We start from the raw sequence: 40886 nt of genomic DNA, 5'->3' as shown, positions 1-40886 counted from the left end.
TTTGCAAGACTTTTTTATCAATCATTCAAAATTAATTTTTAAACCCCCATCCAAACCACTTTTTACAAACCAGCTTGGCCGAGAGAGTGCGCATTATAGCGAACAAAATAACCTTGTAAACCCCTTTATGACATTTAGATGAAAAAAGATTTGCAGCACCAACAGCAGAGCACTGTATATATGGACTCAGTCCTATTTCACATCTTGAAGGTGTTGGAATTTATCATAGGCATGGGGCAATGCATACTGCATGCCTGAGTGACGTTCTATGAAACGACCAGCCAATATCTCACCTCGCGCTTCCATGCGCTGCAACAGTCTTGATGCTTCGCGCCACTTGACTGGCATTTGTTCGTTTTGCCAAACATCGTAACTAAGCACCCCATAACGATTGGCCATCAATGTGATGTAATGGCTGTTATCCACTGGTTTTTGTTCAATCAGGGACCAACGCCCCATCATTTCTAAATAACCCAAACTGTTTCCATGCTTCTTGGCTTTGATTAACTGTCGCCTGCGATCAGCCGGAGACTGAGCAAACACCCGCAAAGCCTGAAAGCCATCAGCAACCAACAAACCTTGTTTAATCAATTGAATCAAAACCTGTTCCAACTCTAATGGCAACCATTGTTTATGGGTCAAAATTTCTCTGAAAAACAACGCACCTTGATCAGCCAATAAGTGAACGACCTGGTTGGCCTTTGCATTAAGGTGTTCAATGTCAACTTGCGCAGGAAATAAATGCGCATACTTATTCTCTAAAAAAGTGAACTGCGTTTTCTGGATGGTCATTTGGTTCAGGTCACCTGAGACAAACTTTTCTTTCGCCCGCTTCCAAATGAACTGTCCCGTTTGACACAACATATCCAACATCATGCCATGATAATCGTTTACCCTGGGTTTGATGACTTCAGCTTCCCAATCGTGAGATGATGTGGCGAAACCTTGCCACTGTTTTAATACTTGTGACAACCCTTCTATCCCTTCTGCTGGTGCTGACAAGAACTGCCAGTCATGCAAAAAATCTTGATAAGCATCGGCTGAAAGCGTTTTCACTGCACGGCGTTGTTGACTCAGTTGCCTTTTCCTTAACCGAGCTAATTGGTGTCGCTCTATCCAATACTCATCATCATCTTGCACATGATCAAAGCGGAATGCCACACCTTTGTGCTCTAACGACATAAGAGCCTGTTGTAAAAAACTGGCCGCCAACGGGATACGCTGATGGAGCTGCTTGAAACCAATCAAGCCACTTTGACTCAAACGGTTATTGACCCAGGATTCGATGTCTTCTAGCTCAATACACTGTGGCTCACAGATTACCCGCTGGACCAGTGCAGCTGCGTGCAAAGTGCAATAAGCTGTTTTTGTTTCGTATTGAACCTCATGGATGCGTCCGGCTGACAACAATTGTTCAATGCCCAGTTGGTGTGGGCCAACCTCATCCGTCCACAACAAGCCATGGTATGAGATCCACTCATGCAACTCATCCAAGTCTCGAACCAATGGTTTGATCGATTGATTGAATGCCTGTATGTCAAAATCATTGAGTTTTTGCGCGGTAAAAGACTCATCTAAGCGTTGCGACTGAACCGCCAACGTCCTGCGCTCTTCAGCTGGCGCTTCGTCTAAGAAGGCATAATTTCTGGCATTGATGATGGCCAATGATGTGGGTGATGGTGTGTGACTGTCTATATAATGTATGTTAATTGCTTTAGCATCAATGCCGGCCAAGATTGATGCCAGTTGTTTCACATCCATGATGCCTTCGGTACAATCTGTGATGGTCTGCGCCACCAAGGGGTGATCAGGCACACTGCGGGCACCGGCTATGTTCTCCGCACAGGCAATCTGGTCTGGAAAAATTTCAGCCACCAAATCCTCTGCCTCATTGCGTTGGAATTGCGGTATCACTTTCTTACCACCTCGGCGTCTTTTAACGGCCAAAGCCACCGATGCATTCCAGCGCCACTGGGTCACAAAGAATGGCGTGTCTAACAAGGCCTGAATCAGAACTTCTTTGACGGTATCAGGTTTCAAATATGCTTGGATGGTAGATAATTCAAAACTGTGGGTTGAGCTCAGCGACAAAATCAAAGCATCCTCAAGTGCGGCCGCTTGCAGTTCAAAATTGAATTGCCGACAAAACTTTTTACGCAAAGCCAAACCCCAAGCACGATTTACTCTGGAGCCAAAAACCGAATGAATGACTAGATGCATGTCGTTGTTACCATCAAAAAAACGCTCAACCACAACGTCTTGTTGTGACGGAATGGTGCCAAGCACTTCTTTGGTCTTGCAACAATAATTAATGAGTTGTGCCACGCCAAACTCATTGACAGCGAGTTGCGGTAACGTCTGACCTTCTATTAAATGGTTATTAAAATCCTGACGCAGTTGTGAAACACAGCGACTCAATGCATCTGAACGCCACATTTGCACACCAAACCAAAAGGGAATGTTGGGAGGTTGCCCTGCAGCATCCTCAACATACACGGTGCCTGTTTTCACTTGCAGTATGCGGTATGAATGGTTGCCTAACTGAAAAATATCACCCGCCACACTTTCGAATGAAAAGTCTTCATTCAGGGTACCGATTTGCAAATCATCTGGCAGCAGGCGCACATCATAATCAAACTGTTCAGGGATGGTGCCACCATTGAGTAAGGCGGTCAATGCTGCGGCTTTCCTCGGTCTGATCTCACCAGTTAGCTCATCATAGAAAACCAATGCTTTTTGATAAGTTGAACGACCTGAGTATCCAGCGGCCAACATCGACACCACTTGTTCAAACTCAGCAAATGTCAGGCCTTGATAAATACTGGCACCACTGAACAGGTGATAAAGCTGTTTGGCTTGCCAATTCTTCTGTGAAACTTCGGCAACAATCTGTTGTGCCAACACATCCAAGGGTTGCTGGGGAAATTCGGTTTCCTCTAAAACACCTGATTCGACCCCCATCAAGGCAGCACTGGTTTCTAACAAATCATCAATGGTCAATGGATAGATGAGTCCCTTGGGTGTTCGATTGACGCCATGTCCCGATCGACCCACCCGCTGCAACAAGGCCTGAATGCTGCCCGGAGAACCCAGTTGGCACACCAGGTCCACATCACCAATATCTATCCCCAGCTCTAGTGATGCCGTGGCAACAATGGCCTTGAGCTGGCCTGCTTTGAGCGCTTGTTCGGCTTTGAGTCGGTGCTCCTTGGCCAATGAACCATGATGCGCTGTTACCGCATCTTCACCCACGCGCTCAGCCAAATGCTTGGCAGCACGCTCTGCCAAGCGTCGATTATTTACAAATACAACGGTGGTTTGATGTCCTTTAATCTGCTCAGACAACAATTCATAAACTTCAGCCATTTGCTCATTGGACATCACTGCCGATAAAGCCGTTGGCGGAATTTCTATGCGCAATTCCATGTCTCGCTTGTGGCCCAAATCAACCACAGATGAATTGTCTTGGTGCAAAACATAACTTTGCATCTTTTCAATCGGTCTTTGGGTGGCAGATATGGCGATTCGTTGTGGCCGCCGCAAAGTCAATGCCTCCAAACGCATCAATGATAACAACAAATGCGCCCCTCTTTTATTTGGCGCCAGGGCATGCACCTCATCGATGATGACTGACTCCACACTGGCTAACATGCTGCGCCCTGCTGCAGAGGTTAAGATGTTATAGAGCGACTCTGGGGTGGTGACCAGAATATGCGGTGGTTGTCGTTTGATTTTATCGCGCTGATAACTGGGGGTGTCGCCTGTCCATACTGCACTGTTAATTTGAATCTCATGATCTAATTGATTGATCGCCAAAAGCGGCTGTTGTAGGTTGATGTTGATGTCATTGGATAGCGCTTTCAAAGGGGAAACATAGATGACTTTCAAGCCTGTGGCTTGATCAGCACGCGCTTCAAACAGTTGATTGATGGCACTGAGGAAAGCTGCCAGCGTTTTACCAGAGCCAGTGGGCGCAGCTATCAATACGTCTTTACCAGAAGCAATTTCCTGCCAAGCCTGCTGTTGCACTGGTGTCGGCTGCTTGAATACTTGCGTAAACCATTGGGTGATGACTGGATTAAACATTTGGCAAAGTGATGCTTATTATTTATAATGCGGCGGTTAAAGTTAAATTACACAACACAGGATAATTCATGAGTAATAAAGATTCGATATTTTTTAGAAATTTTTCTATTCTACTCGCCGCACTGGTGGTTTTAACCGTTGCTCTGATTTTGGTTGGTATGTCCATGCAGAATAATTTGGTTGCTAACATCAAAAGCGAAGCCGATCGCAGTGCCATTGCAGAATTGATTAAGCCTGTGGCTGCTGTAAATACTGACCCCAACGCCATTGTTGAATTGGAGCCGGCGGCCTTGGCTGCTGCGTTCGATGGCTCATTGGATGGTGAAATGATTTATAACAACGCCTGTGCTGCCTGTCATGTGTCAGGAGCTGGCGGCGCCCCAAAACTTGAAGCCGCGGCTTGGGAATTGCGTTTGGCCCAAGGCATGGACAAGTTGGTTCAGCACGCAATCGAAGGTTTTGTCGGCGATTATGGCATGATGCCCGCCAGAGGCGGTAATGCCGCTTTGACCGATGAACAAGTCAAAGTCACAGTAGAGTACATGACAGCCCACTTAGAATAAGACCAAGCAATAACAAAAAAAAGCGGCCGATGGCCGCTTTTTTTATGCCTGACTGTTTCCACCTTCATTTTCCGCCTCAAGCTCATCATCTGCTGGCTGATCAGCATAATGAATCACACGTTGTGGAAATGGCACCTCAATACCGTATTTATTGAAAGCGGTATCAAGCTCCCAAAGAAATGAGGCTTTGATGCGATTGGGCCTTCTGACACCGTATTTTGAAACCCAAACCAACAAGATAAAATCCAATGAATTGTCACCAAAACCCTTCATCCACACCTCAGGCTCTTTGCCTTTCATGTTGGTCAAGGTATAACTGACATTCTCAGCAGCCTCAATGGCTGCTGCTTTGACTTTCTCTTTGTCTGTACCATAAGCCACGCCAAATGGTATTTTCACCCGTTTAATCGAATCACGCAGGGTCCAGTTGATGATTTTATTGGTCACCAAATCTGAGTTTGGAATCACCACGTCGATGTTGTCGTTGGTATTGATGCGCGTGCTTCTGGCATTGATCTCCATCACCGAACCGGTGTAACCATCTTCCATCTCAATGTAATCACCCACCTTGAGACTGCGTTCAAACATGATGGTCAAACCAGAAACAAAGTTACTGACTATGTTCTGCAAACCAAAACCAATACCAACCGACAATGCACCAGCTATTAATGTCAAATTGGTGAAATCGATGCCAAGGGTGGTAAAGCCTGCAATGGTGGCGATAAAGATGATCATGTAATGAATCAACTTATCTAAAATAAAAAACACCGAAGATTTTTCGACCTTGCGCCTTGATTCAACTCGGTGCAATACAAAACGCACCAGTTTGGAGACCAAATAACCAATCAATACGATGACAATCAAACGCAAAAGTGGCATCAATGTGATTGGCGTTTCATTGATTTTAAACAGTGTTTGATTGGCCAGGCGCTCGAAACCAAACCACACACCAGAGCTGTATGACTTGATTTGGGCCCACAACCGATTGATGCCGTCTTTGCTGTTGATGACTTGCTTGGTTAAGAGGCTTTCGATGAAACTGACCCGTTCTTGTTGCCAAGACAAATCATCAAGACTTAATAAAAGGGTTTGGGCCAAGCGGTTCCTTTTACTGGCTGCATCTTTGATTTTGCGGTTGGCTTTTAATTCAGAATTAATCGCTGGCGAAATCAAGATGTCCTGTGCCAGGGCTTTCCACTTATCGAGATTGGCTTCTGACATGGCCAACAATTCACTGGCTTTGTTGACATGATCAAGGATCAAGTCATCATCCAAAGCCTTATCTGGCTGATTACTGTCCAACCAATCCAGCTGGGCTTTTTTCTGAATTTGTTCTAATTGCAGCAAGTTCAAAGCCAACATGTTATTGGCTAATTCTAGTTTTTTAACATCAGTCTGCAAACTACCTAACAAATCATCTGTCTCAGGCAAAGTGATGCGAATATTGGCAGACTGGACCTGTTTGTCAGCTTCATCGATTTGTGCATCCAGCGATTCAAGAGCCTTTTCTAAACTGGCGGTCTTTTCAACGTCTGGTTGGATTAAGTTGATGGCATCTTCAAGGTGATTGTTTAAATCGCTCAGCTGCTTTTCTTGGTCAGCCTGTTTCACCTCAAGCAAATCCGCCTGTTTTTCATACAGCGCCATCCAAGAACGGCTTTCGATCCACTGCAAGCCCGTTTCCAATTTACCCAAGGATTCTTTGGGTAAATTTCTGTGACGGATGATCAAGGCATCAATCGCCTGGTATTGTATCTTGGCATTGTTCCTGAGTTCATTGATGTCATCTTGGCGTTGAATTTTTTCACGTTCAGAATCCCTGACCATTTTTTTAATGGCATAGATTTCATCTAAGGAATAAGCGTCTTGTTTTTCAAAGACGATGTTCTCGGCCTCGGTTTCAACTTCAGATAGATTGATTATTTGATCGAGGTTATTTTGAAATTGACTGATTGATTTAAGGGCGACATTATCGATTGGGTAAGTTGCTTGGTCTTGGTAAATCTCAAGCGATGCTGACAATTGTTTCAATTGAAAAAAAGGATCTTCAACTGGGGCGTTTTTTTTCGCTTCTTGCCACCATTTAACAGTTAATTCATTGGGTTTAGGCACTTCATAGGAAGTGGTTTGTTCTGACCCAGTCAATAAATCAAGTGGGTTCTGGGCTTGAGCCGGTATCAACGCTGTGAGCAACAGCAGTACAAATATTCTGATCAGTTTGTCTCCAGTGTGGTACATGAATGTCCTAAAAAGGCACTTCAAGTGCGGTCAAAATAACTCATAAAGCCGGTTGGTTTGTGTCCCCAATGAACAGCAAAAACACAGCACTATGAGTCACTTACAATACAGTTATAATAAGATACCGGTGTGAATACCACAATGAAATTTTGTTAAATCCTGTGATCGGCGATGAAACTTAAACAGCAAAAACACCCACATGGGATAGACTGATGTTAAAAATAAGCTTGGTTTTGAATCAAATACCGGTTGTCCAAACCCATGGGTCCTTGGCCTGGCCGGTTTGGATTGCGGTTAAAGCAGTTCTCAGTTGCATGGTTTTGGCACCAACGCCACCATCACCCACTTGATGGATGGTGCCATTATGAATCAATGAACCCACTGGTGAAACCACCGCTGCTGTTCCTGATAAGAAAGCTTCTGAATCAGGCAACATCTGCAACAAATCGGCCACAGAATAATTCACTTCTTCAATTTGATAGCCAGACTCTTTGGCGATTGTGAGCAATGAGTCCCTGGTGATACCAGGCAGAATAGAGCCATCAAGGGATTTGGTGATGATTTTCTGGCCTTTGATTACCATGAAATTAGCTGCACCTGTTTCTTGCACTTGACCACCTGGACAGAATAACACTTGATCAGCACCCAACTCTTTTCTGGCTTGGGTCACAGACCCCAAAGAAGCGGCATAATTGCCGCCGGTTTTGACCTGCCCAAATTTCGGTGTAGAGCGCATATTTTCATCATCAATCAATAATTTCAAAGGCCTCACACCACCTTCAAAATAGTCACCCACTGGTGAGGTAATAACATACAACATTGCTTCATGAGAACCACGGCCAGCTGCACCAATGTTCAACTCCGTACCAATCAATGTGGGCCGCACATACAAAGCACCTGGCAGTGCAGGTATCTCTTTTTCTACCGCACGGATGGCAGACAAAATCGCCTGCTCAACCAAGGCTGCTGATGGAACCGGCAAACACAAGGACGCCGCACTGTTGCGCAAACGTTTGATGTTTTCTTGGTACCTGAATAAGTGGATAGAACCGTCTTGCCAACGGTAAGCTTTTAAGCCTTCGAAACAAGTACTCGAATAATGTAAGACGTGGGTGGCAGGGTGCAAACTGAATGGTGCCAACGGTTGAACTTTTGCATCAGACCACTGCTGATCCTTGTAATATGCCACCGACATTTTCGTGGTAAATGCTTGCCCAAATTCAGCCATGTTTGTATACCCTGGTTCAAAGGCGGCCTATTCTAACTGATACCGCCTCTTGATGATAGATGAGTAAGCTGCTAAATCAGAATACTTCGAACTTGCTGCTTAAGCCGCATGCTCAAAGTTTTCTTTTTGATGTGTCTCGGCATTTTTTAAGCTACTGATGTTATTCTCGCTGTCAACAAAAACCAGATTGGGTTGGTGGGTTTTAGCCTCCTCGGCATCAAGCGAACAATAAGCTGCCAAGATAACCAAGTCACCTGGCTGGTTGTGTCTGGCTGCAGCACCATTCAAACAGATTTCACCTGGACCGCCCTCAATCACATAGGTGGTCAAGCGGGAACCGCTGTTACAGTTCAAAACATCAATTTGTTGGTTAATCAACAAGCCAGCGGCTTTGATCAAATCGGGACAGATTGACACAGAACCCTCGTAGTTCAAGTTGGCGTCAGTAATGGTGGCGCGGTGGATTTTGCTGTGTAACATGGTTAAATTCATCAATTTTTCTCCTGATTAATTTTGTATGCCAGATACAGGCCCTTGAGGACCAAATCTGGAATGATTTCGTTGAAGATACCGGCGCTTCTGAACACAGATGTGAATCCGCCGGTACCTATGATATGTGGTTGGTTGCCTTTGAAGGACTGTTGTTTTAAGCCCTGAATGATTTCTTTGATGGCGCCTCTGGCACCATAAAACAAACCCGATTGAATGCTTTCATTGGTGGTTCTTCCCAATACCTCTTCGCGCTCAACAATCTCAACTGAGCCCAACTTTGAGGCGCCAGATTCCAGTGCCTTCATAGACATCTTCATGCCTGGCATGATGACTCCTCCAAGGTACTTTCTGGCAGCAGAGATGGCACAAAATGTGGTCGCTGTACCTAAATCAATCACAATGGCATCTTGGTTGGGAAACAAATGCGTGATGGCAATGGCATTGGCAATTCTATCTGCCCCGACTTCCAACGGGTTGCGATAACCTATCTGTAAACCCGTTTTAACCCCAGCTTGTAATACAAACGGTTCAATATCAAAATATTTCTGACAACAGGCATTGATGGGATACAACACTTCTGGCACCACAGAACACAGTGATATCGCTTCTATTTGTTCATGGTTGATACCATTTTCGCGTAATACGCTGCGTAAGAAAACACCGTACTCATCGGAGGATGCACCGGTTTTTGAGGCCATCCTGAATTGTACTTTCAGTTCATCGCCGTCAAATACACCACCATGCATGTGACTGTTACCTATATCTAAACATAAAATCATGCCATCACCTCTGTCTTACTCAATATGGCATCGCACAAAGCTCTGATGTCGTCGCATTGCTCAGTGTGCTTTTTGCTGTGTAAAGTGAACCTATGGCTTTGCTCACTGATTTCATGCAAGTCATTGTGTGCGACAAAATTTATGGCTGCTTGATTGATCAACTTGTTAACAGCAGCCTGTCTGACATCGCTGTCATTTGAGTTAGTTAATTTGAAGGCCACCACGGTGACCGCTGGGTTCAAAGACCAAGATTTCAGTGCTGAAACCAGCTTGGGTTGTTTGCTTAACTGCAATTCGACCTGATCGGCTGTGGGTAACTTCACATCACGTCCAGCCGCAAACTTTTGTCCATCTAACAGCACTGCAGTTACTTTGAAATCACTGACAGCGGCAGCTTGAAAAATAACGTCATAATGGTGCTGTTTCAAAGCTTGCGCTAATTCATGCGCCAGTTCCTCAAACGTTTCATAACAGATTTGTGCCACTGGCTGCCTTGGCTTGATTGCTGCTTTGGCCCCTAACCAGGTAACATCATGACCTTGCCGAGACAAATAATCACTGAGCACTGCACCGGTTTTACCGCTGCTGCTGTTACCGATGTAACGCACACCATCAATGTACTCCTTGGTACCGCCAGCAGTTATTAATATTTTCATACCAAGTGCTCCAGTTTTTTGAGGATATCTTCTATTTCAGGCATACGCCCTGCACCCTGCTCACCACATGCCAAGTCACCTTGCTCGGGTGCCAGCAAAGTCACCCCCCAGTCTTGTAGGGTATTAACTGCGACCTGAGTTGCGGGATATTGCCACATCATGGTGTTCATCGCCGGCACAACCAACAGTGGTTTTTGTAAACCAAATGCCGCCACAAATACTGTGGTTACGGCATCATCAGCAATGCCAGCAGCCAATTTATTGATCACATTAGCAGTGGCTGGACACAAGATAATCTGATCTGCCCAACGACTGACATGGATGTGATCCATCATGGCTCCCGACTCATAAACCGAGGTCATTACTGGGTTTTGACTTAAGCCTTCCAGCGTCGCTTCGCCAACAAAGTTTAAAGTACCCGGGGTACATACCACGCGTACCTCATCACCTTGTTTGACCCAGGTTGATATCAATTGTGTTGCCTTGGCACAAGCAATCGAACCAGACATCAATAACAATCGTTTCATGACCTCGCTCCTGCACTGATGGGTACGTTATCTATCAAGCGTACTTGCCCTAATCTGGCTGCGATAAGCAAACGATCATCGAGCTGTTCTAAGTAGTCAACTTCGAATCCAATGTCATTCAAATGACTGGTTTTATCGGCCAGTGAATCTTGATTGATCAGGGTGGCGTAAAGCTCGGGGGCAATTTTTCGCTCCACTGCACTCAATCTCACGTTCCTTGAACTCATGGCCAGGCCGTCGGGCTCTCTGATGATCGGACAAGCAACAATCTCACAAGGAATGAAAAAAGCTGCAACCATGCCTTTGATCAGTTGCAGCTGTTGATAATCCTTTTCTCCAAAATACGCCTTATCACTGACAGTCAGGTTTAAAAGTTTAATCACCACTGACAATACGCCATCAAAGTGTCCGGCCCTGTGGGCACCACAAAACCGCTGACTGAGTTCTTTTTCAATGATTTGGTAATTGTAATTATCTGGATACAACGCTGCATAATCTGGAGTAAACACAGCAGTGACGCCTATTTTTTCTAGTTGTCTCAGGTCCTCAGCCAGTTGATTGGGGTAATTCTCTAAGTCGCTGGATTGATCAAATTGTGTTGGGTTAACAAAAATACTGACCAATACATGGTCATTTTCATTCAGTGCCACCTCAATCAATGATAAATGTCCTGCATGTAAGGCACCCATTGTGGGTACAAAACCAACCGTGCCTCTTAGCTCAGCACGGTATGCCTGCAAGGCATTGATTTGTTTGATTTGATGCATCAGTATTGCTCCGAGTCATCCGGGTAATTTTGTTCCCTGGTATCTTTGGCAAAGGCATTGAAAGCCTCGAGAAATAACTGTTCCGTGTTCAGGTAGCGGCGCAAAAATTTAGGACTGAATTGAGATGAAAAGCCCAACATATCCTGCATCACCAGTACTTGACCGTCGACCGCAGAACCTGCACCAATACCAATAGATATCATGTCAATGTGCTGCACCAGTTCCTGAGTTAATTCATCAGGTACACATTCGAGCACCACGGAAAAACAACCTAATGACTCGAGCTTTTTGGCCTCATTAATGATACGAACGCGCTCGTCACTGGATTTACCTTGCACCTTGAATCCACCGAATTGATTGACAGACTGCGGGGTCAAGCCCAAATGTCCCATTACCGGCACCCCAGATTCAACAATGTGTTTGATTAAATCTTCATTGCCCGCCACGCCCTCTAGCTTGATGGCATGGGCACCGGCCTTCATCAGTTTCTCAACCGCTGTCATATTTTCATCCAACGATTTCCGATAGGATAAAAATGGCATGTCACCAATGATGAACTTGTCAGGAGCTCCTTTGGCCACTGCCTTCACATGTTGTGCCATGGTATCAACATCAATTGGCAGGGTCGAATTTTCGCCGTGCATCACCATGGCAGCAGAATCACCAACCAGTATCATCTCGATGTCTGATTGATTCATGATGCGTGCCGATGAATAGTCATAACAAGTTAACATCGTCAACTTCTCACCTGCTTGTTGTTTGGCATATAAATGATTTATAGAAATCATGAACTTTTCCTCTGAGGTTGGGTAGCGGGCGATTGGTGTAAATCCAGAAAGGCTTGGTAAATATCAGCCAACGGATTAGTTTGTAGCGCTTTAATGTGTTTGCCGATGGTAAGTTGGTCCCCACGCACCAACGGCCCAGTGGCGGCGGCCTGCGGATTTACAATGAAATTGGTGGTATTTTGTGCCAGGTACAAATTCATGACATGGTCAGGTAACCCAAGTTCAGGCAATTGCTCATTGACCGCTCGCCAGAGCATTTGACTGAAGTTTCCAGCCATCACACACAATGCATGGTATGTGGCTTTGTGTTCACTTTTGATGCTGTAAGACGGGTTAGACAACAACGGAAACAGCTGTGAGAAATCTGCACCTTCATCAACCACGAAAGGAATTTTTTTATAACAATCAAGCTCATAAAGATCTGGACCAAATGTCATCAGTGGATGACAGCCAATGGCCAGTTCACTTTGCAATGAACCAGAACAGTGAATACAGGTTCTTGACTTCAGTTCAGGATGTGACTGGATGAATGGTTCAATCTGGTCATCGGGTAACAGTAACAGTACTTTTTGGACAGGGCCCAATACACTGATGAAATTGCCCCCATGGGTATCACGTGTGGTAAAAAGTTTTTGTTTGAAACGTGCCAGTCTGGAAAGTCCAGCAGTTTGAGTTGAGTCAGTGGTTTGACGAAACCAATGAATATAAGGCTGTCCGACTGATTCAAAATAATGAATCATGTGTTTAGCCACTTTGCCATTACCCACAATGGCGATTTTTTCAGGTACCTGTCGATTCACAGATCAAGTCCTCATAGTTGGTGGTCAAGCCAATTGGTTGACCCGTTTAATAAGTCACTGTTCTCGATGAATCAGTGCTGGTGAAATTATAGGGTGCTTTGCCTGAATAGCAAGTGAATATCAGCTGTATTTAATCCATACTTAGATTTTAATTGAAACCAAAAATGCCCTGATCGCATCCAAAAACATCTGCACAGCAATCGCTATCAATATCATACCCATCAGGCGTTCGATGGCTATCATGCCATTTTTGCCTAAGTATTTTTGCATGGCTGTGGCCGAAAATAAGATAATGGCCGATAACAACCATGCAATGAACAAGGCAATGGCCAAAACATTGAACTGCTCCGGATGTTTACTGGCCAGTAAGATTAAAGTTGCCAGAATGGAGGGCCCTGCAACCAATGGAATGGCCAGCGGCACGATGAATGGGTCGTCATCCATGTCCTCATCGCCGTACTGTTTACTCACTGGAAAAATCATCCGCAACGCGATGATGAACAAAATGATGGCGCCAGCCAAAGACACTGAAGTTTGTTCTAAGTGCAAAAACTCCAGCATTTGTTTACCGAAAAACAAAAACAAAAACAGGATGGCCAAGGCCAATAACAGCTCTCGGGCCAAAACCCTGAAGCGATTTTCACATTTTTCTAGGTGCGAAATAAAAATCGGTACATTGCCCAAAGGGTCTAGAATCAAAAAAAACAGAATGGTTGCTGATAATATGTCCATCGCGCTTTTCCTCGTTTTATGGGTGGATGTAAAAAAGCCAGCCAAATGACATCATATTGACTGGCCTCTGCTTGTTTTAATGAATAATCAGAAAGGCCAAATGTCCTTCCATTCCAGCACGTCTGTACTTAAATCTAATTTACCTTCGCTGAGGTAATTATGATTTGGAAAGTTTGCGGCCAGCATTTCTTCACTTTGCATAGCCAATTCATCTTCATTCAATTTTTTATATGACTCAACCATCAAAGCCAGCGCATGCGGCACAGCCGGCGTGTCTTGAAAAGATTCCAGCACAAACTTAGCACGGTTCACCGCAGCAATGGGTGCACCTCGGCGCAAATAATATCGAGCAACCTGAACTTCATAGGCAGCGAGCTTGTTTTTTAAATGAATCATGCGTTTTTGCGCGTCAGGTGCATATGAACTCTCTGGGTAACGTTCAATGAAGTTTCTGAATGCGGTAAATGCATTGCGCACGTTTTCTTGGTTCCTGTCAGCTGACTTATCTGGATTAATGCGTTGCATCAAACCGCGGTCTGAATCGAAGTAAATCAAACCTTTCAGATAATAGGCGTAATCTAAATTTTTATGCGCTGGGTAATTCTTGATGAACCGATCAACACTAGAAATAGCCTGTTCCATTTGATACATCTTATATTGTGCATAGGCCAATTCCAATGAACCTTGCTCGGTGTAGTGGCCAAAAGGATAGTGCGAACGCAATGCTTTGTATTTCAAAGCTGCTGTTGACCAAGCCCCGGCATCCAATGCCCGCTTACCGGCCAAATACATCTCTAAATCACTGAGTTTTGTGACTTCAACTTCCCTGATTTCATCTTTTTTGCCGCAGCCTTGCAATACGGCCACTGATAAGATGATGAGTAGACAAAGTTTTGCCCAGTGTGTTTTGTTGTTGTGCAACATATCTATACCTATTTTTTCCATCTCTGTTACAGTTGAAAATTCAAAAACGAGATAGATTAACGTTTGGGCCTGTAAAGATTGGTTAAATCATCCGGATTTTCATTGGTTAAACCCAATTAGGTCAAGGTAAAATACCCCCATGACCGAATCTACACACACCATAAAACAAACAATCCATGTTACCGCTGATGCTCAGGGTACACGCATTGATCAATATTTGACGTCACTTTTTCCAGAACATTCCAGAGGAACCATTCAACAATGGATAAAACAAGGAAATGTCAAAATCAGCGGCAATAATACCAAAAGCAAAACCCTTTTGAAAGGATTTGAGGTGATAGCGCTTGATATACAATTGGAACAAGCAGTAAATGATCAACCTGAAGCCATGGATTTGGACATTGTATTTGAGGATGATTACCTGTTGATCCTCAACAAACCAGCCGGCTTGGTGGTGCACCCAGGCAGCGGCAACCCCAATGGCACATTGCTCAATGGATTATTGGCCCTGAGTGAAAATCAGGCCATGCTTAACCGAGCAGGCATTGTACATCGACTGGACAAAGACACATCTGGATTGATGGTGGTAGCAAAAACATCTGAGTGTCAGTTAAAACTGATAGATCTGCTGAAAACACACGACATCAAGCGACAGTATTTTTGTGTGGTGAAAGGTCACATCCCGTTTGCCGGTCAGATTGACAACCAAATGGGCCGACACAAAACCCAGCGAATTAAAATGGCGGTGGTGATGAATGGTAAACAAGCGATTACCCATTATGAACCCATTGAGTTTTTTGATCATTACACCAGTTTGAAAGTGAATTTAGAAACAGGACGAACACACCAAATCAGGGTGCACATGCACCACCTCGGTCATCCTTTGATTGGCGATCCATTGTATGGCAACCCCAAACGTGTAGATGCCAGCGTTGATAATGAAATGAAGGACATCATTCGTGCCTATCCAAGACAGGCTTTGCATGCCGAAAAGCTTGAATTTATACATCCATTCACAAATAAATACATATCAGTTGAAGCTGAAATACCTGACGATTTGTGTCAGTTGATTGATGATTTGGCATATCTGGACCAAAAACAGCAAGAAAATGACGATTTTGAGGTGGAATACGTCGAATAATTCACAAAACATGAGCATTTGTTCGCATTTTTGGTTAATATTAGTTTATCGGAATATTCCAAAGGGGCCGATTACTCAATTCCTAGATTCATGTGGCTTTACTCCCTCTTCCACATAATTACTTAAATTGGCCCTTCTTTTTATTATGACACACCCCATCAACCAATGGCTCACTCAAGCAGATGACCCAAAACCATCGATTCGTGCGGTACAAACCACTCGATTTTTATCTCCCAATCAAGCTTTTTGCGTACACCCGGAACACCATCATAAAATTGGACTTGAGCAACTCACTGAAAAGTTCCAACTGCCCCATCATGTAAAGTTATTGCGACAGGTTCATGGTAACCAAATAATTGAGTACCAAGAAATGCCGCAAACTCATTTTCAGCATCAAGCCGATGCTTGCTTCACCCGCAAACCAGGAATTGTTTGCGCGATAATGACGGCCGATTGTTTACCGGTATTAATGACTGACAAGCAAACTTCTTTTGTTGCGGCAGTACATTGCGGATGGCGCAGCTTGATTGCTGGCATTTTGGATTTGACAGTAAAGAAGATAAACAGCAGCCACGAGGTTTACGCCTGGTTTGGGCCTTGCATTCAGGCTGCCCAATATGAAGTGGATGCTGCTTTTGTCGAAAATTACCTCAATCAGCACCCTGATGCTGCCTCTGCTTTCAGTCCAATCAGTCAAGGAAAAAGCCACGCAGATTTATATCAACTGGCCAGTTTACAACTGCAAGCATGTGGCGTAAAACAGATTCAACAATCCAATGAATGCACCTACCTCAGTGGTAACTATTATTCCTGGCGTGAGAACCAGAACCCTCATCGCATGGCCACTATGATTTGGATAGAACCACCTCACCAATGATACATTTAAATGGATTCTATATACTCCATGATAAAATAGAATGGGTACTGGTTACTTGTGGCACAGACACAGTGTCCTTGCACTTGATAAAATAAACCCTTATCTAAGGAGTCAGACTGACTATGAAATTAACTGAAGCCGCATTATCCAATAAAGTTGCTGTATTGGTGGCCATTATATTGGTTGTCATTTTTGGTTACATCAGTTTGAATCGTTTACCCATTCAAATGGCACCCAATGTGGAACGCCCCACCATCAACATTTCTACCAGTTGGCCAGGTGCTGCACCGGAAGAAATTGAATCAGAAATTTTGGAGCTACAAGAGAATGTATTTCGTGGCATGCCTGGGGTCGAGCGCATGGCAGCAACTGCCAGCTACGCATCAGCCAGCATCGACATGGAGTTCGGTGCCGATGTTGATATGCAACGCTCTCTGATTGAAGTCATTAACCGCCTCAACCAAGTACCGGGTTATCCGGTGGATGCCAACGAGCCCACATTGCGGATTGGTGGCAGGAATTTTGGCAACGCCATTGCTTGGTTTGCTATCAGACCAAAACCAGAAAATAAACAATCCATTGTTACCTACCAAGATTTCGTCAACGACAACTTTTTACCAAAGTTAGAACAAGTCAATGGCGTTTCATCGGCCAACTCATTTGGTGGACGCAATTATGAGGTGCGCATCAGTTACGATCCTTATCAAGCAGCCGCTCTGGGAGTGGACTTGACCCAACTGGGCGGAGTCGGTGGCAATTTCACCAACACATCGATGGGCACCAAAGATGTGGGCAAAAGAAAATACACCATGCGTTTTGAGAGCAAATATGACTATCAAGCACTCTCTGATTACGTCATTGACTGGCGTGAGGGGCAACCCATTTACCTCAAAGACATAGCGACAATTGACGTGGTGCTGCAAGACCCCAGCGGCTTGATTTTACAAAATGGTGGCCAATCAATCGCCGCCAACATCATTCCCGAGGCGGGTGTGAACTTACTTGATTTGATGGACAACATCAAACTCAAAGTAAGCGAACTACAAGAGACCACATTGGATCCCGCAGGACTCTATATCACACAAGTATATGATGAATCTATTTATACCAATGGTTCAGTTGATATGGTTCGAAATAACCTGATTCTGGGTATGTTACTGGCCATTTTTATTTTGTGGGCCTTTCTGCGCAAAAAAACCCCAGCATTGATTGTCGCTGTGGCCATCCCTATTTGCTTGATGGGTGCCTTCATATTATTGGATGCCTTTGGTCGCACCTTGAACATCATCTCATTGGCTGGATTGGCTTTTGCTACGGGCATGGTTTTGGATGCCGCCATTGTGGTTCTGGAAAACATTGTCAGACACCGTGAAATGGGTAAGTCTGCCGATGAAGCGGCAAAGATCGGTTCACAACAAGTTTGGGGCGCATTGCTGGCATCAACCGCGACCACCGTGGCGATTTTTCTACCCGTGGTGTTTCTCAAAGATGAAGCGGGTCAATTATTCACTGATCTGGCATTGACCATATCCATTTCAGTGGTTTTTTCACTGATTGTGGCCATCACAGTCCTACCAGCCGCCACGGTTAAATTCATTCACCGATCGGATTTCGATGACAAACATGGTCAAACTTGGCAATCGATCACTGACTTTTTGAATCGCCTGACAGCCACTCGAACGCAACAAATCAGCTGGGTTGCTGCGCTGCTGATCATTCCTCTGACTTTGGCTTACTTTCTGCGACCTCCTGCTGATTATCTGCCTGAAGGTAAAAGAAATTTTGCATTTGGTGGCGTCCAAGCACCGCCAGGGATGTCTTATCAAATCGCTAAAGAAGAGTTGGCAGAGGTGGTTGCTGAGCGCATGCGGCCATATTATGAAGGTGAAAAAGCACCCAAAGTCCAAAGTTACTTTTTTGGTGTTTTTGGTGGCGGTGGTTTCATGGGTTTTCGCATGGAAAATGATGAAGACATGGGCCAAATGCTTGGCATCGTAAACAGTGAAATTCTCAGGGGCATGCCAGACACACGTGGTTTTGCTGGACGCCGTGGTGTGTTTGGCGGTGGCTCAAGAACTGGGCGCAGCATCAATGTCGACATCCAAACTGAAAATTTTGACCAATTATTGATTGTCGGTCAATTGGCCTACGATAAAGTCGAACAAATGATTCCAGGTGTTCGCTTGAGCACCACTCCTGGGCTGGAGTTAGGGGCGCCAGAAATCAACATCAAGCCCAATGACCGGGCGATTGCAGAGGCTGGTTGGTCACGCAACCAACTCAACACAGTTTTGCGTTCAATGGGAACCGGTGCTTTCGTTGGCGAGTACTTCGATGGCAATAAGCGCATGAACGTGGTACTGCGTGCAGAACACTGGCAAACCCCTGAGGATTTAGCCGCCACACCGCTGTACACCACCAATGGCGATGTGGTGCCATTAGACCAACTCACTTTCATTGAGAGGACCGCTGGACCGACACAAATATTAAGGGTTGATCGGGCCAGAACCTTGACCTTACAAGTAACACCGCCAACCGACATGCCACTGGAATCTGCCATTGACTTACTTAAAGCTGAACTTACGCCTTTTGTATTGGAACGTTTATCAGATGGCAGCAGCGTATCTTACCGGGGTACTGCTGAAGCACTGGATGAAGCTTTGTCGAGTTTATCAGGTTCTTTCTTGTTGGCCATCATCATCCTTTACCTATTAATCAGTGCCATGTTCCAATCATTCAAAGATGCTTTATTGGTGGTGACCACGCTACCGATGGCCACAGTGGGTGGCATTTTGGGTTTGCGAGTGCTGGATGGCATCTTACGCGGCTTTGGAGATTCAAGCCAATCGATGGATTTATTGACCATGATTGGCTTTGTGATTCTGCTGGGTTTAGTGGTCAACAATGCGATTTTATTGGTACTGCGCGCACGTGATGCTGAAAAACTCGGTATGAGTACCAGTGATGCGGTCTCTAACGCAGTAAGGCTGCGTTTGCGCCCCATATTTATGAGTACCTTTACCAGCATCTTTGGCATGTTGCCTTTGTTGTTGATGCCAGGGTCAGGCACCGAACTGTATCGTGGCTTGGCTGCTGTGATTGTTGGCGGCATGCTCATCAGTACCCTTTTCACCTTGGTCTTATTACCAAGTTTATTAAAATTAACTGGAACAAATCAACAGGAGTCTCAAGTTGCAACCACATAAAATAAAATGGCCCAAAAGCATCGCCTTCATGTTGTTGTCTGTTATGGGCATGAACCCATTGTGGGCACAACAGGGGCCACCACCTGCAATGGTAAAAACAGCAACAGCAATCAGCACTGAAATGGCTCCCACGCGTGCAGTTGCCGCTTTTTCAAAAGCAAAATACATCACCACCATCAGGGCCCAATCCAGCGGTCGCGTGATTGAAATAGCCAATATTGGTCAAATCATTGAGCGAGGTGAACCACTGGGGCTGATTGCTGATGAGGAATATGCTTTAAGGCTGGATGAATTACGCAATGCCATAGCCAGTCAACAAGCCCAAGTCGATTTTCTTCAATCTGAATCGGTGCGTTTGGAATCGCTGAAAAACCAAAACCTCACATCTGGTACAGCCTTGGACAAAAATAAGGCCGATTTAAAAGCCGCTACCGCAGATTTAGCCCAAGCCAAATCACGCTTACAACAAATTGAAAACGACATCAGCAACTTGACGCCTAAAGCGCCGTTTAAGGGTTTTGTGACTGTGCAGCTGGCCCAACCTGGTCAGTTCTTGAACGAAGGACAAGATTTTCTGGAGATCATGTCAGCAACAGAGACTGAGATACTGGCCCAACTACCCTATAGGCTTAAATCAATATTACAAGTGGGTGCACAGTGGCAGTTTATTGATCAAGCCGGTCAAACCTTCACTGCTGAAGTCGAACGTTTCATTCCAGCGGCCACTTCAAACAGCCGACAGATTCAGATTCATTTGAAAGATTTATCAGAACAACTGCTACCTGGAGAACCCATTCAATTGATGGTGCCAGAAAGTTTGCCTCAACAGGTGGTTGCGGTGCCCAGAGATGCCTTGGTATTGAGACGTCAAGGCGCACATCTTTTTGTTGTCAAAGAAGGTTTGGCACATAAAGTAGAAGTTGAAACTGGACTGGCATCAGGCGACATGATTGCGGTCAAAGGCGAAGTGGCTGTCGGTGATGAGGTGGTTATCAGAGGCAATGAGCGTTTGCGTGATCAACAGACTATTCAATTAATGGAATAAAAAACCGCCTTGAATAAGGCGGTTTTTAGGATTTACGTGCTTACTTGGGTTTAGCTTTCGAGTGTTTGTTTCCATTCCTCAGCAGCTTCCTCAGCACGTTCTTTGCTGTAGCCATATTTTTCTTGGATTTTTCCGGCCAGCTTGGTTTTATTTCCGGAAATCACATCCAAATCGTCATCTGTGAGTTTACCCCACTTAATCTGTGCTTCGCCTTTGAATCTTTCCCATTTACCTTCTACGATGTCCCAATTCATAATGTATCTCCAAATTATTAAGAAATACCTATTCTAATGATGTGCAATAAAAGACACGTATAAAAGATGTTAACAGCATGCTCCACAACAGCAGAATCACCCTTGTACGTTGACACCAACATCGGCTGAAAACCAACTAAGCGGCGCTGCATTAATAAAGGGTGATCTTTTCCTCAATGGCTTGCACCACACAATCTCCCAACATTTGGAATTCTTTGGCACGGGTGCTGCCCTTGCGCCAAGCCAAACCTATCTCACGATAAGCGTCAAATTCCAAAGCGTCTACCTTAACTTCTTCACTGTTGAATATCGGTAAATTCAATGCCATCTCAGGAATGAAACTGACGCCCAGATCTTGTTTAACCATTTCAACCAAAGTCAATAAACTACTGGCAGTGAACTGGCTGACTTTATCAACGTGCTTGATGTGACAGGCACTGATGGCATGGTCTCGCAAACAATGGCCATCATCTAATAATAAAACCGAACCATCATCCAAATCATCAATATCAAATTTGCGCCCTTTCAGCCATTGATTATTGACCGAACTGATGAGTCTGAATCGATCCTTAAATAAGGTTAAGGTCTCAACGCTGCGCATTTCATAGGGCAATGCCAACAAAATCACATCCAACTGGCCGCGCATCAATTGATCATAAATATCTGCAGATTTGCCCTCGTGTATCTCTAAATCCAAATCTGGGTATTGCCGCTTCAATTCCGGCAATAACTCTGGCAACACAAACGGGCCGATGGTTGGAATCATGCCCAGTGATAATTGTCCAGACAATGGCATCATATTGCCTTGGGCCAAATCGAGCATTTTTTTCATTTCACCCATAACAGCCAAAGACTGTTGGTATATCTCGCGACCTAAATTAGTGACTGTGACACTTTTGTTGGTCCGATCCACCAAACGACCACCCAAAGCATTCTCGAGTTCTTTAATGGCTACACTGAATGCTGACTGCGATACAAAACAGCTTTCCGCTGCTTTGCCAAAGTGGTTATGTTCAATGAGGGCATTGAAATATTTCAGTTGTTTAATGGTTGGAAAATGCATATCACAATCGATTTATTGAATTATTGATTGAATTTTAATCCCATTTATTAATAATTCAAAGCCAATATTTCATTCAAATCAGACGTGTGCTTTGTGTCACACTTTGGCCATTTGAATAGAACGATCAATGATCTCAAACACATTGGCAGATAGGTTTTCAGTGGCATGTATGCGTTTCATTTCTAACAACATTTTTGCTTGAATGCGTGCATTGAATTGCTGAAAATCATTGAATATACCAACCATTCTGGCTGCCACCTGTGGATTGATGGCATCCAAAGCAATAACTTGGTCAGCCAAGAACGCATAACCGCTGCCGTTTTTGGCATGAAATTGTGTGATGTTGCCGGCACAAAAAGCGCCAATTACGCTGCGCACCGCATTAGGGTTTTTCAGTGAAAAAATCGGCAAGTCCATCAGCTGTTTGACCCGTTCAAGGGTGTCTTCAGCTGGAATGGTGGCTTGGATTGATAACCACTTGTTAATCACCAAGGCGTTGTCTTGCCATTGGGTGTAGTATTCACCCAATAAATCTTCAAAACCTGAAACCTGCTGGTGAGTTAAACCGCTTAAGGCGGCCATCGCATCGGTGTAATTATCAGCTGTTTTGTATTGTTGCTGAGCCAGTTGCGCCATTTCTTGGTAATTTTTGTCATGCTTGTTATTCTGTAACAAATACCAAAGACATCGATTCTTGAGACTTCTTTTACCCACCTGTCTGGCATTGACCTGGTAGGTTTCTGACACATAGTTTTGGTTGTAAACCGACAAAAACTCAATACTCAGCGCTTTACTGATGATAGCAACCAGCCATTCTTTGGCCTCATTCAACAGCAAGATATCAACTTCGTTAAGCGCCAGCATCATGGACTTTAATGCCGGCAAGGTGATGGCCTCAGCAATCAATGCCGGATCGGTCTCATTGTCCAACAAAACATGCCTGAATGAATCAAGAAAATAACTTGGGCAGTCATAGGGCTCATCATTCAACAAGGCTTGGTACTTATTGATGATGATCGACGATTGCATCTTTTGTGCCGCATCCCAGCGGTTGAAGGAATCTGAATCATGTTTCATCAAGAAAGCCAACTCATCACTGCTGCGCTCATGGTTAACTATGACCGGCGCTGAAAAACCTTGAAACAATGAACTTACAGGAGCTTCATTGATGCACTCAAACACCCAGGTTTGTGACTGTTCTTTTAATTCAATGACTGTTTGTTGGTTGTTATCATTATCCAGAACATACGCATCGCCCTGGCTGTTAAACAAGCTCATTCTGACCGGTATGTGCATGGCCTGCCAAGCTTCAAGGTCTTGAAAGTTTTTCGGTGCTTTTTGGCTCAAAGTGATACTGTGTTGTTGCTTTTCAGCATCATAAGACTCTTGCACATCCACTTGTGGCGTGCCATTTTGCGAATACCACAATTCAAACTGTTCCAGATCTACTTGGTTGGCATCAGCCATGGCTCTACGGAAATCATTACAACTGACGGCTTGGCCATCATGCCGTTGAAAATACAATTTCATGCCTTTTTGAAAACCAGCTTCACCCAGCAAGGTGTGGTACATACCAACCACTTGGGCGCCTTTCTCATAAACAGTGAGGGTATAAAAATTATTGATTTCGATGTATGAATCTGGTCTGACTGAGTGCGACATGGGTGAGGCGTCTTCAGCAAACTGTGCTGCTCGTAGATAGCGCACATCCTCTATCTTTTTTACTGAGCGAGATTGTCTGTCAGCAGTAAACTCTTGGTCTCTGAATACCGTCAAACCCTCTTTCAGAGAGAGCTGAAACCAATCTTTACAAGTCACTCGGTTACCGGTCCAATTATGAAAATATTCGTGTCCAATCACCGCTTCAACATTAATAAAATCAGTGTCAGTTGCGGTGTCTTTCTTAGCCAGAACATATTTCGAGTTGAATATATTCAGACCCTTATTTTCCATGGCCCCCATATTGAAATCATCTGTGGCAACGATGTTATACACATCCAAGTCATAAGCCAAACCAAATCGTTCTTCATCCCAACGCATCGAATTGATTAACGATTGCATGGCAAAATCACAAGCATCAACGTTTTGTGCTTCGGTATATATATTCAAAGTGACCTCACGACCTTCCGAAGTTTGGTATGAATCGGTGATGACTGCCAAATCACCAGCGACCAATGCAAATAAATAGCTGGGTTTCGGATGCGGATCAAACCATTTGGCGTAATGCCGGTTGCCACCCAACTGACCCGATGAGAGTGGGTTACCATTAGACAGTAACAGCGGATATTGAGATTGATCAGCAACAATCGTCACCATGAACGGTGCTAAGACGTCGGGGCGATCTAAATAGTAAGTTATTTTTCTGAATCCCTCTGCCTCACATTGGGTAAGAAAGAAATCACCTGATTGATACAAGCCCTCCAGTGCGGTGTTTTTGGCTGGGTATATTTTTACCGTGGTCTTGAGTTCAAATTCCTTTGGCAGGTCATATAAATGTAATCCAGCGGTTGATTGTTTGTATTGGTTTGATTCAAGTAGCTTGCCGTTGATCTGAATTTCCAATAACTCCAGGTCAATACCATCTAGAAACAATTCAGTGTTGTCGAATTGTATGTTTTGGCTGAAATTGATTCTGGCTTTGACCAGTGTGTGTTCCGCCTCTACCATAAAAGCCAGGTCAACAGCTTTGACCCAATAATTTGGGGCTTGGTAGTCTTTGCGATAAATAATTTGTTTTTGAGCACTCATAGATTAATTGAAACAAAGGTTATTATATTCAGGCACCTTCCTGGTCAGATGCTGCTTTATTTTTTTGATTTTTCTTACGTAAAATTTTGCCCATCATGATGCCAAACTCAAATAAGATCCACATGGGGATGGCCAACAACACCTGTGAACTTGGATCCGGTGGTGTCAACAACATAGCAACAACCAAGATTCCAATGATCACATAAGGCCTTGCATTGGCCAGTTTTTCAGCCGAGGTGACTCCCAAAGAAATCAAAATAATGACCGCAACTGGTATTTCAAAGGCCAAACCAAAGGCAAAAAACAACCTGACAACAATGTCGAGGTAAGAGTTGATGTCTGGCATGTAAGTTACACCCTCTGGTGCAATGCTGGGCAGGAATACAAACAAAATGGGGAACACCACAAAAAAAGCAAAGGCACAGCCCATATAAAAAAGGATGATGCTTGAAATCAAAATTGGCATGGCCACCCTTTTCTCTCGTTTATACAGTCCGGGTGCCACAAAAGCCCATATTTGATAGATGATCACCGGCATGCTGATAATGATAGCCAATATAATAACCATTTTAAAGGGAGTCAGAAAAGGTGATAAAACACCGGTGGCTATCATCGCCGTACCTTGACTCAAATTATCCATCACTGGTTTCGCCACAATGGTATAGATCTCACCGGCAAATGGGAACATAACCACCACCAAAATTAAAACAGATAAAACCGCTTTCAATAGGCGGCCTCTCAGTTCGACCAAGTGAGACACCAATGATTGTTCTTGATCAGTCATTGGGTGTTTGATTCATTGTTTTGTGGTGTTTTGGCCGCACTTTTATCACTTGGCCCGATGGTTTTCTTCATTTCCGCCTCAAGTTCTTTGGCCTCAGCAATCATGGCATTTTCTTTGAGTTGTGCTTTGACTGCTTCAATTTCCAGTTCTTGTTCCACTTCGTCCTTGATTGACTGAAAAGAACGCCTCATTTTACCAACATACATGCCAAACTTTCGAGCCACCATCGGCAGGCGTTCAGGACCCACCACCAGCAATGCCACCACAAAGACGACCAATAACTCGGTAAAACCAATATCAAACATTATTTTTGTACTGAATCTTCTTTGTTTTGTGTGGTCTGTTTATTCTCATCCTCAGCACTCTGGTCTTTGAGCTCTTGGGTCTCTTCGTCAGAAATTCCTTTCTTGAAGCCTTTGACTGCGCTGCCCAAATCATTACCTATGTTTCTGAGCTTTTTTGTACCGAATATCAACGCCACCACCAACAAGATGATAAGCAATTGAGGCATACTGATTCCCATGACTGGTTCTCCAATAAGATTATGTGAAGTGATATTATAACTGCTAAAAGGTAGTCTAAACACAGCAGCAGTTCAATAAATTGCGCATGCTGTATCAATAATTAAAAAAGTGTGAAGATGGAAGGGTAAGTGGCTGTTTGGATTTAAATACTGCTGCGTTGCAGCGTGAATGCTGAAACACCCATCATCGCCAAAATCAGCAACAACAGAGAAAATGGATTATCGACAGGAACTGGTTGTACACCACCAGGACCGAACTCACAGCCACCAGGACCACTGATGGCCAAGGACTCAATACCAACCAACGTTTCTGAAACTAAAGTTGCCTCACCCGTTGTGGTATTTATTTTGAATACCCGTGATGGGAAAGGGTTCAGCGGATCAGATAAGCGCAAATTGACCACCATCCATAAATCGCCTGATTCATCAAATGCCATGCCTGAACCAGCCAATTCGATGTCACCACCCAAATCGCCCAGCTCACCAACAACAGTGGCCTCTGCTGTCGTTTTGTCTACTTTGTACAGCGTAAACTCACCAGAAGCAATTGAATACAAGTCATCACCCCAAGCGGCCAAAGAAGTGAAATTATGTCCAGTATTACCTATCAAACTGGCTTCACCTGTGGAGGCATTGACTTCGTATAATTCTTGGGTGTCTTTAACGACCATGTGTAATTTATCATCACAGCTGAAGGTCATACCAAAATCATAACTGGCGGGAATGGCGCCAAAACCGAGGTTTTGATTGACGTTATTGACTGGGAAAGCACGGGCCTCATTGGTGTTAATTTGAACCAGCGTCTTGGTGTTGTCATCGGCACCGAATAAAACACCGCTTGGCGATATAGCCAAACCCTCAAGCGCTATGTAAGGATCTGCAATCTTACCTCTGCTTTCATATTCACCGGTCTCAAGGTCAATAACCACCAAATGATCTGGCATTTCAAAATTATCATCAGCCACAGAATAAGCCATCACTGCGGCCATGTTACTGGTGCAGAACGCCGACAATAATATTGTAGTTATAAGGCGAAGCATGACTTGGTATAATAATTATAGTTATCTAAATATCGTATTAAAGTCGATATTAGCAAAAACCACAACGATAAACAACTTTATTCTATTGTCAATTATGTTAACAACTTATTGCTCGGGCTCATGAATCAACTGCGATGCCACGTATTTTGCATAGTTTTCGATATTTTCTGTGTCTTTGAATTTGCCGTGCAAGGTTTTGGCCATGTGCAAGTAGCCGACATATACCGAATAAGACAGCAAGGCCTGTTGTTTTGAAGTGGCCTCATCATAGCCGATGCCCTGATAAGATTTCTGCAGGTATGCCAAGCGTTCCAAGGTCACTTCTTTGAGCACTTTGGCAACAAAGTCATGCTGTCTGTCTGCCAGTAAAGTGGCATAAATCAAATGGCTTTGTAATGGCTCTGCACTGAGTAAAAACCAAGCCTTCAATCGCTCATGTGCATCAGGAAGTGACCAAATTTTTTCCTTAATCACAGCACGGTCATCTTTCTGCCAACGTTTCAATGCCGCCACTATCAAGTCTTTGCGATTAGTAAAATGCCAATAAAAACTGCCTTTGGTAACTCCAAGTGCCTTAGCAATGTTCTCAACAGCAACCGCACTGACGCCTTGATGAGCAATGACATCTAAAGTGGCCAGTTCCCAATCTGCAGGGTTTAATGATTTCTTTTTGTTGTTATTTTTCATGTATTTTATACGCTGGGCATAATGAAATAGTTACAAGCGAGTATTATCATAAAGATAATTCCTGCGTGGTCAATGAGATTTTTAAATTTTCCATACGCTTGCGTATTGACAAACGCACAAACTAACACCATACTATACCGTATGTTACTAAAAACTTAGGAAACAACCATGACTTTTTTGACTTTAATTGGGCTTTTATTAGCCGCCACACTAGTCGCTGGGTATTTTCGCATGAGCGTAACCAGCTGGACTGTTTTAACCGCGATTACATTGGTTGCTGGCATTTGGTATTTTGATGCAGGCTTTATTACCACTGTTTTGGCCGCTTTGGTATTTGCTGTACCGGCGCTGTTCTTGAACTTAAAGGGCGTCAGACAACAGTATTTCACCAAAGGCTTTTTGAAATTCTATCGCAAAGCTCTACCAGAACTTTCTGAAACCGAGAAAGTGGCGCTGGAAGCGGGCACAGTCTATTGGGATGCCGAGTTATTTACCGGTAAACCAGACTTTAAGAAATTACACGACATCGACAAACCTGAACTGAGCAGTGACGAGAAAGAGTTCTTGGCAGGGCCAGTTGCTGAACTGTGTCGCATGTTGAACGAACATGAATTCAATCATGACAAAGGTGACATGCCTAAAGAGGTATGGGACTTCATGATGAAAAACAAATTCTTCGCCATGATTATCCCCAAAAGGTATGGCGGCTTGGAATTCACTGCTTTGGGTCATTCGGCAGTGCTGCAGAAAGTTTCTTCCAGAAGTGCTGTTGCAGCTGCAACCATTGCTGTACCAAACTCTTTAGGCCCTGCTGAATTACTGCTGGAATACGGTACCGAAGAACAAAAAGACCATTACTTGCCAAGATTATCCCAAGGCAAGGAAATACCTTGTTTTGGTTTGACTGGTCCATCAGCGGGTTCAGATGCTACCTCAATTCCTGATACCGGTGTTATCTGTAAAAAGAAAATTGATGGCAAAGAAGTTTTGGGGATCAACCTCAACTTTGACAAACGTTATATCACCCTGGCACCCGTTGCCACGGTGGTTGGTTTGGCTTTCCAAATGATGGACCCAGACGGTTTATTGGGCGATAAAAAACAATTAGGTATTACGCTGGCCTTGATTCCCAGGGACACCAAAGGCATTGACATTGGCAGAAGACATTTACCTTTAGATGTGATGTTCATGAACGGTCCAATCAGAGGCAAAGACGTTTTCATTCCAATGGATTACGTCATTGGTGGTCAAGAAATGATTGGACACGGCTGGCGCATGTTGGTTGAATGTTTATCTGTTGGTCGAGCCATTTCATTGCCATCATGTTCAACTGGTGGCGCCAAAATGAATGCTTTTGCAACGGGTGCTTATGCCAGAATCCGCAAACAATTTAACCTGCCCATCGGACGTTTCGAGGGTATCGAAGAAGCTTTGTGTCGCATCGCGGGTAAAACCTATACTTCTGCTGCTACCGCAACGATGACTGCATTGGCAGTTGATCGCGGTGAAAAACCAGCAGTTCCCTCTGCCATTGCTAAAATGCACGTAACTGACATGGCCAGAGACATGATTTCTGATGCCATGGATATCCATGGTGGTAAAGGCATTATCATGGGCCCCAAAAACTATTTAGGCCGGGCTTGGATGGGCGCACCCATTTGGATCACTGTTGAAGGTGCCAACATCTTAACCAGAAGCATGATCATCTTTGGCCAAGGTGCCATCAGGTGTCATCCATACGTCCTCAAAGAAATGGAAGCGGCGCACTTACCAGACATGAGTGAATCACTGAAAAAGTTTGATAAGTACTTGTTTCAACATATGGGTTACACCTTCCAAAATGGTGTGCGTTCTTTCTTCCAAGGCTTAGGTACTTGGCGTTTCGACCGCAGTCCTGGTGATAAATTCACTAAGAAATTTTATTCAAAAATCACTCGTTACAGTGCGGCTTTCGGCTTCGCTGCTGACATATCGATGTTAACCCTCGGTGGTTCATTGAAAAAACGTGAGAAAACATCGGCCCGTTTGGGTGACGTATTGAGTCATTTATACATGGCCTCTGCGGTACTGAAGAGATACCGCGACCAAGGCAACCAAAGTGCTGACCAACCCATTGTGGCTTGGGCCATGCACCATCATTTTTATGAAATTGAGCAAGCCTTAAAAATGTTGTCCTACAACTTCCCCAGCAAAGGTGTTGGCATCTTCCTGCGTCGCGTTATTTTCCCACTGGGTACACACGAATTACCACCAGGGGATCGTTTGGGCCACAAAGCAGCCAGCCTGCTGTTGTCGCCGAATGAAACACGCCAGCGTTTAACAGATGGCATTGACAAAGAAGAGTCTGAATATCACTACGTGGCCAAAATGAATCACGTGTTGGCCAAAGTGATTGATACTGAACCTTTGGAAAGAAGAATTTTGAAAGCCATTAAGAGCGGCGAAATCAATGAAATCGATCCGAGCAAACAGTTGGCTCAAGCTTTGGAGAATGACATCATTAACAAAAGCGAGTTCAACTCTCTGACCAAAGTCAGGGCAGAAGTGGCTGAAATTGTGGCAGTGGATGATTATCCATTCGACGCATTTGATCGCACCAAAGCTCAAACAGATGACAGCGAGCAAAGCAAAGTAGCTTAATTTTTAACTGCTGTAAAAGCCCCATTGGTATCACCAATGGGGCTTTTTTTTGTGCTCCTATCATCCAATTCATCGGCTTTCAACAATTTCAACTCTGAAAGTTTTTGTTGTAAGTGATGGATTTGATGCAGTTGTAATAATTCAGGGTGGTTCACCGCTTGTTTTAATACGGTGGCCAACAACGAAAACTCCAGTTGGTGGTTTTTTGCTTGTGGCTTGGCCGCAAGTTTCAACGCCATGTCTTGCATGGCTTGATCAACAAGCAATGCATCTCTGGGCTGAGCGATGACAGACGCTCGCAAAGCTTGGTGCCATTTTTTTTGCGCAGAATTTCCCACCAGCACTTTAGATTTTATCATCGCCGCATGCTCCCAAACCCAGGCACGATGGTGTTGGTAGTTTGCAAATTCTTTGGTGGTGGTGATTAAAGTACCAGCGCTGCCATTGGGCCTGAGTTGCATGTCCAAATCGTATAACTTACCGTTATACATTTGACTGCTTAAATGGCTCATGATTCGCTTGACCCAGCGTTGAGAAAATTGGCGCATGGAATGATCCATTGATAAGCCATCAAAGACAAAAACCAAATCTAAATCCGAATGAATCGACATTTCACCCGTGGCTGCTGAACCATAAGCAATGACAATCAAATCATCCACTTTAATTGCTGCTTCAGGATATTTCTCACCGACTTCCATGTGACTGTAGACAACGACTTGCTGCAGTAAATACTGCGCCAAAACAGTTAACAGTTCACAGGCCCTTGCATCACTCAGGTCACCTTTGACCCAGGCCATCATGAGGTTGAACTGATGTACATTTTTGAATTGTCTGATTGACTCCATCCAGCTTTCGACATCAACCACAGCATGTTGTTGAGCTTTCCATCGTTGATCTAAAATCTGTTGGTCGAAATCAACAAAAGACTCATATTCAAATAACTGCTCCAACAGCACTGGATGTTGCTGTAGGCTACTGGCGAAATAAGCATCTTCACCAAGCAACCCTAACAACGCAGTCAACAAATTACGTTCTTTTAGCAACATCATCATATAAGCAGGGCGATTGATGATGTTTTTAAGTAAATCGGAAAAGCGACTTAAGACGACTTCATCTTGGGTTTTTTTAATGACCAATTCAAACAATTGAGTGACCTGCTCTAACCTGGGTTGGGGCATGCGTGAAGTGGGCAAACGACCTAATAAATGATGAATCACTGAACGTTGCTTGGCATCAAGTTTTTCGCCCTCTTTATGGGTACTGAAAAGCTCATCAAAGACACGTGAGACTTGCCGCCGTTGAGTTTTGATTCCAGCCGCTGCTGATTGCCAGTCATTAAAACCCAAAGCAGCTGCAATCACTCTCTGCACTAGTGGGTCAGTTGGGTATTCATGATTGGCTTGGTCATCAACGGCTTGAACCAAGTTTTCAATTTTCCGCAACATCAGCCAATTATTTTCTAAAGTTTTGGCATCATTGTTATTTAGTTTTTGCAAGGCGGCAAGATTATGAATTTGGGGGTGAATCGATGTACCTTGCAATTGTTGCATGCGCCCGCCAAAAACCAATTGCAAACTTTGGATGATGAACTCCACAACACGAATGCCACCCAAGCCCATTTTGATGTTATCTGCATCTTCAGTCGAATGCGCAGCAATCTCATTTTTGATGCTGTGCAAGGCATCCAGCACTTGATAGTCGAGGTGTCGGCGATAAATAAACGGCTGAATGATTTTCCTAACTGGCAGCTCACTCTGGCCACAAATCATTCTGGCACGCATCCACGCGAAGCGTTCCCAATCACGACCCTCGTGTAAAATATAATGCTGTAAGGCCTTGACTGAACAAGCCAAAGGACTGGCTGAGCCAAACGGACGCAAACGCATGTCAACTCGATAAACCTGGCCATCCTGGCTGAAAAAATCCAACAGTTTGATGATTTTTTGTCCCATACGAATAAAGTAGTCTGCCGCAGCCAATGATCGTTTGCCGTCAGACTGAATACCGCCCTCATACAGAAAAACCAAATCTACGTCAGAGGAATAATTCAGTTCATAAGTGCCTAACTTACCCAAAGCAAATACCATTAACTCAACCGCCTGGCCATCCTCATCGAGGACCACGCCATGTTTTTGTTGCATTGCTTCAGCAGCGACCTGATGGGCTACTTGAATCAAGTGATCTGCCAAGGCCGACACCATATGCATGGTTTTTACATGCTGCTCTAATGGCAAAGCAATGTCCTGATAGGCCAAATAAGCCAAACGCGAATGTCGATAAAGTCGGAGTAAGTGAAACCAATCAAAACTGGCATGATGCTGCTGTGATTGTTGTATGAATTGCTGCCAATCGCTGGCTATATCAAACTGCACCAAACCATTGAACTTTGCTTGTAGGGTAGAAATATCCCGCCAGTGTTTATTTATGAACGGAAAAGCCTGAAGCCAATCTGGTTTATTCACTGATCAAGCCTGCATGTAACCACTATCTGACTTTTAAATAAGCCAAATCGGAAATTTCAAGCCAGTTCCGGGTCTGCTCAGCAAACGACTTATAAGAGTTATAAATTTCTCCAGCTAAGTCATTTTGTTGACTCAATTCAATCAACACATCACTGGCATGAGACTTAAATTCAGCCAACACTTCAGTTGGGAATTGTTTGATCTCAACTTGATGCTGCTGTACCAAAGTCTCTAGTGCGCGTTGGTTATTGGCGGTGAACTCGGCCAGCATGTTTTGGTTGGCGGCCATGGCAGCCAACTCCACGATGGCTTGTAAATCCTTGGGCAAAGCATCAAAAGCCTCTTGGTTAATCATGGCTTCTAAGCATGCGGTTGGTTCGTGCCAACCCGGGTAATAATAAAACTGTGCTGCCTGGTATAAACCAAAAGCCAAATCATTATAGGGACCCACCCATTCGGTGGCATCAATCGTGCCGGTTTGCAGGGCAGTAAACAACTCAGCCCCGGGTAAAGCCTGTGGTGTGCCTCCGGCTCTGGCTAAAATTTCTCCACCCATACCAGGAATTCTCATCACCAATCCTTTGATGTCCTCCTTGGATTTAATTTCTTTGTTAAACCAACCACCCATTTGCACCCCTGATTGACCTGCTGGCAAAGGCTTCAAGCCAAAAGGTGCGTAGGCTTTTTGCCACAATTCCAATCCACCACCGTGATACAACCACGCATTCATTTCATTGGCATTCATACCAAAGGGAACCGCCCCAAAAAACTGCGCTTCAGGCACTTTGCCTTTCCAATAATAAGCGGCACTGTGACCAATTTGTGCCGTGCCTGCTGACACCGCATCAAAAACTTCAAAGGCAGGCACCAATTCACCGCTGCCAAACACTTTAACCGTCAAGCGGCCACCAGACATGGCATTGATGGCATCAGCCAAAAACTGCGCACCGGTACCTAAACCGGGAAAGTTTTTCGGCCAAGCTGTGACCATTTTCCAGGTGATTTTTGTAGCTGACTGCTGATTATCAGAGGCCGTGGTGGGGTTTTGTTTACAAGCGGCCAAGCCAGCTGCTGTGGTCGCCAATGCGGCGGTTTTAAGTATTTTTCTGCGATTCATTTGTTTGCCTTAATCAACAGCCACATATCAGCCCTCTTTCCAAGCTGAGATGATGTGCTTGTCGTGGTGAGGTTAATTACAGTACTGATCTATGCCTCTTTGGGCTGTTGCCAATGCTTTGACCCGCTCATCATCAGTCATTCGAACTGTTTCACCATTCTCATTGGTTTTAACAACCCTGATGGTGCGGTTCAATGCAGCATAGTTATTTTTGGCCAATTCACATTGTTTCTGGCGATTGACACGGTCAGCTGCAGCCAGCTGCTCTCTGGCTGCCGCCTCTGCCGCATCCTCAGCATCGTCCGTTGTTGCCTCATCAGTGGCAGTCTCAGCACCTTCTTCAGTATCTGCCTGCTCACTCGCAGCAGTTACCTTGGGGGCTTTTCTGAGTTTGATAGTTTCAACTTTTTGATTCACTGGTTTTTGTGATGAATAATGGATTTGACCATTTTCATCCACCCATTTGTATACTTTTGTGGCCATTGACTGACCAACAAACATCACCAACAACATCGTGATTAAAATGCGTGACATATGATTTCTCCGGGGTTTTTAGTCATCATAGAAATTATAGCAGTAAATTTCAAGCGTGTTTAACAGCAAATCTTGTACAATAAACATCAACAAAATATAACTGAAGTCATGAGTAAAACGACACCACCACAAAGAAAGGGCATCTATTTGCTGCCCAACCTGTTCACCACCGGTGCATTGTTTGCCGGGTACTACTCAATCATAGCAGGCATTCAAGGCAAGTATGAAATGGCCAGTGTTTGTATTTTTATTGCGGCATTACTGGACGCTTTGGATGGCCGAGTAGCACGCTTGACCAATACCCAGTCTGAATTTGGCGAGCAGTATGACTCCCTATCTGATCTGGTATCATTTGGCGTAGCGCCCTCTTTATTGATGTTCAATTGGTCGCTTTATTACCTCAGCGAGGTCAACCCAGTGCTTGGCAAGCTGGGTTGGCTGGCAGCGTTCATTTATGCCGTCAGTGGCGCTTTGCGCTTGGCTCGTTTTAACACCCAAATCGGGGTCGCTGACAAAGCCTATTTCCAAGGTTTACCTTCACCAGCTGCTGCTGCTGTGCTCAGCGCTTTTGTTTGGGTTTGCGTTGAACTTGAGTTAAGTGGTGTTGATTTGAAATACATTGCGCTGCCCATGACCATCATCACTGGCTTATTGATGGTTTCCAGATTCCGCTATTATTCATTCAAGACAATTCCTTTCAAAGAGAATGTTTCCTTTGTATGGATTCTTATACTGGTGCTGATATTTGTCCTGCTTACCATCAAAACCGCATGGGTATTATTCGTGGTTTTCAGTGGTTATGCCCTTTCAGGTATTGTATTCACTGTGATGAGTATCAAACGCAAACGGGCTGGTAAAAAAACCAAAGATTCCAAGCCACCCAAACCAACTGCTGATAACGATGAAAGTTGATAACAACTTATTCACTGGTAACCAGTCCGACCCCACCCAACAATCTGCTGGCACGCTAGAGCAGTTGACTTTATTGGCTGATTTAAGCCAAGATTTTGTTAAGTCAATGGACATCGATGACATCTTGATGCGGGCAGTGAAAAGAATCAAAAGTTATATGGACGCTGAAGCGGCCAGTATTTTTTTGGTGGATCGCGAACAAGTTAATTTGGTGTGCCGAGCCAGCGCGGGCCCAGTTGATGTGACTGACATGGCCATCAAGACCGACACCGGCATCATTGGCAGGACTTTCACCACCGGCGAAAGCCAAATGATCATTGATGCAAAAAAAGACGCTGATTTTATCTGTCACGTGGATACCTTAACCGGCTTTCAAACCAAATCTGTGTTATGTACACCTTTGATTATCCAAAGCCAGACCATTGGGGTGTTACAAGTATTGAATAAGTTAGATGAAGAATTGTTCCAAAAGCGAGACAGTGATATTTTACGGCTTTTGGCCACACCGATTTCCTTGGCTGTGCAGAATGCCCGTTTTACCTTGAATTTTGTTGAACAAAAACGCATAAAAAAAGAGCTGACATTAGCCAGAAAACTACAGCGTTCGCTGTTACCGGGACGTTTAAGGCCACCCTTTCCTGTGGTGGGAACCAACATTTCAGCCAATGAAGTCTCGGGAGACTTCTATGATTATTTTGAGCTCAATGACGGCACCGTAGGATTCATCATTGGTGACGTATCAGGTAAAGGTTTGGATGCATCGATGTTAATGGTCAGAGCCAGCAGCCTTCTGCGCTGGATTGGTAAAGACCAATTGCCACCCGGCCAGTGGCTGGCCAAAGCCAACAAAGAATTGTGTGAAAAAGCCTCCAGAGGTTTGTTTGTATGTGCTGCTGTAGGCTACTACAACCCAAAGACAGATGTAGCGACTTGGTCAAATGCCGGACTACCACCGGTGATTTACAAATGCCCTCAATGCAACATCAAAACCTGGAATGCCGATGCCCCTCCTTTGGGCATAAAAGCCAGTGATTTGTCCTTTGAACAACAATCAATGAAACTCAATCAGGGCGGGCTGTATCTGCTGACAGACGGCCTGACCGATGCCCGCAACCAAGACAACCAACGGCGCGAATTGGACGGCATCATAGAGGACATTAAAAACACCGAATCTGAATCACCCGAGGTGCGTATTGGCAAGCTCATCACCTCAGCCAGGCGCCATACTTTGAATGATGATGCCACGGTGCTATTGATTGAAAAGCGCGATCATTTACAAGAAAAAGTATTGTTGGCACAACAGTTCAAAGCCAGCCCATGCCAACTCAAAGAAGTCAGGCACCAAATCCACCAAGTGGCTGCATCCGTGGGTTTCAATGAATCATGCTGCCAACAAATCATCTTAAGCATGGACGAGGCCATAACCAACATCATCAGACACGCCTACAAAGGCATGGCTGATGGGGAAATAGAACTGGAAATCAAACAACAAAACAAAACCTTGGTGTTTTATTTGCGTGATTTTGCCCCCGAAGTTTATGACAGCACCATTAAACCGCGCGACCTCTCCAACCCCCTGCCCGGCCAAATGGGCATCAACTTCATCGACAGCGTGATGGACTCCTGGGAATTTGCCACCCCCAAAGACGGTTACGGCAACCTGCTGATTATGAAGAAAGAGATTGATTGAATAAAGATTGTTATCTAAAATAATTCATAATAACAATATATCAAATCTAATTTTACCCCAACCTATTTACAATAACACTTGAATTACAGGAAACCAAATGAGACTTATAGTATTAATGTTGCTGTTTTCAGCATTTACAGCCCAAGGAAGAGTTATTCCTTTAGAAGACTTTGCACAAAAATCACAATTTAAAAACGTCCAGATTTCACCTGATGGCAAACACATCGCATACACCTATGAGGAAGGCGATCGTGTCAAATTAGGCACCATGAACTTAAAAAACAAGAAGGGAATTTTTTCTTTCGATGTTGGCAAGGACAGAGAAATCGTCCAATTCAACTGGATAACAAATGAAAGGTTATATTTTGTTGGTGGCAACATAACCGGTTGGTTGGATGGTGCAGCCAAGGACTATCGAGCCTATTTTGCCAACTATGATGGCAAAAAAAGAGAAGGCATTCCACTGCAATACTCAGGCATAGTCTCTACGTTAGAAAACGATGAAGACCACGTTCTGATTCTCAAACGACAAAGAGACGGGGTTAAGGTGCATAAAATGAATATTTTCACCCTCAAAACCAATTACTTGGCAGATGAGCCCAGCACAATAGGAGGAATGAATTCATCTGTTGTTGATATAGTGGTTGATAATAATGATGAGCCACGTATCGCAATTGAGTTTGACCCAGTTGACAGGGACGACTTTGATGATGACCAGATTTATTTTCACACCAAACAACCTGGTGGGGAGTGGGCGCAAGTTGAATTTGATAACAAAAGAGACGAAAGACCCATTGTTCAAGACTTAGGATTCAATAAGGATAACACCAAGTTTTACTTCATTTCCAATTTCGACTTATCTGACATGGGAGCTCACGGTTTCTTCTCATATGACTTCAAGTCAGGAAATATTGAATTGATTTATCGCCATGAAGACGCAGATATTTTAGGCGGTATATACAGCGCTGATGAAGAGTTGATAGGAGTCAGATACGAAGCAGGTTATCCAGATTTTTTCTATTTGAAAGATGAGTCCCTGGCTGATGAAGTTCAATTCCATAAATCATTAAGAGCCAGTTTCCCGAATTCAGATTTATCGGTGGGTGCATACACCAACGACAAGTCCACTACCACAATACGTGTGCGCAGCGACCAAAACCCCGGTGATTTTTACGTTTTTAATCGTAAAAATTCAAAAGTCAGTTACCTGGCCAGTTCTATGCCACACATAAAACCCAATGAAATGGCCAAAATCGAACCTTTCATTATGAAAGCCCGTGATGGCCTTAAAATGTATGGTCAATTAACTCTACCTCCAGGCAAAGAGTTAAAGAATCTTCCGATGGTGGTATACCCTCATGGTGGCCCTTATGGACCCCGAGATTATTGGGCTTGGCGGGAACGCCCTCAACTTTTTGCTAATCGAGGTTACCTTGTTTTACAATTGAATTTTAGAGGCTCTGGAGGCTACGGCAGTGGTTTTCAGGAAGCTGGCTTTCACGAATGGGGCGCAAAGATGCAAGACGATATTACTGATGCCACATTATGGGCCATTGAACAGGGTTATGCTGATAAGGACAGGATTTGTATTCATGGTGTAAGTTATGGTGGCTATGCATCCATGCAAGCAGTGGTTAAAGAGCCTGACTTGTATGCCTGTTCGATACCTGACGCCGGCCCATACGACTTGGACTATCAGTTGCGCAAAGCTGACTCTTTCAAACAAAATAAAAAAGCACGACTGTGGTTTTTCGAGAGGATGTTGGGTCCAGATTATGAAAAACTTAATGCCGAAAGATCTCCTGCATACAATTTAGATAAGCTCAAGGCGCCTTTGCTTATAGTACACGGTGAAGAAGACGTAAGAGTGCCAATTGGAAATGCTTATTTACTAGAAGAGAAACTGAAAGAAAAAGGCATAAAATATGAAACCATGTACAAAGAAGACGGGCATGGCTTTCAAAAAGTACCTTACCGCATTGAACTGTATGAAAAAATGCTGGCCTTCTTGGATAAACACATCGGCGAATAAAGTTTTCATTTCAACCCTATGGAAATCATATTAGCCATCGCCGGTGGCATGGCTGTTTTAAAGTTTTCGAGTCGGTTCTTTTTCGCCGACTCGAATGATTTCCTCGACAGCATCAAATACTGGTTCAGACCGGCCAAATCACGCTTTATGTTTGAACAATGGGACGGCGAATTCTGGCGTGAGATGCGCTTTTTCTTTTGGCTCATACTGGGAATACTCTCAGGCTATGGTGTCCATCGATTTTTAGTCAGTTAAAACCCCAATTTAAGCCCCTCTGGTGGCGACAAACATAGACCTTTGGCAGGTCTCATGAGATAATATGGCGCTTTAAATTAATTGCGTCAGCACATGCAAATAACTGCTTCTTCAAAACGAAACATCTTGATTACATCTGCCCTTCCCTATGCCAGTGGTTCACTGCATTTAGGCCATTTTGTTGAACACAGTCAGTCGGACATTTGGGCTCGCTTGTTACGCGCCCGAGGTCATGAAGTGAAGTTTTTATGTGCCGATGATGCGCACGGTACTCCCATCATGCTCAATGCCGAAAAACAAGGCATGACGCCGGAGGCCATGGTCGATGCCATTCGCGAAGAACACTGGCGCGATTTACAAGCCTTTGGGATTTCCTACGACCATTACCATTCCACCCATTCGCCTGAGAATCAAGCCTTAGTCTCAGAGATTTACCTGAAACTCAAAGCCGCCGGACACATTGAATCAAAAGTGGTTGAGCAGTATTTTGATCCGGAAAAATCGATGTTCCTTCCAGACCGCTTTGTTAAAGGCACCTGCCCCAAATGCGGCACCGAAGATCAATACAGCGATGGCTGTGAATCTTGTGGTTCGACCTATGACTCGACCGAAATCATTAATCCCATATCGGTGGTGAGTGGCGCCACCCCGGTGATGAAAGAGTCCAAACATTTGTTTGTGAATTTGAAAAACTTTGAACCCATGCTGAAAACCTGGGTAGACTCTGGTTCACTACAAGAGGAAGTCAGCAACAAACTGGCAGAGTGGTTTGAAGCCGGCTTACAGTCATGGGACATTTCTCGTGACGCACCTTATTTTGGCTTCCAAATTCCTGAGGAAGAAGGCAAATATTTTTATGTATGGATGGACGCGCCGGTGGGTTATTTAGCCTGTCTGAAATACGTTTGCGAACAGAACGGTGAAGAATTTGCACCTTGGATTGATCCCAATACAGAACATGAAATGTACCATTTCATCGGTAAAGACATCCTCTATTTTCATTCTTTGTTTTGGCCAGCGATGTTACAAGGCGCCAACATGAAGTTACCCAATGCTGTTTATGTGCATGGCTTTTTAACGGTCAACGGCACCAAAATGAGTAAATCCCGTGGCACATTCATCAAAGCATCGACTTACCTTGAACATTTGAACCCTGACTACTTGCGTTATTATTATGCCGCCAAACTGTCAGATGGACTGGTTGATATTGATTTGAACATGGAAGACTTTCGCCAACGGGTCAATTCAGATTTGGTCGGTAAAGTCGTCAATATCGCATCACGTTGTGCCGGGTTC

At 44.3% G+C, this 40886-nt stretch carries 34 protein-coding genes (1 of these 34 cut by a window edge); 11 read left to right on the top strand and 23 right to left on the bottom strand.

Going from position 1 to position 40886, the window contains the following annotated elements; genetic code table 11:
- Positions 1-192 precede the first annotated feature (192 nt).
- Positions 193-4086, bottom strand: coding sequence for a DEAD/DEAH box helicase (locus QNI24_RS04890; protein WP_267175167.1), 3894 nt, complete (start codon positions 4084-4086; stop codon positions 193-195).
- 68 nt (positions 4087-4154) lie between these two features.
- Between QNI24_RS04890 and QNI24_RS04885 the strand changes: the two genes are divergently transcribed.
- The gene (locus QNI24_RS04885; protein WP_267175166.1) at positions 4155-4649 is read left to right on the top strand and encodes a c-type cytochrome; all 495 of its coding nucleotides are present in this window, start codon (positions 4155-4157) and stop codon (positions 4647-4649) included.
- A 42-nt stretch (positions 4650-4691) separates the two neighbouring features.
- Here the strand turns inward: QNI24_RS04885 and QNI24_RS04880 are convergent, their stop codons facing one another.
- The 11 genes from QNI24_RS04880 to QNI24_RS04830 all read right to left on the bottom strand — a co-directional run bounded on the left by QNI24_RS04880 (position 4692) and on the right by QNI24_RS04830 (position 14601).
- Complete coding sequence (locus QNI24_RS04880; protein ID WP_267175165.1) at positions 4692-6887, bottom strand: mechanosensitive ion channel domain-containing protein; 2196 nt, start codon at positions 6885-6887, stop codon at positions 4692-4694.
- Between the two features lie 238 nt (positions 6888-7125).
- On the bottom strand, positions 7126-8115 hold the full coding sequence (locus tag QNI24_RS04875; protein WP_267175164.1) for a branched-chain amino acid aminotransferase: 990 nt from the start codon (positions 8113-8115) through the stop codon (positions 7126-7128).
- A 99-nt stretch (positions 8116-8214) separates the two neighbouring features.
- A complete protein-coding gene (gene panD, locus QNI24_RS04870; protein ID WP_267175163.1) occupies positions 8215-8607 on the bottom strand; it encodes an aspartate 1-decarboxylase in 393 nt (130 codons plus the stop codon).
- A complete protein-coding gene (locus QNI24_RS04865) occupies positions 8607-9386 on the bottom strand; it encodes a type III pantothenate kinase (RefSeq protein WP_267175162.1) in 780 nt (259 codons plus the stop codon). The genes panD and QNI24_RS04865 overlap by 1 nt, the downstream gene beginning before the upstream one ends.
- On the bottom strand, positions 9383-10042 hold the full coding sequence (locus tag QNI24_RS04860) for a phosphopantothenoylcysteine decarboxylase domain-containing protein (protein ID WP_267175161.1): 660 nt from the start codon (positions 10040-10042) through the stop codon (positions 9383-9385). The genes QNI24_RS04865 and QNI24_RS04860 overlap by 4 nt, the downstream gene beginning before the upstream one ends.
- The gene (locus QNI24_RS04855; RefSeq protein ID WP_267175160.1) at positions 10039-10569 is read right to left on the bottom strand and encodes a flavoprotein; all 531 of its coding nucleotides are present in this window, start codon (positions 10567-10569) and stop codon (positions 10039-10041) included. Before QNI24_RS04855 ends, QNI24_RS04860 begins: the two co-directional genes overlap by 4 nt.
- Positions 10566-11336 carry a pantoate--beta-alanine ligase gene (panC, locus tag QNI24_RS04850; RefSeq protein ID WP_267175159.1) on the bottom strand — a complete coding sequence of 257 codons (771 nt, stop codon included), beginning with the start codon at positions 11334-11336 and terminating at the stop codon, positions 10566-10568. Before panC ends, QNI24_RS04855 begins: the two co-directional genes overlap by 4 nt.
- Entirely contained in the window at positions 11336-12124 is a 789-nt protein-coding gene (panB, locus tag QNI24_RS04845) for a 3-methyl-2-oxobutanoate hydroxymethyltransferase (RefSeq protein ID WP_267175158.1), read from the bottom strand. The genes panC and panB overlap by 1 nt, the downstream gene beginning before the upstream one ends.
- Positions 12121-12924, bottom strand: coding sequence for a DUF2520 domain-containing protein (locus QNI24_RS04840; RefSeq protein ID WP_267175157.1), 804 nt, complete (start codon positions 12922-12924; stop codon positions 12121-12123). Before QNI24_RS04840 ends, panB begins: the two co-directional genes overlap by 4 nt.
- A gap of 141 nt (positions 12925-13065) precedes the next feature.
- Positions 13066-13656, bottom strand: coding sequence for a MarC family protein (locus QNI24_RS04835; RefSeq protein ID WP_267175156.1), 591 nt, complete (start codon positions 13654-13656; stop codon positions 13066-13068).
- Between the two features lie 87 nt (positions 13657-13743).
- Positions 13744-14601 (bottom strand): outer membrane protein assembly factor BamD, encoded by an 858-nt coding sequence (locus QNI24_RS04830; RefSeq protein WP_267175155.1) that lies wholly within the window; start codon positions 14599-14601, stop codon positions 13744-13746.
- 118 nt (positions 14602-14719) lie between these two features.
- On the opposite strand from QNI24_RS04830, the gene QNI24_RS04825 reads away from it, so the two are divergent.
- The 4 genes from QNI24_RS04825 to QNI24_RS04810 all read left to right on the top strand — a co-directional run bounded on the left by QNI24_RS04825 (position 14720) and on the right by QNI24_RS04810 (position 20849).
- Positions 14720-15721 carry an RluA family pseudouridine synthase gene (locus tag QNI24_RS04825; RefSeq protein WP_267175154.1) on the top strand — a complete coding sequence of 334 codons (1002 nt, stop codon included), beginning with the start codon at positions 14720-14722 and terminating at the stop codon, positions 15719-15721.
- A gap of 145 nt (positions 15722-15866) precedes the next feature.
- A complete protein-coding gene (gene pgeF, locus QNI24_RS04820) occupies positions 15867-16598 on the top strand; it encodes a peptidoglycan editing factor PgeF (RefSeq protein WP_267175153.1) in 732 nt (243 codons plus the stop codon).
- A 122-nt stretch (positions 16599-16720) separates the two neighbouring features.
- Positions 16721-19804, top strand: a complete 3084-nt coding sequence (locus tag QNI24_RS04815; protein ID WP_267175152.1) for an efflux RND transporter permease subunit — start codon at positions 16721-16723, stop codon at positions 19802-19804.
- Positions 19791-20849, top strand: coding sequence for an efflux RND transporter periplasmic adaptor subunit (locus QNI24_RS04810; RefSeq protein WP_267175151.1), 1059 nt, complete (start codon positions 19791-19793; stop codon positions 20847-20849). Before QNI24_RS04815 ends, QNI24_RS04810 begins: the two co-directional genes overlap by 14 nt.
- A gap of 50 nt (positions 20850-20899) precedes the next feature.
- Here the strand turns inward: QNI24_RS04810 and QNI24_RS04805 are convergent, their stop codons facing one another.
- The 8 genes from QNI24_RS04805 to QNI24_RS04770 all read right to left on the bottom strand — a co-directional run bounded on the left by QNI24_RS04805 (position 20900) and on the right by QNI24_RS04770 (position 27948).
- A complete protein-coding gene (locus tag QNI24_RS04805; protein WP_267175150.1) occupies positions 20900-21103 on the bottom strand; it encodes a CsbD family protein in 204 nt (67 codons plus the stop codon).
- 151 nt (positions 21104-21254) lie between these two features.
- Complete coding sequence (locus QNI24_RS04800) at positions 21255-22166, bottom strand: hydrogen peroxide-inducible genes activator (RefSeq protein ID WP_267175149.1); 912 nt, start codon at positions 22164-22166, stop codon at positions 21255-21257.
- 96 nt (positions 22167-22262) lie between these two features.
- Positions 22263-24914 carry an aminopeptidase N gene (pepN, locus tag QNI24_RS04795; RefSeq protein WP_267175148.1) on the bottom strand — a complete coding sequence of 884 codons (2652 nt, stop codon included), beginning with the start codon at positions 24912-24914 and terminating at the stop codon, positions 22263-22265.
- 28 nt (positions 24915-24942) lie between these two features.
- A complete protein-coding gene (gene tatC / locus QNI24_RS04790; protein WP_267175147.1) occupies positions 24943-25698 on the bottom strand; it encodes a twin-arginine translocase subunit TatC in 756 nt (251 codons plus the stop codon).
- A complete protein-coding gene (gene tatB, locus QNI24_RS04785; RefSeq protein WP_267175146.1) occupies positions 25695-26003 on the bottom strand; it encodes a Sec-independent protein translocase protein TatB in 309 nt (102 codons plus the stop codon). The genes tatC and tatB overlap by 4 nt, the downstream gene beginning before the upstream one ends.
- Complete coding sequence (gene tatA / locus QNI24_RS04780) at positions 26003-26221, bottom strand: Sec-independent protein translocase subunit TatA (RefSeq protein WP_267175145.1); 219 nt, start codon at positions 26219-26221, stop codon at positions 26003-26005. The genes tatB and tatA overlap by 1 nt, the downstream gene beginning before the upstream one ends.
- Positions 26222-26364: 143 nt before the next feature.
- Positions 26365-27210 carry an NHL repeat-containing protein gene (locus QNI24_RS04775; protein WP_267175144.1) on the bottom strand — a complete coding sequence of 282 codons (846 nt, stop codon included), beginning with the start codon at positions 27208-27210 and terminating at the stop codon, positions 26365-26367.
- 156 nt (positions 27211-27366) lie between these two features.
- Positions 27367-27948, bottom strand: a complete 582-nt coding sequence (locus QNI24_RS04770) for a TetR/AcrR family transcriptional regulator (RefSeq protein ID WP_267175143.1) — start codon at positions 27946-27948, stop codon at positions 27367-27369.
- A 168-nt stretch (positions 27949-28116) separates the two neighbouring features.
- Here QNI24_RS04770 and QNI24_RS04765 point away from each other — a divergent pair, with 168 nt between their 5' ends.
- Positions 28117-30588 carry an acyl-CoA dehydrogenase gene (locus tag QNI24_RS04765; protein ID WP_267175142.1) on the top strand — a complete coding sequence of 824 codons (2472 nt, stop codon included), beginning with the start codon at positions 28117-28119 and terminating at the stop codon, positions 30586-30588.
- On the opposite strand, the gene QNI24_RS04760 is transcribed toward QNI24_RS04765, so the two are convergent.
- The 3 genes from QNI24_RS04760 to QNI24_RS04750 form a co-directional block, all read right to left on the bottom strand.
- Entirely contained in the window at positions 30585-33050 is a 2466-nt protein-coding gene (locus tag QNI24_RS04760) for a [protein-PII] uridylyltransferase family protein (RefSeq protein WP_267175141.1), read from the bottom strand. The genes QNI24_RS04765 and QNI24_RS04760 overlap by 4 nt on opposite strands.
- Positions 33051-33072: 22 nt before the next feature.
- The gene (locus QNI24_RS04755) at positions 33073-34167 is read right to left on the bottom strand and encodes a TRAP transporter substrate-binding protein (RefSeq protein ID WP_267175140.1); all 1095 of its coding nucleotides are present in this window, start codon (positions 34165-34167) and stop codon (positions 33073-33075) included.
- A 72-nt stretch (positions 34168-34239) separates the two neighbouring features.
- Entirely contained in the window at positions 34240-34701 is a 462-nt protein-coding gene (locus QNI24_RS04750; RefSeq protein ID WP_267175139.1) for a DUF4124 domain-containing protein, read from the bottom strand.
- A gap of 108 nt (positions 34702-34809) precedes the next feature.
- Here QNI24_RS04750 and pssA point away from each other — a divergent pair, with 108 nt between their 5' ends.
- From pssA to metG, 5 genes are all read left to right on the top strand, one after another.
- A complete protein-coding gene (pssA, locus tag QNI24_RS04745; RefSeq protein ID WP_267175138.1) occupies positions 34810-35613 on the top strand; it encodes a CDP-diacylglycerol--serine O-phosphatidyltransferase in 804 nt (267 codons plus the stop codon).
- Positions 35603-37303 (top strand): ATP-binding SpoIIE family protein phosphatase, encoded by a 1701-nt coding sequence (locus QNI24_RS04740; protein ID WP_267175137.1) that lies wholly within the window; start codon positions 35603-35605, stop codon positions 37301-37303. Before pssA ends, QNI24_RS04740 begins: the two co-directional genes overlap by 11 nt.
- A gap of 97 nt (positions 37304-37400) precedes the next feature.
- Positions 37401-39335 carry an alpha/beta hydrolase family protein gene (locus QNI24_RS04735; protein WP_267175136.1) on the top strand — a complete coding sequence of 645 codons (1935 nt, stop codon included), beginning with the start codon at positions 37401-37403 and terminating at the stop codon, positions 39333-39335.
- Positions 39336-39353: 18 nt separating this feature from the next.
- Positions 39354-39590: a hypothetical protein gene (locus tag QNI24_RS04730; protein WP_267175135.1), complete on the top strand. Its 237-nt coding sequence runs from the start codon at positions 39354-39356 to the stop codon at positions 39588-39590.
- A 93-nt stretch (positions 39591-39683) separates the two neighbouring features.
- Positions 39684-40886: the 5' portion of a methionine--tRNA ligase gene (metG, locus tag QNI24_RS04725; protein ID WP_267175134.1), read on the top strand. Its footprint extends 846 nt past the window's final position; 1203 of the gene's 2049 nt are visible here — the first part of the coding sequence; its start codon is at positions 39684-39686; its stop codon lies beyond the right edge, outside the window.

This window comes from Marinicella marina (genome assembly GCF_030065545.1).
GTDB lineage: Bacteria > Pseudomonadota > Gammaproteobacteria > Xanthomonadales > Marinicellaceae > Marinicella > Marinicella marina.
Note: the sequence above shows the minus strand (reverse complement) of the source record. Positions and strands in the feature narration are given on the sequence as shown.

Coding starts and splice junctions, on each gene's coding strand:
- QNI24_RS04890 (WP_267175167.1), bottom strand. CDS start 4,086: ATGTTTAATCCAGTCATCACCCAATGGTTTACGCAAGTATTCAAGCAG.
- QNI24_RS04885 (WP_267175166.1), top strand. CDS start 4,155: ATGAGTAATAAAGATTCGATATTTTTTAGAAATTTTTCTATTCTACTC.
- QNI24_RS04880 (WP_267175165.1), bottom strand. CDS start 6,887: ATGTACCACACTGGAGACAAACTGATCAGAATATTTGTACTGCTGTTG.
- QNI24_RS04875 (WP_267175164.1), bottom strand. CDS start 8,115: ATGGCTGAATTTGGGCAAGCATTTACCACGAAAATGTCGGTGGCATAT.
- panD (WP_267175163.1), bottom strand. CDS start 8,607: ATGAATTTAACCATGTTACACAGCAAAATCCACCGCGCCACCATTACT.
- QNI24_RS04865 (WP_267175162.1), bottom strand. CDS start 9,386: ATGATTTTATGTTTAGATATAGGTAACAGTCACATGCATGGTGGTGTA.
- QNI24_RS04860 (WP_267175161.1), bottom strand. CDS start 10,042: ATGAAAATATTAATAACTGCTGGCGGTACCAAGGAGTACATTGATGGT.
- QNI24_RS04855 (WP_267175160.1), bottom strand. CDS start 10,569: ATGAAACGATTGTTATTGATGTCTGGTTCGATTGCTTGTGCCAAGGCA.
- panC (WP_267175159.1), bottom strand. CDS start 11,336: ATGCATCAAATCAAACAAATCAATGCCTTGCAGGCATACCGTGCTGAG.
- panB (WP_267175158.1), bottom strand. CDS start 12,124: ATGATTTCTATAAATCATTTATATGCCAAACAACAAGCAGGTGAGAAG.
- QNI24_RS04835 (WP_267175156.1), bottom strand. CDS start 13,656: ATGGACATATTATCAGCAACCATTCTGTTTTTTTTGATTCTAGACCCT.
- QNI24_RS04830 (WP_267175155.1), bottom strand. CDS start 14,601: ATGGAAAAAATAGGTATAGATATGTTGCACAACAACAAAACACACTGG.
- QNI24_RS04825 (WP_267175154.1), top strand. CDS start 14,720: ATGACCGAATCTACACACACCATAAAACAAACAATCCATGTTACCGCT.
- pgeF (WP_267175153.1), top strand. CDS start 15,867: ATGACACACCCCATCAACCAATGGCTCACTCAAGCAGATGACCCAAAA.
- QNI24_RS04815 (WP_267175152.1), top strand. CDS start 16,721: ATGAAATTAACTGAAGCCGCATTATCCAATAAAGTTGCTGTATTGGTG.
- QNI24_RS04805 (WP_267175150.1), bottom strand. CDS start 21,103: ATGAATTGGGACATCGTAGAAGGTAAATGGGAAAGATTCAAAGGCGAA.
- QNI24_RS04800 (WP_267175149.1), bottom strand. CDS start 22,166: ATGCATTTTCCAACCATTAAACAACTGAAATATTTCAATGCCCTCATT.
- pepN (WP_267175148.1), bottom strand. CDS start 24,914: ATGAGTGCTCAAAAACAAATTATTTATCGCAAAGACTACCAAGCCCCA.
- tatC (WP_267175147.1), bottom strand. CDS start 25,698: ATGACTGATCAAGAACAATCATTGGTGTCTCACTTGGTCGAACTGAGA.
- tatB (WP_267175146.1), bottom strand. CDS start 26,003: ATGTTTGATATTGGTTTTACCGAGTTATTGGTCGTCTTTGTGGTGGCA.
- tatA (WP_267175145.1), bottom strand. CDS start 26,221: ATGGGAATCAGTATGCCTCAATTGCTTATCATCTTGTTGGTGGTGGCG.
- QNI24_RS04775 (WP_267175144.1), bottom strand. CDS start 27,210: ATGGCCGCAGTGATGGCTTATTCTGTGGCTGATGATAATTTTGAAATG.
- QNI24_RS04770 (WP_267175143.1), bottom strand. CDS start 27,948: ATGAAAAATAACAACAAAAAGAAATCATTAAACCCTGCAGATTGGGAA.
- QNI24_RS04765 (WP_267175142.1), top strand. CDS start 28,117: ATGACTTTTTTGACTTTAATTGGGCTTTTATTAGCCGCCACACTAGTC.
- QNI24_RS04755 (WP_267175140.1), bottom strand. CDS start 34,167: ATGAATCGCAGAAAAATACTTAAAACCGCCGCATTGGCGACCACAGCA.
- QNI24_RS04750 (WP_267175139.1), bottom strand. CDS start 34,701: ATGTCACGCATTTTAATCACGATGTTGTTGGTGATGTTTGTTGGTCAG.
- pssA (WP_267175138.1), top strand. CDS start 34,810: ATGAGTAAAACGACACCACCACAAAGAAAGGGCATCTATTTGCTGCCC.
- QNI24_RS04740 (WP_267175137.1), top strand. CDS start 35,603: ATGAAAGTTGATAACAACTTATTCACTGGTAACCAGTCCGACCCCACC.
- QNI24_RS04735 (WP_267175136.1), top strand. CDS start 37,401: ATGAGACTTATAGTATTAATGTTGCTGTTTTCAGCATTTACAGCCCAA.
- QNI24_RS04730 (WP_267175135.1), top strand. CDS start 39,354: ATGGAAATCATATTAGCCATCGCCGGTGGCATGGCTGTTTTAAAGTTT.